At 72.4% G+C, this 40,891-nt stretch carries 42 protein-coding genes; 29 read left to right on the forward strand and 13 right to left on the reverse strand.

From position 1 onward, the window contains the following. The 3 genes from VNM44_RS09100 to VNM44_RS09110 all read left to right on the forward strand — a co-directional run. On the forward strand, positions 1 to 1,110 hold a 1,110-nt coding region (locus VNM44_RS09100; RefSeq protein ID WP_325625327.1), incomplete at its 5' end, for a CgeB family protein. After that, positions 1,107 to 1,832, forward strand: coding sequence for a glycosyltransferase family 2 protein (locus tag VNM44_RS09105; RefSeq protein ID WP_325625329.1), 726 nt, complete (start codon positions 1,107 to 1,109; stop codon positions 1,830 to 1,832). The genes VNM44_RS09100 and VNM44_RS09105, both read left to right, overlap by 4 nt. After that, positions 1,829 to 2,218, forward strand: coding sequence for a DUF2304 domain-containing protein (locus VNM44_RS09110; protein WP_325625331.1), 390 nt, complete (start codon positions 1,829 to 1,831; stop codon positions 2,216 to 2,218). Before VNM44_RS09105 ends, VNM44_RS09110 begins: the two co-directional genes overlap by 4 nt. On the opposite strand, the gene VNM44_RS09115 is transcribed toward VNM44_RS09110, so the two are convergent. Genes VNM44_RS09115 through VNM44_RS09125 form a run of 3 tightly spaced genes read right to left on the reverse strand, consistent with a single transcriptional unit; the run spans position 2,196 to position 5,952 of the window. Then, complete coding sequence (locus VNM44_RS09115) at positions 2,196 to 3,902, reverse strand: hypothetical protein (protein ID WP_325625333.1); 1,707 nt, start codon at positions 3,900 to 3,902, stop codon at positions 2,196 to 2,198. The genes VNM44_RS09110 and VNM44_RS09115 overlap by 23 nt on opposite strands. Then, complete coding sequence (locus tag VNM44_RS09120) at positions 3,899 to 4,810, reverse strand: GDP-L-fucose synthase (protein ID WP_325625336.1); 912 nt, start codon at positions 4,808 to 4,810, stop codon at positions 3,899 to 3,901. The genes VNM44_RS09115 and VNM44_RS09120 overlap by 4 nt, the downstream gene beginning before the upstream one ends. Beyond that, complete coding sequence (locus VNM44_RS09125) at positions 4,807 to 5,952, reverse strand: GDP-mannose 4,6-dehydratase (RefSeq protein WP_325625340.1); 1,146 nt, start codon at positions 5,950 to 5,952, stop codon at positions 4,807 to 4,809. Before VNM44_RS09125 ends, VNM44_RS09120 begins: the two co-directional genes overlap by 4 nt. Before the next feature lie 36 nt (positions 5,953 to 5,988). Here VNM44_RS09125 and VNM44_RS09130 point away from each other — a divergent pair, with 36 nt between their 5' ends. From VNM44_RS09130 to VNM44_RS09145, 4 genes are read left to right on the forward strand one after another with little or no spacing between them, the layout of a single operon-like run. Next, positions 5,989 to 7,482, forward strand: coding sequence for a hypothetical protein (locus VNM44_RS09130; RefSeq protein WP_325625343.1), 1,494 nt, complete (start codon positions 5,989 to 5,991; stop codon positions 7,480 to 7,482). 8 nt (positions 7,483 to 7,490) lie between these two features. Beyond that, positions 7,491 to 8,378 (forward strand): glycosyltransferase family 2 protein, encoded by an 888-nt coding sequence (locus VNM44_RS09135; protein WP_325625345.1) that lies wholly within the window; start codon positions 7,491 to 7,493, stop codon positions 8,376 to 8,378. Continuing rightward, positions 8,375 to 9,157 carry a methyltransferase domain-containing protein gene (locus VNM44_RS09140; RefSeq protein ID WP_325625349.1) on the forward strand — a complete coding sequence of 261 codons (783 nt, stop codon included), beginning with the start codon at positions 8,375 to 8,377 and terminating at the stop codon, positions 9,155 to 9,157. Before VNM44_RS09135 ends, VNM44_RS09140 begins: the two co-directional genes overlap by 4 nt. Further along, a complete protein-coding gene (locus tag VNM44_RS09145; protein WP_325625352.1) occupies positions 9,154 to 10,134 on the forward strand; it encodes a GDP-mannose 4,6-dehydratase in 981 nt (326 codons plus the stop codon). The genes VNM44_RS09140 and VNM44_RS09145 overlap by 4 nt, the downstream gene beginning before the upstream one ends. Here VNM44_RS09145 and VNM44_RS09150 read toward each other — a convergent pair. Continuing rightward, positions 10,110 to 11,174: a glycosyltransferase family 1 protein gene (locus VNM44_RS09150; protein WP_325625354.1), complete on the reverse strand. Its 1,065-nt coding sequence runs from the start codon at positions 11,172 to 11,174 to the stop codon at positions 10,110 to 10,112. The two genes, VNM44_RS09145 and VNM44_RS09150, sit on opposite strands and share 25 nt — an antisense overlap. 139 nt (positions 11,175 to 11,313) lie before the next feature. Here VNM44_RS09150 and VNM44_RS09155 point away from each other — a divergent pair, with 139 nt between their 5' ends. The 10 genes from VNM44_RS09155 to VNM44_RS09200 are packed head-to-tail and all read left to right on the forward strand — an operon-like array spanning position 11,314 to position 20,944. Continuing rightward, positions 11,314 to 11,709 (forward strand): hypothetical protein, encoded by a 396-nt coding sequence (locus tag VNM44_RS09155; protein ID WP_325625356.1) that lies wholly within the window; start codon positions 11,314 to 11,316, stop codon positions 11,707 to 11,709. Next, positions 11,709 to 12,734: a glycosyltransferase family 4 protein gene (locus VNM44_RS09160; protein WP_325625359.1), complete on the forward strand. Its 1,026-nt coding sequence runs from the start codon at positions 11,709 to 11,711 to the stop codon at positions 12,732 to 12,734. The genes VNM44_RS09155 and VNM44_RS09160 overlap by 1 nt, the downstream gene beginning before the upstream one ends. Next, entirely contained in the window at positions 12,731 to 13,969 is a 1,239-nt protein-coding gene (locus VNM44_RS09165) for a glycosyltransferase family 4 protein (protein ID WP_325625361.1), read from the forward strand. Before VNM44_RS09160 ends, VNM44_RS09165 begins: the two co-directional genes overlap by 4 nt. Beyond that, positions 13,962 to 16,052 carry a glycosyltransferase family 39 protein gene (locus VNM44_RS09170; RefSeq protein WP_325625365.1) on the forward strand — a complete coding sequence of 697 codons (2,091 nt, stop codon included), beginning with the start codon at positions 13,962 to 13,964 and terminating at the stop codon, positions 16,050 to 16,052. Before VNM44_RS09165 ends, VNM44_RS09170 begins: the two co-directional genes overlap by 8 nt. Beyond that, positions 16,049 to 17,119 carry a glycosyltransferase family 1 protein gene (locus VNM44_RS09175; protein ID WP_325625367.1) on the forward strand — a complete coding sequence of 357 codons (1,071 nt, stop codon included), beginning with the start codon at positions 16,049 to 16,051 and terminating at the stop codon, positions 17,117 to 17,119. Before VNM44_RS09170 ends, VNM44_RS09175 begins: the two co-directional genes overlap by 4 nt. Before the next feature lie 37 nt (positions 17,120 to 17,156). Further along, entirely contained in the window at positions 17,157 to 17,567 is a 411-nt protein-coding gene (locus VNM44_RS09180; RefSeq protein WP_325625371.1) for an NUDIX domain-containing protein, read from the forward strand. Continuing rightward, positions 17,564 to 18,532 (forward strand): glycosyltransferase family 1 protein, encoded by a 969-nt coding sequence (locus VNM44_RS09185; protein WP_325625374.1) that lies wholly within the window; start codon positions 17,564 to 17,566, stop codon positions 18,530 to 18,532. The genes VNM44_RS09180 and VNM44_RS09185 overlap by 4 nt, the downstream gene beginning before the upstream one ends. Then, a complete protein-coding gene (locus VNM44_RS09190; RefSeq protein WP_325625376.1) occupies positions 18,529 to 19,566 on the forward strand; it encodes a glycosyltransferase family 1 protein in 1,038 nt (345 codons plus the stop codon). The genes VNM44_RS09185 and VNM44_RS09190 overlap by 4 nt, the downstream gene beginning before the upstream one ends. Next, positions 19,563 to 20,324 carry a glycosyltransferase family 2 protein gene (locus VNM44_RS09195; RefSeq protein WP_325625378.1) on the forward strand — a complete coding sequence of 254 codons (762 nt, stop codon included), beginning with the start codon at positions 19,563 to 19,565 and terminating at the stop codon, positions 20,322 to 20,324. The genes VNM44_RS09190 and VNM44_RS09195 overlap by 4 nt, the downstream gene beginning before the upstream one ends. Further along, positions 20,321 to 20,944 carry a class I SAM-dependent methyltransferase gene (locus VNM44_RS09200; protein ID WP_325625382.1) on the forward strand — a complete coding sequence of 208 codons (624 nt, stop codon included), beginning with the start codon at positions 20,321 to 20,323 and terminating at the stop codon, positions 20,942 to 20,944. The genes VNM44_RS09195 and VNM44_RS09200 overlap by 4 nt, the downstream gene beginning before the upstream one ends. On the opposite strand, the gene VNM44_RS09205 is transcribed toward VNM44_RS09200, so the two are convergent. Further along, complete coding sequence (locus VNM44_RS09205; protein ID WP_325625384.1) at positions 20,941 to 23,148, reverse strand: hypothetical protein; 2,208 nt, start codon at positions 23,146 to 23,148, stop codon at positions 20,941 to 20,943. The two genes, VNM44_RS09200 and VNM44_RS09205, sit on opposite strands and share 4 nt — an antisense overlap. Beyond that, positions 23,145 to 24,956 (reverse strand): hypothetical protein, encoded by a 1,812-nt coding sequence (locus tag VNM44_RS09210; RefSeq protein ID WP_325625388.1) that lies wholly within the window; start codon positions 24,954 to 24,956, stop codon positions 23,145 to 23,147. The genes VNM44_RS09205 and VNM44_RS09210 overlap by 4 nt, the downstream gene beginning before the upstream one ends. Before the next feature lie 50 nt (positions 24,957 to 25,006). Between VNM44_RS09210 and VNM44_RS09215 the strand changes: the two genes are divergently transcribed. Further along, complete coding sequence (locus tag VNM44_RS09215; protein ID WP_325625390.1) at positions 25,007 to 25,807, forward strand: ABC transporter permease; 801 nt, start codon at positions 25,007 to 25,009, stop codon at positions 25,805 to 25,807. On the opposite strand, the gene VNM44_RS09220 is transcribed toward VNM44_RS09215, so the two are convergent. Beyond that, complete coding sequence (locus tag VNM44_RS09220; RefSeq protein ID WP_325625393.1) at positions 25,770 to 26,573, reverse strand: hypothetical protein; 804 nt, start codon at positions 26,571 to 26,573, stop codon at positions 25,770 to 25,772. The genes VNM44_RS09215 and VNM44_RS09220 overlap by 38 nt on opposite strands. Before the next feature lie 39 nt (positions 26,574 to 26,612). Here VNM44_RS09220 and hemE point away from each other — a divergent pair, with 39 nt between their 5' ends. The 9 genes from hemE to VNM44_RS09265 are packed head-to-tail and all read left to right on the forward strand — an operon-like array spanning position 26,613 to position 34,080. After that, positions 26,613 to 27,644: a uroporphyrinogen decarboxylase gene (gene hemE / locus VNM44_RS09225; RefSeq protein WP_325625396.1), complete on the forward strand. Its 1,032-nt coding sequence runs from the start codon at positions 26,613 to 26,615 to the stop codon at positions 27,642 to 27,644. Continuing rightward, complete coding sequence (gene hemH / locus VNM44_RS09230; RefSeq protein WP_325625398.1) at positions 27,641 to 28,540, forward strand: ferrochelatase; 900 nt, start codon at positions 27,641 to 27,643, stop codon at positions 28,538 to 28,540. The genes hemE and hemH overlap by 4 nt, the downstream gene beginning before the upstream one ends. 8 nt (positions 28,541 to 28,548) lie before the next feature. After that, positions 28,549 to 29,748 carry an ABC transporter ATP-binding protein gene (locus VNM44_RS09235; protein ID WP_325625400.1) on the forward strand — a complete coding sequence of 400 codons (1,200 nt, stop codon included), beginning with the start codon at positions 28,549 to 28,551 and terminating at the stop codon, positions 29,746 to 29,748. Beyond that, positions 29,745 to 30,053 carry a hypothetical protein gene (locus tag VNM44_RS09240; RefSeq protein WP_325625402.1) on the forward strand — a complete coding sequence of 103 codons (309 nt, stop codon included), beginning with the start codon at positions 29,745 to 29,747 and terminating at the stop codon, positions 30,051 to 30,053. The genes VNM44_RS09235 and VNM44_RS09240 overlap by 4 nt, the downstream gene beginning before the upstream one ends. A 37-nt stretch (positions 30,054 to 30,090) precedes the next feature. Further along, positions 30,091 to 30,672 carry an NTP transferase domain-containing protein gene (locus tag VNM44_RS09245; RefSeq protein WP_325625405.1) on the forward strand — a complete coding sequence of 194 codons (582 nt, stop codon included), beginning with the start codon at positions 30,091 to 30,093 and terminating at the stop codon, positions 30,670 to 30,672. Further along, positions 30,669 to 31,580, forward strand: coding sequence for a 2-phospho-L-lactate transferase (gene cofD, locus VNM44_RS09250; protein ID WP_325625409.1), 912 nt, complete (start codon positions 30,669 to 30,671; stop codon positions 31,578 to 31,580). The genes VNM44_RS09245 and cofD overlap by 4 nt, the downstream gene beginning before the upstream one ends. Next, positions 31,577 to 32,197: an NADPH-dependent F420 reductase gene (locus tag VNM44_RS09255; protein WP_325625412.1), complete on the forward strand. Its 621-nt coding sequence runs from the start codon at positions 31,577 to 31,579 to the stop codon at positions 32,195 to 32,197. Before cofD ends, VNM44_RS09255 begins: the two co-directional genes overlap by 4 nt. Positions 32,198 to 32,214: 17 nt before the next feature. Beyond that, a complete protein-coding gene (gene cofE / locus VNM44_RS09260; RefSeq protein ID WP_325625414.1) occupies positions 32,215 to 32,982 on the forward strand; it encodes a coenzyme F420-0:L-glutamate ligase in 768 nt (255 codons plus the stop codon). A 42-nt stretch (positions 32,983 to 33,024) separates the two neighbouring features. Next, positions 33,025 to 34,080, forward strand: a complete 1,056-nt coding sequence (locus VNM44_RS09265; RefSeq protein WP_325625415.1) for a class II aldolase/adducin family protein — start codon at positions 33,025 to 33,027, stop codon at positions 34,078 to 34,080. Here VNM44_RS09265 and VNM44_RS09270 read toward each other — a convergent pair. The 6 genes from VNM44_RS09270 to VNM44_RS09295 are packed head-to-tail and all read right to left on the reverse strand — an operon-like array spanning position 34,077 to position 39,576. Further along, complete coding sequence (locus VNM44_RS09270; protein WP_325625417.1) at positions 34,077 to 34,496, reverse strand: vitamin K epoxide reductase family protein; 420 nt, start codon at positions 34,494 to 34,496, stop codon at positions 34,077 to 34,079. The two genes, VNM44_RS09265 and VNM44_RS09270, sit on opposite strands and share 4 nt — an antisense overlap. 11 nt (positions 34,497 to 34,507) lie before the next feature. Continuing rightward, positions 34,508 to 35,242 carry a DsbA family protein gene (locus VNM44_RS09275; protein ID WP_325625419.1) on the reverse strand — a complete coding sequence of 245 codons (735 nt, stop codon included), beginning with the start codon at positions 35,240 to 35,242 and terminating at the stop codon, positions 34,508 to 34,510. A 53-nt stretch (positions 35,243 to 35,295) separates the two neighbouring features. Further along, positions 35,296 to 36,177, reverse strand: coding sequence for a GerMN domain-containing protein (locus VNM44_RS09280; protein ID WP_325625422.1), 882 nt, complete (start codon positions 36,175 to 36,177; stop codon positions 35,296 to 35,298). Between the two features lie 32 nt (positions 36,178 to 36,209). Further along, positions 36,210 to 37,289, reverse strand: a complete 1,080-nt coding sequence (locus VNM44_RS09285; RefSeq protein ID WP_325625424.1) for an FAD-dependent oxidoreductase — start codon at positions 37,287 to 37,289, stop codon at positions 36,210 to 36,212. A 19-nt stretch (positions 37,290 to 37,308) separates the two neighbouring features. Then, positions 37,309 to 37,686, reverse strand: coding sequence for a helix-turn-helix transcriptional regulator (locus tag VNM44_RS09290; RefSeq protein ID WP_325625426.1), 378 nt, complete (start codon positions 37,684 to 37,686; stop codon positions 37,309 to 37,311). 60 nt (positions 37,687 to 37,746) lie between these two features. Then, positions 37,747 to 39,576 (reverse strand): heavy metal translocating P-type ATPase, encoded by a 1,830-nt coding sequence (locus VNM44_RS09295; protein ID WP_325625430.1) that lies wholly within the window; start codon positions 39,574 to 39,576, stop codon positions 37,747 to 37,749. Between the two features lie 116 nt (positions 39,577 to 39,692). On the opposite strand from VNM44_RS09295, the gene VNM44_RS09300 reads away from it, so the two are divergent. Beyond that, the gene (locus VNM44_RS09300) at positions 39,693 to 39,959 is read left to right on the forward strand and encodes a helix-turn-helix transcriptional regulator (protein WP_325625433.1); all 267 of its coding nucleotides are present in this window, start codon (positions 39,693 to 39,695) and stop codon (positions 39,957 to 39,959) included. Positions 39,960 to 40,052: 93 nt separating this feature from the next. Then, a partial coding sequence (locus tag VNM44_RS09305) for a hypothetical protein (protein WP_325625438.1) occupies positions 40,053 to 40,891 on the forward strand: 839 nt, incomplete at its 3' end.

The raw sequence follows: 40,891 nt of genomic DNA on the forward strand, positions 1-40,891 counted from the left end.
TACGAGGTGGGCGTCGACCTCGTCGTCACGCCGTACCGCGGGCGGCCGGTCGAGTCTCCCTGGTGGCGCACGGCACCCAACCCGACGTATCGCGAGGGAGAGAGCTACGCCGCGTTGCGGAGCGGGCTCGCGCGCCTCAAGGGGGATCGCTACCTGCGTCGCGCCGAGGAGAGCCCCGAGGACGGGGCCCTCGACAAGCTGACGCGGGAGACGATCTGGAAGGTCGTCACGCCTCGCTGGCGCCGCCACCTCGACCGGGTCGTCGCGCGCGAACGGCCGGACGCCGTGCTCGTCTTCACCGTCCCGATGGCGCACTTCCGCGGCATCCCGACCTTCCTCCGCGAGCGGCACGGGATCCCTGTCGTCTTCTACGACGGCGACGTGCCGATGAGCCTGCCCGAGTTCGGCGGCATGGACACCGGCTTCAACTACTACCACGGCGCCGATCCCTCCGAGTACGACCTCGTCCTCTCGAACTCCGAGGGAGGGATCCATCGGCTGCTCGAGCTCGGCGCCCGGGGCGCCGAGCCCGTCCTGTGGGCCGCCGATCCGGAGTTCTTCCGCCCGCTTCCGGTGGAGAAGGACTACGACGTCTTCTTCTACGGCTACGGCGACAAGTTCCGCCGGGAGTGGATGGCCGCGCTCGTCGGCGAGCCGAGCCGGCGCGACCCGCGGATCGATTTCGCGCTCGGCGGACGCGATTTCCGCGGTGACGTGGGCCGGGCGCGCCTGCTCGGCGACGTGCCGTTCAACGCCTTCGCGCGGGCGATCTCGGCGGCGCGGGTGAACCTCAACATCACACGCCGCGCCCATGCGACCGTCGACGGCTCGTCGACCTGTCGGCCGTTCGAGCTCGCCTCGTGCGGCGCCGCGATCGTCTCGAACCCCCACGCCGGGATCGAGCGGTGGTTCGACGCGGGAAGCGAGCTCGTGATCGTCGAGGATGCCGACGGTGCCCTCGAGGCCTACCGCGCCCTCCTCGACGACCCCGGCGAGGCGGCGGCGATGGGCGCCCGCGCACGGGAACGCGTGCTCGACGAGCACACGTACGCCCACCGCGCCCGGCAGATGTTGCGCCTGCTCGGCCTCGAGGCGACGGTCGCGGTATGACCCGCATCGTCGCGGTCGTCCCAGCGTTCGAGGAGGAGGCGGCGATCGGGCCGGTCGTCGCGGAGATCACCGCGTTCGACCCCTCGATCGACGTGGTCGTCGTCGACGACGGCTCGTCCGACGGGACCGGCGTGGCAGCGGCCGCGGCGGGTGCGACGGTCGTCCGGCTGCCGTTCAACCTCGGCATCGGCGCGGCCGTGCAGACGGGCTTCCGGTGGGCGCTCGAGCGCGACTACGACCTGGCGGTGCGGCTCGACGGCGACGGGCAGCACGATCCGGCCGAGCTCCCCAAGCTGCTCGCGCCGATCGAGAGAGGAGAGGCCGACGTCGTCACCGGCTCCCGGTTCCGCGAGGAGGAAGACGGATACCGTCCGCCGCTCGGGCGACGGGTCGGGATCACCTGGTTCGCGCGGCTCGTCTCGCTCCTGTCCGGTCAGCGCGTGACCGACACGACGTCCGGGTTCCAGGCCCTCAACCGGCCGGGGATCGAGCTCTTCGCCCGCGATTACCCGAGCGACTACCCGGAGGTCGAGGCGACCGTGCTTCTGCTCAAGCATCGCCTTCGGCTCGCCGAGGTGCATGTGCGCATGCGCGAGCGCGAGCACGGCTCGTCGTCGATCACCTTCGTGCGCTCCGTCTACTACGCGGTCAAGGTGACGCTCGCATTGTTCATCGCGATGGGACGCCGCTATGCGGTGCCGTCGGAGGGCGTCGAGCGGTGACCCCGGTTCGCATCTCGATCGCGGCGGCAATCGGCTCCGCCCTGCTCATCCTGATCGTCCTCGAGCTGATCCGAGGGCGGCGTCTGAAGGAGCGCTACGCCCTACTCTGGCTCGCGACCGGGGTCGTGTTGCTCGTCCTCTCCGTCTGGCGTGGCGGTCTCAATACGATCGCGGCCTGGCTCGGTGTCTCCGGTTACCCGCCGGCGATCCTCTTCGCCGCCGCGATCATGTTCGTGATCGCCGTCCTGCTGCACTACTCGACCGTCCTCTCCCGCCTGACGGACGACAACGTCCTCCTGGCGCAGGAGGTTGCACTCCTCCGGGCACGGCTCGACGCGCTCGAGCAGGCGGCCGATCGCGAGGCTACGGCGCGGCCGGCGGGCTGATGACGAACACGTCGCCGCGATCCGTGTCGTCGAGCCAGTTCGCGGCGACCCCGACCCGGTAGACGGCGTCGGCGGGCGGGCCGACGTCGACGTAGCGCCGCTCGCGCGTGATGTCGAGCGTCTCCATACGGAGGTCGCAGCGATCGCCGCCGCGCAGCTCGCAGACCATCTCCGAGAACCCGCGTGACGGGGAGCTGCGGTATACGCGGTAGAACGTGCGCGCGCGCTTCGTGGAGTCCGTCCACGTCAGGACATTGGCTCCGCCGACACGGCGCACGTCGAGCGAGACCACGTCCCCGTCGACCGGCACTCCGATCTCGCTGACGACCAGCTCCGGGATCTCGTAGGCGTACGGCGGCGCCTGCTGCCGGGTCAGATGCATCTGGTCGGCGGCGAGGATGACGGCAAGGGGAACGATCGCGAGGAAGGCGACCACCGCGATCGAGGCCCGCAGGCCGGGACGTCGTCCCGGTAGCGGAGCGAGGCGCGGCCCCATCCGCTCCATGAACGTCGGCACGAGCAAGGGCACGGCCGCGGTCAGGAGCACGAACGCCGGCAGAGCGGGCATGATCAGCCGCCAGTAGCTGCCGGACTCGACCGTCGCGACGTCGGCCGCGCCCTTGATAACGACGTAGCCGAGGAGCCAGCCGCCGAGTAGGCCCGCCGCCGCGAGGGAGCGGCGCGCGACGGCGATCAGGCCGGCGAGCGCGAGGAACTGGAGGACGCGCGCGCTCCACGAGAACTCTCGGAGGTTCGACATGTTCTGCTTCCAGGTGTCGAAGTCGAGGTGCACCGTGCGGTCGAACCACGACGCGACCGACGCGACGGCGGGGTCGCCCACACCCGCAGCGAGTCGTGTCCCGCCGTCCGCGAAGAGCGGCACCTCGCCGAGCCCTCGCCACTTCCAGAGCGTGAGCGCCAGGAGCGCCGGCGCGAGCGCGACCGCGAAGAGCGTCGCCTGACGCCACCGGCGCGCGAGGAGGAACGCGAGCGCGGGGCCGCCGAGGAAGAGCGCGTTCGCGGGCTTCAGCGCAAGGGCCACCCCTGCGAGCGTCCCGGCGAGAACGGCCTCGCGGTAGGCGAGCGCCTCGAGCGCCCGGACCGTCAGAGCGGCCGCGACGAGCACGGCCACGACGGACGGGAAGTCGGCTTGCTGCGTCAGCCCGAGCGCCTGCGGGAGGAACTGGTCGACCCACGAGTCGTGGTAGCGGTGGACGAAGTAGGGGATCGCCGCGAACGGAGCGGCGACGAATGCGGCCGCACACCAGAGCCCGGCGAGCCGGCCGGCGAGCCGAGCGCCGATGTCGTAGACAGCGAGCGTCGCGATCGGGGCGAGCAGCCCGACCTGGAGGACAGTCGTCAGCGGCAGCAGGTCGACGGAGCTCGACCCGGTGATCCACGTCAGCGGCGCGAGGAGCAGCGGCCAGCCGTGGCCCGCGAGCGCGTACGGCACCGTCCCGTGTCCGAGGAGCCACGCCGACGTGACGAGCCAGATCTGGTCGCCGCCCTGGTACGTCAGCCAGCCGTTGCGGTTGACGGAGAAGAACAGGGCGACTGTGGCGAGGATCTGCACCGTCACGAGTACCGCAAGCGAGATCGCGACGTGGCGCGTGACAGCGCCCGCTGCGCGGTCGAGCGCGGCGAGGACGGTGCGCGGGCGGGCGGCAGCCGCCGCCGTGCTCATACGGGAACGCTCGTCCGGTACCAGGCGACCGTGCGAGCGATGCCCTCGCGGAGCGGGGTGGTCGCCTCCCAGCCGAAGAGCTCGCGCGCCCGCGACGCGTCGAGGCTGCGGCGCGGCTGGCCGTTCGGCATCGAGGTGTCCCAGGTGATCCGGCCGTCGAAGCCGACCGCCTCTGCGACGAGCTCGGCCGTCTCGCGGATCGACGTCTCGACTCCCGTCCCGAGGTTGACCGGCTCGGGGCCGTCGTAGCGCTCGGCGGCTCTGACGAGCCCATCGACGCAGTCGTCCACGTACAGGTACTCGCGTGTCGGCGAGCCGTCGCCCCAGAGGAGGACCTCGTCGGGCGACTCGCTCATCTTGCGGATCAGGGCGGGGATCACGTGCGACGTCTCGAGATCGAAGTTGTCGCCGGGGCCGTACAGGTTCGTCGGCAGGAGGAAGATCGCGTTCGTCCCGTACTGCTCGCGGTACGCCTGCGCGCCGACGAGCACCGCCTTCTTCGCCACGCCGTACGGCGCATTCGTCTCCTCCGGGTAGCCGTTCCAGAGCTCGTCTTCCTGGAACGGCACCGGCGTCAGCTTCGGATAGGCGCAGACGGTGCCGGCGATCACGAGCTTCGGCGTCTCGTTGAGGCGCGCCTGCTCGAGCACGTGCGCGCCCATCATCAGGTTCGCGTACCAGTAGCGTCCGGGGTTGGCCCGATTCGCGCCGATGCCGCCCACCTCGGCGGCGAGGTGGTAGACGAGCTCCGGCTCGCTCTCCGCGAACATCCGCGCCGCCGCCTCCATCGAGGTGAGGTCGTAGTCGGCGCGCCGCGCCGCCGTGACGTCGTGGCCGTCCTCCTCGAGGCGAGCGACGAGCCGCGAGCCGAGGAACCCGCCGCCCCCGGTGACGAGGACGCGGCTCACCCCGTGACGAGCTTGGGCGCGCCGGTGGGCAGCCAGTCGACCCGGCCGATCCACCCCTCGCGGTTCTCGGCGTACCAGCGGATCGTCCGCAGGATGCCTTCCTCCCAGCTGACGCGCGGCTGCCAGCCCGTCTCACGGGTCAGCTTCTCGTGGCCGACGCGGAGCGCCATCACGTCGCTCGAGCCGGGGCGCTTGCGCGCCTCTGTCGTGACGACCCGGCGGTCGTCGGGCCAGAAGCCGTGCTCGACCCCGATGCGGACGATCAAATCCGCCCAGTCGGCCATCGAGACGTTCTCGCCCTGGCCGTAGACGTACACGTCGCCTGGCCGGCCGTGCGCCGCGACGGTCAGATGGCCGCGAACGCCGTCCGTGCAGAAGCAGAAGTCGCGCAGTGGCTCGAGCGCTCCGAGCTCGATCTCGGGGCGCGTCAAGGCCTGTGTGACGATCGTGCCCGTGACGTAGCGCGGGTTCTGGCGTGGGCCGTAGTTGTTGAACATCCGCGTGACGACACCCGGGAGGCCGAACGCGTCGTAGTAGTTCATCGTGAGGAAGTCCGCCGCGACCTTTGCGGTGGCGTAGATCGACTTCGGGTTGATCGGCGAGCGCTCGTGGAGGATGAGCGAGCCGGCGTCGTCGAACGTGTGGTGCTCGGAGACGTCGTCGCGGACGTTGCCGTACTCCTCCGAAGTTCCGGCCGTGTCGAACTTCTCGAGCTCCAGGCCCGAGTCGACGATCGACTGGAGGAGGTTGAGCGTGCCGACGGTGTTCGCCATGATCGTCTCGTACGGCCGGTGCCACGACTCGCCGACGTGCGCCTGCGCGCCGAGGTGGAAGACGTACGGGCGATCCGGCGCGTCGCAGAGCTCGCGCACGAGGTAGTCGATCGAGGTGCGGTCGGTGAGATCGGCGAAGTGCACCTTGAGCTCGCGGCGGAGGTGCCCGATGTTGTTGAGCGCGCCGCTCGAGGTCGCGCGCACGAACGCGTGGACGTTGGCGCCGAGCGTGACGAGCGCCTCGGTGAGGTGCGAGCCCATGAAGCCGTCCGCTCCCGTCACGAGCACCGTGCGGCCCCCGTAGACGTCGCCGAAGTCGGCGCGCAGCCCGTCGAGGTCGCTCTCGTTCCAGATCGTGTCGCTGCTCATCGGGTCGAGTGACGCGGGCCGTAGGCTTGTGCGTCGGTGAGCAAGCCTAGCGCCCAGACCGGACTCGGGTCCCTCGCGACGGGCGCCGTCACGGCGCTCGCGATCGCCGTGCAGACCGGCCTCGCGGCCGTCGTCGGCGTCATCATCGCGCGAGAGCTCGGGCGCACGGCCGAGACGGACGGCTTCTTCGCCGCCTATGCGGTGTTCATCGTCCTCGCGCTCGCGGCGACCGCAATCCGGGTGACCGTGCTCCCGCCGCTTGCGCGCGCCCGCGCCGAGCGGCGTCTCTCGTCGGAGACGGTGTCATACGCCGTTTCAATCGGGATGATCGCGGTGCCGGTGCTCGCGGTCGGAATCGTCGCGGCGAGGCCGATTGCCGAGCTCCTCACCGGCTTCGGGCCGGCCGCCGCGGTGGACGCGGCGGCCTCGGCGCTGCCCTGGATGATCGTCGCCGGGCTCGGCCAGTTCACGGCGGGCCTGCTGGCGAGCTCGCTCGCCGCGCTCGACGACTACCTCGTGCCGGCGCTCGGCTACATCGTCGGCAGCGCCACCGGCCTCCTCCTGATCGTCGTCCGCATCGGCGAGGACGGGACCGACGCGGTCGCGTGGGGCATGGCAGTGAACGCCGTGCTCGCGACCTCCATCTGCGCGGGCTGGCTGGTGGTCAGGTCTCGTCGCGAGCGGATGCCTGTCGGTGCGGCGCGCGTCGACTCCCGCGGCGCCCCGCGGCGGCTGCTCGAGCTCGGCGCCGGCGCGGCGCTCCCCTTCGCTCTCCAGTCGATCTACCTCGTCTGCCTGCCGATCGCCGCGCGGGACGGCGTCGGGTCCGTGACGAGCTTCAATTACGCGTACCTGATCGCCGCCGCCGTGGTCGGCATCTGCGCGTCGTCGCTCGGGCTCGTGACAGCCGTCCCGCTGACGCGCCTCGGCCTCGACGCCGGGCGGATCGCGCGGCACGTGGAAGCGTGCTCGTGGCCGGCGCTCCTGGCAGTCGCCGCCACGGCCGGGATCTTCGCCGTCGCGGGGGCGGAGATCACCCACCTGGTGCTCGGCGGCGCCTATGGCGAAGACGTCGGCGCCGAGATCGGACGGCTCGTGGTGGCCCTCGCGCCGTACATGGTCGCCTCCCTCGCGCTCTCGGTCACCTTCCCCCTCGTCTTCGTCTCCGGTCGCGGCGGTCGGCTCCCGCTCGTCGGCCTCGGCGTGCTCGCGGTTCACGTGCCGCTCGCGTTCGCCGGGCAGGCGCTGGCGGGCCTCGAGGGGCTCGCGCTCGCGCTCGCCGTCTCGACCGGGATCGCGTTCGCCTGGATGCTCGGGCTGCTCGACGCCGTCCGCTCGACCCTCGAGCGGCTCGCGTCCGCCGTTGCCATCGTCGGTGGCTGCGCTCTCGTCGGCTTCGTGCCCGCAGGTGCGGTGCTCGGCCCGGCCGTCGCAGCGGTCGCGGGGCTTGCCCTCAGCGGTGCCGCGCTCGCGGTCGTGCGGCCCTCGGGCCTCACATCCGCCTGGCACTACCTGCGGGAGCTCACCTGAGCGCGCGCGTGACCGCCGTCGTTCTCGGGTGGAACGGGCGCGACGACACGCTCGCCTGCCTCCGGTCGCTCGACCGCGCGACGTACCCCGAGCTCTCCGTGGTCGTCGTCGACAACGGGTCAACGGACGGGGGGCCCGACGCCGTCGCGGCCGAGTTCCCGGAGGTGACGTTGATCCGGCTCGATGAGAACCGCGGCTTCGCGGGCGGCGTCAACGTCGGCGTTGCTGCCGCGCTCGGGTCGGGTGCCGACTTCGTCCTGCTGCTCAACAACGACGCCACGGTCGAGGCGGGGTTCCTCGAGCCGCTCGTCGCCGCTGTCGGGCCCGGCGTCGGCGCAGCCTGCCCGCAGATCCTCGACGGCGACGGCTCGACCATCTGGTATGCGGGCGCCGCGTACGACCCGCGGCGCGGGCACCAGGGCCGTCACACGGGCTACGGGCAGCCTCCACTCCCGGCGACCGACGCGCCGTACGACACCGACCGCGCCTGCGGCGGAGCAATGCTGGTCCCGCGCGCCGCACTCGAGCTGGTCGGCCCCCTCGACGAGGCGCTCTTCGCGTACGCGGAGGACGTGGACTGGTCGCTGCGAGCCCGTGAAGCCGGCCTGCGGATCGTCGTCGTGCCGGCGAGCGTCGTCCGTCATCGCGTGTCGGCCTCGACGGGAGGCGCCGCATCCGCGGACTCGATCTACTATGCCCTCCGGAACGGGCTCGCAGTCGCGGAGCGGTCCGCTCCGCTCGGCCGGCTCGCCACGGCCCGTCGCCGTGCCGAGGCGGTTGCGGCGTTCGCCGCCCAGGCGCTGCGCTCCCGGTCGCCCCTCCGCGGCCTGCGCGGGGTGGCGGAGGGGCTGCGCGACGCGGCCCGGGGGCGGCTCGGCCCGAGGCGGCGCACGTGACGGCGGGCCTCCGCGAGGATCCGGGGCTCTGGCTCCTGCTCCACCTGCGGCGGCCCGGCGACCGGCGGCGCGACCGGCAGGGAACCTGCTCCGTGTGCGGCTGGTCCGGGCGGCAGCTCTACTCGAGCTGGGTTCTCTCACGGCAGCTCGCCAGACGGTGGGGCGACGCGCTCGCAGCACGGGAGAGCCTCTTCTGCGAGCGGTGCGGCTGCAGCCTCCGCGTCCGGCGCATCGCGAGCGTGCTCGTCGACCTGTACGCCGGCGGGGCGACGACGCTCGCGGAGCTCGTGCGCGAGGATGCCTTCCGTGCGCTTCGGATCGCCGAGATCAACAGCATCGGCCGGATGCACCCGTTTCTCGCCGAGGCGCCCGGCCTCACCCACGTCGAGTACCCGGAGGAAGACATCCAGGCGCTGAGCTTCGACGACGAGCGCTTCGACCTCGTGCTCACGTCGGAGACGCTCGAGCACGTGCCCGACCCTCACCTCGCACTACGTGAGACGTACAGGGTCCTGCGTCCCGGAGGACGGCACGTGTTCACCGTCCCCGTCGACCCGTCGCTCACCGCGACCCGTTCGCGCTCGGGCCTCGCGCCCGAGCACCACGGTCGCGGCGGCGGCCCGTTCGGCCTCGTGACGCGACGCGCGGACATGCTCGCCCACACGGACTTCGGTCGCGATCTTCCGGAGATCGTGGGTGCGGCCGGGTTCGACGTCCACACCGACGGGGAGGGGATCGAGCTCGTGGTGATCGCGACCCGTCCGGCGGAACGAGCGTGAGCCGCCGCGCCCTCGTCACGGGCGTCGGCGGGCAGGATGGCGCGCTGCTCTCCTCGCTGCTCCTCGCGGAGGGCTACCACGTCGCGGGAGTGGTGCGGCGCGCCCCGGAGGCGTATGCCGAGAACCTCGGCGAGCTGGCCTCCGAGATCGAGTTCGTCGCGGCCGACCTGCTCGACCGCGAGTCGCTCGCCGAGGCGCTGCGGTCGACGCGCGCGAACGAGGTCTACAACCTCGCGGCGCCGTCGTTCGTCCCGCGTTCGTGGGACGAGCCGATCCTCACCGCAGAGTTCGCCGCCGTCGGCGCGACGTCGATGCTCGAGGCGATCCGCGAGGTCGACCCGTCCATCCGCTTCTACCAGGCGTCGTCGAGCGAGATCTTCGGCGAGCCGCGCGAAACGCCGCAGACCGAGGAGACGCCGCCGAGCCCGCTCACGCCGTACGGCGTCGCGAAGGCGTATGCGCACTTCATCGCGGGCAGCTACCGCCGTCGGTACGGGATGTTCACGTGCTGCGGGATCCTCTACAACCACGAGTCCCCGCTCCGTCCCGTCGACTTCCTGCCGCGCAAGGTGGCCCGGGCCGCGGCTGCGATCTCACTGGGGCTCGAGCAGGAGCTCGTCCTCGGAGACCTCTCGGCCCGGCGCGACTGGGGGTACGCGGGAGACTACGTCCGCGCGATGTGGCTGATGCTCCAGCACGACGAGCCGGGGGACTACGTCGTCGCGACGGGCGTCTCGCACTCCGTCGAGGAGCTCGTCGCGTGCGCGTTCGACGCCGTGGCGCTCGACTGGCGCGAGCACGTCGGCAGCGACCCGTCGCTCTTCCGCGGTGCGGCCGAGCTCCACGACCTCGTCGGCGACGCCTCGAAGGCGCGTCGCGTCCTCGGCTGGGAGCCACGCGTGAGCTTCGAGGAGCTGCTCCGGTTGATGGTGGACGCAGACCTCGCGCGGCTTCAGGCGGAGGCCACGGCCTCGTAGACCCGGTCGTGGGCTCGCGCCGTCGCGTCCCACGTGAATCGCTCCGCGCGCTCGATGCCGCGTGACGCCAGCTCACCGGCGCGGTCGAGCGCCTCGTCGATCCCGGCCGCGATCCCCTGTGGATCGTGAGGGTCGAACAGCACCGCGGCGTCGCCCACCACCTCGGGCAGCGAGCCCGCGTTCGACGCCGCGACGGGGCAGCCGCACGCCATCGCCTCGACCGGCGGCAGCCCGAAGCCTTCGTAGAGGCTCGGGAAGACGAGCGCAGCGGCCCGTCGATAGAGCGAGACCAGCTCGTCCGCGGAGACGCCGCCGAGCGTCTCGACACCCGCAGGCAGCCGGCCGGGGTCGTGCCCGACACCGGTGAGGACGAGCCGGAGCTCGGGTCGACGATCGCGCACGTGGGCGAATGCCTCGAACAGCCGGGCGTGGTTCTTGTGGGGCCACGGCCGCGCGGGGTAGAGGAGGAAGGACTCACGCGGGACGTCGAGCATCGGCGTGAACCGTTCGTGGTCGACGCCGAGGTGGACGGCGTCGACGCGGACGGGGTCCAGGCCGAGGCGCTCGACGACGCGCGCCTTCACCCATTCGCTGATCACGATCACGCGGTCGGCTCGCCGTGCCGCGCGGTCGTAGGCGAGCCGTCGGAACAGGCGCTCGCCCCGCGGAAAGAGCCCGGGCAAGTCGAGGTGCTGCACATCGAGCAGCGTCAGCACCGACGGGAGGTCGAGGCGTGGAATCGGAACGGTCAGCGGGTAGTGGACGACGCCGGCACCGTCGAGGGGTGACCTCAGCGCGGCCGGACGGAACGAGGCCCGTCCCATCGCGAGCAGCCGGCCCGGCGTCGTCGTCGAGGCTCGATAGTCGGTTGCCACGACGGTCTCGAGGCCGCCGCCGGCCTCTGGAGCGAGCGTCGGGACGAGCGTCAGGTACTCGTGCCCGCCGACGCGCGCCAGCGCGCGGCAGAGCTCGCGTGCGTACGTCTCGCTGCCTCCCGAGATCCCCGGCACGAGCGTCAGCAGCGGCAACGCGACGAGCATCGCATGATCCTAGGGGTCTGCCCCCGCAGGGGACTGACCCCCGTGAAGCGCGGCGCTCCCGCAAAGCGGGGCGTTGCCCCATGCGTTATGGGTACAGGCCCCATTCGGGGCCGCTCCCCACGGCACTACACTTCGCGCGATGCCGGACGAGGCGACGGACAACGGCTTCCCGTCGGCCGAGGAGGTCGACGTCGATGCGCTCTTCGCGGCCCTGAAGGATGAGATCCGGCGCTCGGGGGCCGATCCGGGCGCGGGAAGCGAGCCCGATGACCGCCGCGCGGCGCGCGCCGAGGCCGAGCGACTGTGGCCCGTGTCCGCCGACCGGCCACTTCGCCTGCGGCCCGGTTTCCGCGGCGGCCTCGGGACGCCGGTCAAGGCGGTGTTGCGGAAGCTCCAGCGCTGGTACGTCGAGCCGCTTGCGTACGACCAGCGCTCCTTCAACGCGGCCGCGCTCCGCCTGGTCGACGACCTCGAGCGTCGCGTCGCCATGCTCGAGGCGGAGCTCGCGCGTCTCCGCTCCGCCGACCCGCGCTGATGCGCATCGCGGTTCTGCGCCCCCAGGTGCCGTTCGCACGCGGCGGCGCCGAGATCTTCACGGACGAGCTCGTGGCCGAGCTTCGCGCGCGGGGGCACGAGGCCGACCTCGTGTCGGTGCCGTTCAAGTGGTACCCCGGCGCGCGCGTCCTGACGCAGGCGTTCCTGTGGCGCATGCTCGATCTCGACGAGGCCGACGGACGGAAGATCGACGTGGTCGTGGCGACGAAGTTCCCCTCGTACGTCGTGCGGCACCGCGAGAAGCGCGTCTGGCTCGTACACCAGTTCCGCCAGGCGTACGAGCTCGACGGCACCGAGCTCGGGCAGTTCGGCCCCTCGGCCGAGGAGCGGGCGCTGCGACGGCAGGTACAGGAGCTCGACCGTCGCGCGTTGAGCGAGGCAACGCGGCTCTTCGCGACATCGGCGAACGTCGCCGGGCGGCTCGAGCGGTCGACCGGGCTCGTGGCCGAGGTGCTCCCGCATCCACCCCAGGCGCTCCCGTATCGCAGCGCTCCGTCGGAGGGCTTCGTCCTCTCGGCCAGCCGGCTCGACCGCGCCAAGCGGATCGACCTGCTGCTCGAGGCGGCGGCGCTGCGCGACGGCTTCGACATGGTGATCGCGTCCGACGGGCCCGATCGCGAGCGGCTCGAGGAGGTGGCGCACGCGCGCGGGCTCGACGGCCGCGTCCGTTTCGAGGGACGCGTGAGCGCCGAGCGGCTCGCCGAGCTCTATGCGACGTGCTCGTCCGTCTTCTACGCGCCGGTCGACGAGGACTTCGGCATGGGGCCGTTCGAGGCGTTTCTCTCGGGCAAGCCGGTGATCACGACGACCGACTCGGGCGGCCCGCTCGACGTCGTCCACGACCGCCGGACCGGGATCGTCGTGCGTCCCGAGGCGGGCGCGGTCGGGGAGGCCGCGGTCTGGCTGCGCGAGCACGAGGCCGAGGCCGAGGCTTTCGGCCGGGAAGGCAAGCGGCTCGCCGACGAGGTGACCTGGGACCGGGCGATCGCGAGGCTGTTCGCGTGAGGGTCGCGTATTTCTCGCCGATGCCGCCGGAGTCGTCCGGGATCGCCGACTACTCGGCGCTCCTCGTCCCGGCATTGCATGAGCACCTCGACGTCTCGGTGGTGAGGCGCGGCGCGAAGCGGCCGCCGAGGGGCGTCGAGCTGTCGGTTTACCATATAGGCAACAATCCGGAGGCCCACGGCTGGATCCTCGACGCGCTGCGCCGGACGCCCGGCCTCGTCGTCCTGCACGACTTCGTGCTCCATCACCTCGTCGCCGGCGTGACGATCGGGCGGCGCGACGGTCACGGCTACCTCGATGCGATGGAGCGCGAGCACGGCGTCGTCGGCCGGCTGCTCGGGCACGGCGTGCTCGACAAGCGTTTGCCGCCGCTCTGGGAGGCGCGGCCCGAGGAGTTCCCGCTCGCCGGCGAGGTGCTCTCCCTCGCGACGGGCCTCGTCGTCCACTCGCACTACGTCGAGGACCGTGCGCGCGCAGCCGGGTACGACGGTCCCATCGCCCGCATCCCGCATCCCGCCTGGCCGGACCCCGGCGTCGCGGCGGCACAGATCGCCGGCGATCCGCTGATCGGCGCGTTCGGCAACGTCAACCAGTCGAAGCGTGTGCCGCAGCTGCTCGAGGCGTTCGCGCGCGTCCGTGCGGAGCATCCGGCCGCGCGACTGCTTCTCGTCGGCGCGACTTCGCCGGGCTTCGACCTCGAGCGGCGCCTCCAGCGGCTCGGTCTCGACGGCGAGGGGCTGGTGCGGGAGGGATACGTCGACGAGCCGCGCCTCTGGGCGCTGATGAAGGCGTGCGACGTCCACGTCAGCCTGCGCTCGCCGACGATGGGCGAGACGTCCGGGACCGCGATTCGCGCCCTGACGCTCGGCAAGCCGCTCGTCGTGTCCGACGTCGGCTGGTTCGCGGAGCTGCCGGCCGGCGTCGCGCTCCGGGTCGCGCCCGGCGACGAGGAGGTCGCCGAGCTCACCGCGGCGCTCCAGCTGCTCGCCGAGCGATCCGACGTGCGCGCGACGATGGGGGCCGCGGCGCTCGAGCTCGCGACCGGCGAGCACGATCTCGCGCGCGTCGCCGAACGTCAGGCGGCTGCGTTCGAGCTCGCCGCCGGCGGCGGGGTCGTCGCCGACGACGTGCTCCGCGAGGTCGGCGAGGCCGCCGCGGGGGTGGGCATCGCGCCGGGCACGCCCGAGGCCGCGGAGATCGCGAGGCGTCTCTCCGAGGTCGACCTCGGTGGCTGACGCCTGGCGGGCGCGCGTCGCCCGCGTGCCCGACTGGGCCTGGCTCACCGGAATCGTCGTCTGCTCCGCCGCTCTGCGGATCTGGATGGTGCGCGGCATGCCGGCGCCGTTCGTCTTCGTCGACGAGCTGATCTACTCCGAGCTCGCGCGGAGCCTGGCGCACACAGGGACGTTCGCGGTGCGCGGGGTGGCGACGACGGGCTACAGCATCCTCTACCCGGCGCTGCTCGCCCCTGCCTACGGGCTCGTCGACGGCCTGCCCCGAGCGTACGCGGCCGCGAAGGCGACGAACGCGGTCGCGATGTCGCTCGCGGCCGTGCCCGCCTGGCTGATCACGCGCCGTGTGGCGGGGAGGTGGCTGTCGCTCCTCGCAGCAGTGACCGCCCTCGCCGTGCCGTCGATGGCCTACACGGCGACCATCGTCACGGAGAACCTCTTCTACCCGGTCGCGCTTCTCTTCGCGTGGACGCTGCTCCTCGTCCTCGAGCGGCCGTCGGCAGGCCGGATCGTGGCGCTGGCGGCCGCGCTCGCCGCGTCGGTGGCGACGCGCTCCCAGGCGATCGGCTTCGTCGGCGCGATCCTGCTCGCTCCCTGTCTCCTGGCGCTGCTCCGGTGGGACAGGCGTGTCCTGCGGCGGTTCGCGCCGCTGCTCGGCGGCGTCGCCGTGCTCGGCGTGCTCGTCGTCGCGGCCCAGCTCGCGCGCGGCCGGTCGCTGTCCGACCTGCTCGGCGCGTACAGCGTCGTCGGGGAGGCGGGCTACGACGTCGGCCAGGTGCTGCGCTTCTGGCTCTGGCACGTGGAGGAGCTGATCCTCTACGTGGCCGTCGTTCCCGTCGTTGCGCTCGTGGTGCTCCTCTCCCGGGCGAGGCAGCTGCCCGCGGCGGTGCAGGAGCACCTCGCCGCGACGATCGCAATGGTCGCGACCTCGACGCTCGTCGTCGGCGCGTTCGCGTCGCATTTCGCATCCGACCGCGTGCAGGACCGCTACCTGTTCTTCCTCGCGCCGCTGCTCGTCGCCGTGCTTGCCGCCTGGGTGGAGCTCGGCTGCCCGAGACCCGTCGCGCCGCTCGTCGCGGGCGCGGTGCTCGCCGTCGGTCTCGTCGTGGCGTTCCCGTACACGCGGTTCATCGGCGAGCCGGCGAAATCGGACACGTTCGGCCTCGTTCCGCTCTGGTCGGCGAATGCACACCTCGTTGGAGGCTCCTATCGCCTCACGGTGCTGATCGCCGCTCTCGCGCTCGTCGCACTCTTCGCGCTCGTTCCCGCCCGGGTCGGGTACGTCGTGCCGCTCGTGCTGCTCGCCGGGTTCGTCGTCTTCTCACGTCCGGTCTGGTCGGGCCCGCACGGCGTGCTGCGCTCCGGCGAAGGGGCGCTCTTCCAGGGCATCCGCGGCGTCCCTCGCGGCTGGATCGACGGGCGCGTCCCGCGCCAGGACGACGTCGCCGTCCTCTGGACCGGCCGGGCCGACCGCTTCACCGTCAACCAGAACGAGTTCTTCAACAGCGCGGTCGGGGACGTCTACTACACGGGCGCGCCGACTCCCGGCGGAATCGGTGAGACGCCGGTCAGGGTCGCGGCGAACGGGACGGTGCGGATGTCCGACGGGCGGACGATCGACACGCCGTATGCGCTGCTCGACGGCTCCGTCACGCCGGACGGCGACGTTGTGGCGCGCGACGACCTCGGCACCACGCTCTGGCGGTTGCACGGGCCACTCGCGTCGCTGACGCGCGTGACCGGCCTCTATCCGAACGACACCTGGTCCGGCCGGACGGTCACCTGGACCCGGCTTCGCTGCACGGGTGGCCGGCTGCTCGTCGGCCTCCATTCCGATCCCACGCTCTTCGCCGGGCAGCTCACCCGGGTCGTGGCATCGGTCGGGGGTCAGCCGGTCGCGCGGATCGTCGTCCCGCCGGTCGGCGCCGCGACGCTTCGCGTCCCGCTCGAGCCGACCGGCAGACGGTGCCGCGTGCGGTTCACCGTGACACCGACCCGCGTCCCCGCCGAGATGATCCCGGGCAACACCGACGACCGCGAGCTCGGTGCCCACTTCGACTCGTTCGTGCACCTGGAGCGGAAGTGAGGATCGTCGTCGACGTGTCGCCGCTCTCGCATCCCCGGACGGGGATCGGCAACTACATCCGCGGCTCGATCGGCGGCATGGTCGCGACTGCGGCGGGGCGCCACGAGGTCGTCGCGTTCGCGCCGACGAGCCTCCGCGGCCCGGCCGCGATCCGGGCGGCGCTGGACGGGATCACGGCCGCCCGCCGGTTGATTCCGCTCCCTGCCTCGCACGCGCTCCGCACCGCGTGGAGCAAGGCGGGGTGGCCGCCCGTGGAGTGGCTCGCGGGGTCGCTCGACGCGTTCGTCTTCAGTGAATGGATGTACCCGGCCCAGCGCCGCGGCCTGCGGGCGACGGTCTTCCACGACCTCGTCCCCCTCCACCACCCCGAGTTCTGCACGCCGCGGACGGTGTCGATGCACACGCGGAAGGCGCGCAACGCGGCCGCGACCTGCGACGTCGTGTTCGCGAACTCCGCCTTCACGGCGGCCGACCTCGGCGAGACGCTCGGGATCGAGCCGGGGCGCATCGTCCATGCGCCGCCGGGCCTTCAACCGGGGCTCGGGCCGGACGGAGAACGCGTGGACCTCGGCGGCCCGGCGATCCTCGGGCTCGGGACCATCGAGCCGCGAAAGAACCTCGCACGGCTCGTCGAGGCCTGGCGTCCACTCGCGGACGAGCTCGGCCTCGTGCTCGCGGGCGGCGAGGGGTGGGGCGACCGGCCCGACCTCGCGGACGCCCGGATCCGGCGGCTCGGCTACGTACCGGACACGGAGATCGGGAAGCTCTACCGTGGGGCGGCCGTGCTCGTCTATCCGTCGCTGTACGAGGGATTCGGAATGCCGATCGTCGAGGCGATGGCCTGCGGCACGCCGGTCGTCGCCTCCGACCACCCGTCCCTCGACGAGGCATGCGGCGACGCGGCCGTGCGTGTCGATCCGCTCGACGCCGAGGCGATCGGGGCCGGCATCAGAGACGCGGTGGCGCGGCGTGACGAGCTCGTGCCGCTGGGGCTCGCCCACGCCGAGCGGTTCTCGTGGGAACGGACGGGAAGAGCGATGCTCGCCGCCCTCGAGGAGCGCGCGTGAGGTCGTGATGGGGAATCGGCGGCCAGAGGAGGTCGTGGTGGTCGTCCGGCGGCCCGCCGAAGTCGCCGCCGAGTACCTCGTCGTCCTTCGCTCGCCGGAGAAGCTCGGCTACTGGCATCTCGTCGCCGGCGGGGTCGACTGGGGCGAGGAGCCCGTGGCCGCCGCGGGACGGGAGCTGCTCGAGGAGACGGGCCTCGAAGCGCCTGTCGTCCCGCTCGGCGCGACGCTCGATTACGACCTCTCCGGCGACCCTGAGCCCGTCCGCGAGCGCTTCCCGGCCGGAACCGAGCGGATAATCGTGTGGCCGTTCGTCGCCGACGCTCCCCAGGGCTGGGAGCCGACGCTCGACGACGAGCACGTCGAGTCGCGGTGGCTCGACGCCGAGCAGGCGATCGCGCTTCTCTTCTACCCGGAGCCGCGGGAGGCTGTCCGCAGGGCGGCCGTGTGAGGGTCGGGATCGACACGACGCCGCTCGTGCAGACGCGGGCGGGGACGGCCCGCCATGTGCGCGGGCTGCTCGGCGCCCTCGCCGGGCGGCCGGGCCTCGAGCTCGTCGGGCTCGAATCCGGGGGGAGCGGTCGTCTCGCGTCGCTCCGGCGGGACGGGCTCTGGTACCCGTTCCGCCTCGGCCACGCGTCGGCCCGTCTCGACGTCTTGCACTGCACGACGTTTCGCGCGCCGATCTCTCCCCGCGCACCGCTCGTCGTCACCGTGCACGATCTCGCGCTCCTCCGGCACCCGTCCGCGTTTCCGCGCTGGCACCGCACGACCGGGGCGCTGGCCCTCCGCGGCGGGGTTCGGGCCGCCGACGCGATCGTCGCGGTGTCCGCGTTCACACGCGACGAGCTCGTCGCGCTCCTCGACGTCCCGGTCGAGCGGATCCGCGTCGTCCCGAACGGGGTCGACCCGGTCTTCACGACCGACGGGCCCTCTGCGGAGGGCGACTACGTCCTCGCCGTCGGGACGCTCGAGCCACGAAAGAACCTTGCGGCCGCGGTCGAGGCCTCGCGGCTCGCGGGAGTCGAGCTGCGCGTCGCGGGAGCCGCGGGTTGGGGCGACGTGGCCGCCGAGGGATGGGTGGGTGAGCCCTCCGACGAGGAGCTCGCCGCGCTGATGCGCGGGGCGCGCTGCCTCGTCTACCCGTCGCTCTACGAGGGCTTCGGGATCCCCGTGCTCGAGGCGATGGCCTGCGGCACGCCCGTCGTGACGAGCCGCGGCGGCGCGACGGAGGAGGTTGCGGGCGGCGCCGCGGTGCTCGTCGACCCGCGCGACCCGGCGTCGATCGCGGCCGGGATCGAGGAAGCGGAGCGACGGCGCGACTCGCTCGTCGAGATCGGCCGCGCACGCGCCTCGATGTTCACGTGGCGCCGGGCAGCCGACCTCGTCGAGGATCTCTGGCGGGAGCTCGCGTGACGCTCGTCGTCGTCGATGCCGACGTGCTCGGCCGGCAGCGGACGGGGGACGAGACGTACGTTCGCAACCTCCTTCGCACGCTGCCCGAGCCGGTGGCCGAGGCAGGCCTTCGTCTCGCGGCGGTCACCCGGCATCCCGAGCTCGTCCCGGACGGCATCCATGCTGTCGAGCTCGCCACGGGCTCGCAGGAGCTCCGGATGGCGTGGACGCTGCCCCGGACGCTCCGCCGGCTCGGGGCCGCGCTCGTGCACACACAGTACGCGGTGCCGCTCCTCGGCCCCTGCCCCGCCGTCGTGACGATCCACGACCTCTCGTTCGAGCGAGGGCTGATGGGCCGGAGGGACGGTCTCGTCTTCCGGCGCGTCGTCCCCCGGGCGGCGCGCACGGCTGCGCGCGTCGTCACCGTCTCCGAGCGGACGAAAGCCGACCTCGTCGAGCACTACGGTCTCGCGCCCGAGCGGGTCGTCGTCACGCCGAACGGCGTCGATCCGGCGTTCGGCCCGTTGCGGGACGGCCGCAACCCGGCAAGCGACACGGTGCAACGAGCGCCGTACGCCCTCTCGGTGGGGGCGATCCAGGAGCGGAAGAACCAGCTCGCGGCGCTCGCTGCGGTCCAAGAGGTCGGGCTCGAGCTGGTGGTCGTCGGGCCGACGAAGGACGCACGCGTGGCGGAGCAGCTCCGCGCGGGCGGGGCCCGGCTCGAGGGCTACGTCTCGACGGAGCGGCTGGCCGGCCTCTATCGCGGCGCCGCCTGCCTCGTCCAGTCCTCGCGTTACGAGGGGTTCGGCCTGCCGGTCGTCGAGGCGATGGCCTCCGGAACGCCGGTCGTCACCGTCCCCGACCCTGCCCTGCTCGAAGTCGCCGGAGATGCAGCTGTGGTCGTCCCGGCGAGCGAGCTCGCCGACGGGATCCGCCGCGCGCTCGCCGAGCGGGACCCGCTCTCGGCCGCGGGCCTTCGACGTGCGCGCGACTTCACCTGGGAGGCGACGGCGCATGCGACTGTCCGTGTCTACCTGGAGGCGCTCGGTCGATGAGCGTCTCGGCCGTGGTCGTCTCGCACGGTCATGCTTCCGAGCTCGAGGCGCTGCTGCCGCGCCTCGCGCCGCAGGTGGACGAGCTCGTCGTCGTTGCGAACACGCCCGGCTCGATCCGGGCGACGCAGCCTCCGGGAATACGCGTGCTCGAGAACGCACGTCCACTCCGCCTGGCCGCGAACGTCAATCTCGGCGTGGCCGCGACGACGGGAGACTGGGTCCTCTACTCGAACCCCGACGTCCGCCCGGACGCCGGTGCGGTCGCCGCGCTGCACGACTTCGCCCTCACCCGTACCCACTGCGGCATCGCGGGACCGAGGACGGTCTGGCCGGACGGCACCTGGCAGCCGACTCGACGCGACTTTCCGACGGTCGGCGGCACGCTCGTGCGCCGTACGCCGCTGCGACGCATGTTCCCGCCCCTCGAGCGCCAGCGTGCCCACTACCACCTCGACCAGGACGTCGACGAGCCCGTCGAGGCGGACTGGCTGCTCGGCGCGTTCCTCCTCATGCGGCGCGTGATGCTGGAGGAGCTCGGCGGCTTCGACGAGGGCTACCGCCACTACGTCGAGGACATCGACCTCTGCTACCGCGCGATGCGGGCGGGCTGGGAGCGTTGGTACGTCCCGGCCGCGCATGTCGCGCACGACTGGGCCCAGGTGACGGACACGCGATTTCTCTCGCGCCACAGCCTTTGGCACGCGCGCAGCATGGCCCGCTTCGTGCGCAAGCACCCGGAGACGCTCTCGCGGCTGTGAGCAAGGCCGAGCAGTACGCGCGCAAGGCGGCCGGCTGGTCGGACGCCGAGTACGCCGACGCGACCGCGTATCTCTCGCATCGGGCCGACCTGATCGCGACCCTCGGCGTCCCTCTCGCGCCTAACGACGAGGTGCTCGACCTCGCCTGCGGGGACGGCGGGCTCGGCGCATTCCTGCTCGAGCGCGGACTTCGCTATCGGGGAGTCGATGCCGAGCCGGCGATGATCGACGCAGCCCGGCGCCGGCTCGGTGGGCGGGCCCCCGTCGACGAGGGCGACCTGAACGACTACGCCCCGCCGGCGCCGGTCGCCGCGACGACGGTCTTCCGGGCGATCTACTACGCCCGCGACCGGGCGGCCTTCTTCGCGCGGGTAGCGACGTTTACGGAGACGAAGCTCGTCTTCGACCTCAATCCCCGCCAGTACCGCCTCGAGGACGTCGTCGCCGACCTGCGCGCCGCAGGATTCTCACGAGTCGTGCTCCGGCCGTTCTTCGTCCCGCAGACGCAGCGCCTCCCCGGCCCGCTGGTCGCGCTCGCGAAGGCAGCCGAGCGGTCGGGGCCGCTCGCTCGGCTCGCGCTCCGCGCGCGCTTCACCTATCTCGTCGCCGCGGCGCGTTAGCGCGGAACGACGTCGAACGACACGCGCGCGCCGAGCGCGCGACGCTCGGCGGCTGAGCCCTTCGGGTCGATCTTCGCCGGGACGAAGGTGTCGATCGAGACCTCGACGCGCCAGGGCCCGTCGGGGGTCGGGAGCGACACGGCGCGCGAGGTGCAGGCTGGCACGTAGGTCGTCTCCGAAGCCGTCTCGCGCAGGATCGCCGGCTGCTTGTCCGGGCCGCGGCCGAGCTCCCCGATCCGCACGTGCGCGGTCCCCGGGAGGCGTACGCCGGCGGGGCAGAACGTCTCGCGGGAGAGCGTGACCACGGCTGTCCCCGTGCCGTTGCCGGAGACGTCGAACCGGTTGTACGCGGCCCGCGCCGGGACGGCGGGATTGCCGGCGTCGCCGACCATCCATCCGTCCCCGGCAATCCCCGTCCGGTTCGACCGGAGCCGGATCGGGCGACCGTCGAGGCGCACGAGCGCCGACCCCGCGTTCTGCGCGACCTCCTGGCCCACGACCTCGACTCCGCCACTGGTGAGCACGAAATCGGTCTGGGGGTTCGGCCACAGCGTCCCGTCTGCATCCTGGAGGTCGGGCGTGAGGGTGTGCCCGGGACCGGGCCCCGTCCCGTCGACGCTCCAGACCTTGACGATCGAGCGGTTCCAGAACTCCGTCGACGGGACGCCGAGCGGGTCGTCGCTCATCCGCTGGCCGAGCATTGCGACGGTGCCGCCGCCGGCGGCTCGGTCGACCCAGTCGTGCGGCTTCGGCAGGTTCCGCTCGACACGGCGGCTGAAGTCGTGCTCGCCGACCGCCGCATAGACCTCCGCGGTCACGTTCCAGACCAAGAGCACGACCGCGACCGCAGCGGCAACAGGGGCGGCCGCGCTGGACAGCCTCGTCCGCAACCGCGTGCCGACGAGCAGCAGGAGCACGACACAGGCGACGGTGAGCACCTCGAGCGCGTTTTCGATCCGTCCCAGCGGCCAGGCCCACTCGCGGTTCGCGAGTGCGAGGATCGCGAGCCCGTGCGCCTCGTAGTAGGGGAAGTTGTCGAGGCCGCGGTCGATCGGAACCCAGACGATCAGCCCGAGGACCACCGCGCCGGCCGCGATCACGGCCCAGACGGGAGCGGCCGCCCGCTCCAAGAGGTACGCGGTGGCGACGAACGCGAGCGGCGCGAGGTAGACGAGGTTGCGCTCGACGACGAGGCTCGAGAACGTCGTCGACAGGTAGGCGCCCTTGACCGCGGCGTACCACCCGAAGCTCACGACCGCACCGCCCGCGACGACGACGAACGCCCGCACGCCGGGGCGGTCGCGCTCCGCACGCGGCACGGCGAGGACGGCGAGGAGCGCGATCGCCGGCAGCACGCCGATCCCGATCGCGAACGCCCCGCCGGCCCAGCTTCCGTACTCGACCATCCGTCCCTTCCACCCCGTCGTCACCGTCGACCACTCGTTCGAGTTGTGGCCCATGAGCGCGACGATCGCGATGACGGCGCCGACGCCGAGTACGACGGCGCCGACCCAGTCCCAGCGCGTCCACGAGGAGCGCCAGCGGCGCATCGCCTGCGTCCGCCAGCCGAGCGCGACGAGCCCGAAGGCGAGCGCGCCGAAGAGCGCCGCGAGCTGCGAGCGGATCAGTACGGCGAGCAGGCACGACCCGAACGCGAGTGCCAGAGACCAGCGTCCGGGGATGTCGACCGCGCGCACCGTCAGCCACAGCGCGACGGTGGCCGCCGGGTAGGCCCACGGCTCCTCGACGAGGATCGGCGAGTACGAGAGCGCCGGGCCGGCGATGGCGGCGACGGCCGCGAAGTAGGCCCAGCCGGGAGATACAACCCGGCGGGCGAGCAGGTACGCGGGGAAGATCGCTGCGGCCATGACGAACGACTGCACGGTCTTGATCGCCTCGTAGGCGGTCGCCACGGGGTGCAGCCACCAGAGCGGCGCCGTCAGCCACGGGACCAGGCTCGTGAAGCCGTACGGCTCGCCGCGCCGCGCCGCATGGCCAGTCTCGGCGATCGCGCGGGAGATCTGGGTCGTCTCGAGCTCGTCGGAGAAGATCGTCGGCGTCTCCCGCCGCCATGCCTGCCACGCGAAGAGGGTGGCGAGGAGGAGGTAGGCGCCGACGAGCGGGAGGAGACCTTCGACGCGCGCCCTCACTTCGGAGCCGGCGCCCGCCCGTGCAAGCGGCGCCGCGGTCACCTGGGCGCTCACTCCGCGACGGCCTGCGTTGTCGCCGGAGCCGCTTGGGTGCGCTCGCGGACGACGCGGTGCGCGACGCCGGCCGCCTCGCAGGCGCGTGCAACCGCGTCGAGCCGCGCCGCGTCCACGTCGGGGATCGTGACCACGAGCTCGTCGCTCTGCGTCGACTCGAGCACGGCGGGCGCGTCGCCGACCGAGCCGAGCACTGGCACACCCTGCACCCTGCGCCGGCGAAGCCGAGGGTTGTCGTCGAGGAAGCCGACGACCCGGACGTCGCCCGCGCCGCGCAGGTCCCGCACCACGCCGCGTCCCGCCTGGCCCGCGCCGACGACGAGAACACGACGCCGCCCGTCGTCCGGCCCGCCGCCCGCCTCCGGCACGAACCGGACCCCCCAGCGCGACACCGCTGCGAACGCTGCCGCGGCGACGCCGTACACGAGGAAGATCTCCCGCGGAAAGTCACCGAGGTCGCGAGTCGCGAGGACGATGCCGTACGCGGCCAGGGTCGCAAGGCCGCTCGCGAGCGCGATCGTGAGAAGGTCGCCTGTCGTCGCATAGCGCCAGGCCCGGCGGTAGACGCCGAAGAGCACGTAGACGACGTAGGTCGTCCCGAGCACGATCGGCACCACCGCGAGGAACGTGCCGCGCTGGAGCTCCGTGCCGCGGCCGTCCACGAAGAGGAGGTACGCGCCGAGGAACGTCCCCGTCACGAGCGCGGAGTCGACGACGAGCTCGGCGAGGCGCCGCGGCTGCACGGCGACGGCGTGGCGGAGCCGCGTGTCGGCCGGCCTCCCACGCCGTTCTTGCTCGGACAGCTCCGCCAGGAAGCTCCCGAACTGGACGAGCAGCGCGAACGTGACGAGCACGCCGAGCACCGTGATCGCCGGACGGTCGAGCACGTTGTAGGCGACCGACGTCGCCCCGAGGGCGACGGCGATCAACGCGAGCAGGGCCACGGCCTTCGTCTCGGAGAGGCCGTAGTAGACGAGCCGGTGGGACGTGTGGTCCTTGCCGCCCTGGGTCACCGGGCGACGCTCGGCGAGCCGCCGCACGGTCACGAGCGTCGTGTCGAGGATCGGGATCGCAAGGACGAGCAGCGGCAGAAGCATCGTGGCGACGGTCGTCCCTGCGGTGGTCCAACTCGCCGCGAGCCCGAGCGCCGCGAGCAGGAACCCGAGCAGCTGGCTCCCGGCGTCCCCCATGAACACCCGCGCGCCGTCACCGGGACGCAGGTTGAAGGGGAGGAAGCCGAGACACGCAAAGGCGAGCGACAGCGAGAGTACGAGGACGAGGTCGTTCGGGTGCGCCGTCGTCGCGTCGATCGCGAAGTAGAAGCACGCCACCGTTGCGAGCGTTGCCGCGAGGCCGTCCATGTTGTCGAGCAGGTTGAAGGCGTTCGTGATTCCCACGAGCCAGAAGAAGGCGATCGCGGCTGCGAGCACGTCGTTCGTCACCAGCTCGACTCGAAGCCCGGCTGCGATCGCGATGCCGGCGGCAGCGAACTGCGCGACCAGCTTCGCGAGCGGGCTCAGGTGACGAACGTCGTCGAGGAGGCCGGCCACGAAGAGGAGCCCGCAACCCGCGAGGATCCCGGCCAGCTGCCAGGACGCCTCGACGGCGCCCACGGCCACCGCGAGCGCGACCCCCACGGCGAGGCCGCAGGCGATCCCGACGCCGCCGAAGGTCGGCGTGGCTCGGTCGTGCCAGCGCTCGCCGGTCGGGCGCGCGACGAGCAGCGAGCGTGCGCCCGGGGCGCGGAGGAGGGCCCACAGGGTGAGCGCCGCAACGGGCAATGCGGCGATCGTGACGGCCGCTTCCACGGTGTGCCGAAGGGTAGCGGGCTGGTCGACCGGCCCTACAATCGCGCGCCATGAGCGTCTACGCGGATCTCCTTCGCCACCGCGAGCTGTTCGGGAGCCTCTTCCGCCGCGACCTGCGCGCGAAGTACAAGGGCTCGCTGCTCGGGCTCGCATGGACGTTGGCGCTGCCGGCGGCGCTGATGCTCGTCTACCTCGTCGTGTTCGCGGTGCTCTGGAAGGCGCAACCGACGGAGACGGACGACTACTGGCTCTTCCTGCTCTGCGGCCTGCCGCCGTGGGTGTTCTTCGCGACCTCGATCCAGAGTGGCGCGCGGAGCATCGTCCAGAACGCGCCGATCATCCGGAAGGTGCGTTTTCCGCGGCAGCTCGTGCCGCTCTCGGTCGTGGCGACGGAGGTCGTCGCCTTCGCCGCGATGACGGCGATCGTGCTCGCGCTCGCGCTCTGGTTCCGGCCCGAGAGCCGCGACCTCGCGTGGGTCGCGATTCCCGTCGGAGCGGTGATCGTCGTCTTCGTGGCGGGGGTCGCGCTCGCGCTCGCGTCGCTCAACGCCATCTTCCGCGACGTCGAGTTCGTCGTCTCCGCCGCGCTCCTGCCGTGGTTCTTCCTGACGCCGATCCTCTACCAGCTCGACGACCTGCCCGGCGCGGAGTCGCGGCCCTGGCTCGTCGACCTGCTCCGCTGGGGCAACCCGCTCACTCCGGCGGTCGAGGCGTACCGCGCGCCGCTGTACGAAGGCCAGCTCCCGTCGGCCGCGGACGCGCTCTACCTCTGTGTCGCGGCGGTCGCTGCCCTCGCGCTCGGTGCGCTCGTGTTCAGGTCGGTCGACGACCGGATAGCGTCGGAAGCCTGACGACGGCGCGTCCTTCGAAGAGGCCCTCGCCCACGTAGGCCGGCAGGCCCCGGTGCTCGGCGGGTAGCAGGCCGTCGACCAGCGAGGGGAGGAGCAGCGGCGCGTCGAGCCGGGGGTTGCGGCCGCCGGGCGCCCAGCGGTGGAGCGCGCGCGCGGTGCGACGCCGCTCGAGCGGGCCGCCCACCGGGACGAGCGCGGGCCCGACGGCCGCCCAACCTTCCGCGTGGGCATCGAGCACCAGGCGGGCCCAGTCGGGAGCCGGCTCTGCGCCCGCGACGAGGTGCGCCGTCGCGGAGGGCTCTTCCTCGACGACGGCCTCGTCCTGCGCCGCGAGCGCGCTCTCGGTGCGCGGGTCGGAGCCTCCGTGGACGACGACCGCGAGCCGGCGGGCCGCGATCAGCGGCGCGACCTCGACCTCGACGTCGTGCGGCTCGACCCCCACCTCGGAGAACCAGAACCGGTGCTCCTCCACGAGGTCGAAGCGGAGGACGTAGCGGCCCGGCGGCCGCGGGGCGTCGAGCTGCACGTCGAGCGAAATCTGCTCGCCCGGCGCGACCGGCCGCGGGAACGGCGTCCGCGTCCCGTCCCAGACGATCGCGTTGCCGTGGGTGTCGAGCCAGTGGTAGGAGAGCTGCAGGCCGTCCTCTCCGCGCGAGCGCCATGTCGCCGCACCGCCGTTCTCCAGGACGAGGCGCGCGGTCGTCGTCGCGCCAGCGCGCTGCGGCGCGAGCGTCGCCTGCCGCCAGAGCGGTGCGAGCGGCTCCACGCGGGCGAGTGTACGGAGCGCGGGGGCTACGCTCCTGTCGTGGCAGATCCGCTCCTCGTCCGTGCCGCGCGGCGCCAGCCTGTCGAGCGCACGCCCGTGTGGTTCATGCGCCAGGCAGGCCGGTCGCTCCCCGAGTATCGGGCGATCCGCGAGCGCCGCTCGTTCTTCGAGGTCGCGGGGACGCCCGAGCTCTGCGCCGAGGTGACGCTGCAACCCGTCCGCCGGCACGGCGTCGACGCCGCGGTGATGTTCGCGGACATCATGACCCCGGTCGTCGGGATGGGAATCGGCGTCGAGCTCGTCGAGGGCGTCGGTCCGGTGATCGACCGCCCGGTCCGGAGCGCCCGCGACGTCGAGCGGCTCCGCGTGCCCGACCCCGAGGAGGCGTTCGGCCATGTTCTCGAGGCGGTGCGGCTCGTCCGCGGCGAGCTCTCGCCGGAGCAGGCCGTGATCGGCTTCTGCGGCGGCCCGTTCACCGTCGCGGGCTACCTCGTCGAGGGACGGCCGAGCCGCGAGCTGCCGCGAACGAAGGCGCTGATGCTCGCCGAGCCGAAGACCTGGGACGCGCTGCTCGAGAAGCTTGCCGACACGTTCGCGGCGTACGTCGCCGCCAAGGCGGCTGCCGGAGCGGACGTCATCCAGATCTTCGACTCGTGGGTCGGGACGCTCTCGCCCGGGCTCTACCGCGAGCGCGTCGCTCCGTGGAGCGCGCGAATCCTCGCGGCCGTCGACGTGCCGACGATCCACTTCGGCACGGGCGCCTCGCACCTCCTCCCGGACCTCGCCGGGGCGGGCGGCGACGTGATCGGCCTCGACTGGCGGCTGCCGCTCGACGAGGGATGGGCAGTCGTGGGCGAACGGGCCGTGCAGGGCAACCTCGACCCCGCGACGCTGCTCGCTCCCTGGGAGGCGGTCGAGCGGGAGGCGACCGACGTGCTCGCACGTGCGGCGGGCCGACCGGGGCACGTCTTCAACCTCGGCCACGGCGTGCTCCCCGACACGGATCCGGATGCGCTCACCCGTCTCGCACACCTCGTCCACGAGCGCACCGAAGCGACCCTCGCGGCATGAGCGATCCGGCCGTGATCCTCATGGCGTACGGCTCGCCCGACCGGCTCTCGGACGTCCCGGCGTACTACGCCGACATCCGCGGCGGCCGTCCCATCCGGCCGGAGCAGCTCGACGACCTCGTCGCGCGCTACCGAGCGCTGGGAATCGACGACGCGCAGGGGCCGTCGCCGCTCAACGCGATCACCGAGGACACCCGCGCCTCGCTCGAGCGCGTGCTCGGCCTGCCGGTGTTCACGGGCATGCGCCACTGGCAGCCTCGGATCGGCGCGGCGGTGGAGGATGCCCTCGAGCGAGGTCACGACACGCTCGTCGGGCTCGTGCTCGCCCCGCACTGGTCGTCGCTCTCGATCGCGAAGTACCTCGAGCTCTTCGAGCAGGCCGTCGCCCGGCGCGCGGAGACGCGCTTCGTGCGCGAGTGGGGGACCGAGCCCGGGTTCGTCGAGCTGCTTGGGCAGCGCATTCGCGCTGCGCGTCGAGCGGATTCACACGTCGTCTTCACGGCGCACTCTCTGCCGGCGAGGATCGTCGAAATCGGAGACGCGTACCCGGAGTCCCTGCTCCAGACGGCTCGTCTGGTCGCGGATCGCGCAGCGATCAGCGACTGGTCCTTCGCCTTCCAGAGCGAGTCGCCGACTGGAGAGCCGTGGCTCGGGCCGGACATCCTCGACCACCTGACGGAGCTGCGCCGGAGCGGCGTCGAGGAGGTTCTCGTCTGCCCGGTCGGGTTCGTCTCCGACCACCTCGAGATCCGCTGGGACATCGACGTCGAGGCCGTCGAGCGCGCCCAGGAGCTCGGCCTGCGGCTCACACGGATCGCGATGCCGAACGCCGACCCGGACTTCGTCGAGACGCTCGCGACGATCGTCCGCCGCGAGCTCGCAGCGGTAACGGCGTAGGGAGAGGCGTGCGCGCGGGCGAGATCGCAGTCGAGGGCGTCTCGCGGAGATTCGTCGTCCGCGCCCGCGAGACGCACACGCTCAAGGAGCTCCTGATCGCGCGCGGCCGCGCCGAGGCGCAGGAGGTCTGGGCCCTCCGGGACGTCTCGGTCGCAATCGCCCCGGGGGAGGCCGTGGGGTTGGTCGGCCGCAACGGCTCGGGCAAGTCGACGTTGCTGCGCCTGATCGCCGGAATCATCCGCCCGACCATCGGCCGCGTAACGACCGAGGGCCGGATCGGCTCGCTGCTCGAACTCGGCGCCGGGTTCCATCCCGACTTCACGGGCCGCGAGAACGTCGAGCTGAACGGGGCCCTCCAGGGGCTCTCACGCGCCGCCATCCGCGATCGATTCGACGAGATCGTGGCCTTCGCCGAGCTCGAGGACGCGATCGACCGACCGGTCAAGACCTACTCGTCCGGCATGACGATGCGGCTCGGGTTCGCGATCGCGGCGTTCCTCGAGGCCGACGTCCTCCTGCTCGACGAGGTGTTCGCCGTGGGCGACGAGAGCTTCCAGCGCAAGTGCTTCGGCGTCATCGCGGCGTTCAAGGAGCGCGGCGGCACGATCCTCTTCGTCTCCCACGACGCGTCGGCCGTCGAGCGGCTCTGCGACCGCGCGGTGCTGCTGCGCGGTGGGCGGCTCACCTTCGACGGGCCGGTGCACGACGCGATCACGCGGTATCGGCGCGCGCTCGCCGAGGACGGAGAGTCGCCCGCAGTCAACGGCAGCGCGACGGCGGCCGGCTCGGGCGAGGCGCGGATCTCCGCCGCCCGCCTGGTGGCCGCCGACGACGCGCCGCGCGACCGGTTTCTCGCAGGCGAGCCCTTCGGCCTCGAGGTGGGCTTGTCGGGCTCGGCGACCGCGCCGCGGCTCCACGTCGAGATCCGGGACGGGACGGGCCTGCTCGTCGCCGAAGACGTCGCGGAGACGGGGCGACACGGCTGGGACGGCGCGGACGACGGCCTGACGTTGCGGTTCGACGTCGACTCGCCGCCGCTCCAGTTCGGCCGCTTCGAGGTCACGCTCGCGCTCGTGGGCGAGGACGGCAGGCTCCTCGACCGCCTGCCGCGCCCGCTGCCGCTGCTCGTCTACCCGGACGACGAGAGCCGCGGCCTCGTCCGTCTCGAAGGAACGTGGCGCCGCGGCGCGAAGGACGGGTTTCTATGAGCTACAAGACCTGCCCGGACTGGCCCGCGCTGATGGAGCTCGCCCCCGATCTCCAGTTCAAGCACATGACGGTCCGCGATGCGCAGCTTCCGTTCGAGGTGGTGGGGCAGATCCGGAGCTCGCTCTCGCTCGAGGACGTGGAGATCTGCTGCGACGTCGAGCACCACGTCGTCAACGCGGCCCACACCCATCCGGAGGTCGTCGCGGCGCTCGAGGGAACTCACTGGTTCGAGGTCAACGAGTGGGCGACGACCGGGCCAGGCGCCGACGCCGGCTCGAGCGGTGCGGCCCCGCACGCCGCCTGAGCTCCTCCGGCACGATTCGCGCACGTAGGCTCGTCCCGTGCTGACCGTGATCCCGTTTCGCGCCGGTGGCAAGAGCCGCCTCCCCGAGGAGCTACGACGGGAAGTCGCCCTCGCGATGCTCGGCGACGTCGTCGAGGCAGCGGTCTCGACCGGCGACGTCCGCGTGGTGACGAGCGATGCGGCCGGCAGGCTCGTCGCGACCGACCTCGGTGCGGAGGTGGTCGACGACCCCGGCGAAGGACAGGGCGCGGCCGTTGCGGCGGCGCTCGAGGGTGCGCAGGGGCTCTGCCTCGTCGTCAACGCGGACCTCCCGCGCGTGCGGCCGTCCGACCTGAACGCGCTCGCCGTGCCTGCCCTGCTCGGGAAGCTCGGGCTCGTCCCGGGGCGCGACGGCACGACGAATGCGCTGGGTCTGCCGAGCGCCGGCGTGTTCGCGCCGCTCTACGGCCCGGGGAGCGCCGGCCAGTTCCGGGCGCATGCGTCGGCACTCGGGCTCGACTTCGAGGAGCTCACGCTCTCGAGCCTCGTCGACGACGTCGATACCTTGCTCGACCTCGAGCGCGTCGGCGCGCGCCCGGGAACCCGCACCGCGGAGCTGCTGGACGCCATCACACCGTGAGGGTCGTCTGCCTCTCGGGCGGCGTGGGCGGCGCGAAGCTCGCGCGCGGCCTGCACGACGTGCTCGGTCCCGGCGAGCTGACCGTGATCGGCAATGTGGGCGACGACGTCGAGGTGCTCGGCCTGCATGTCTCGCCCGACCTCGACTCCGTGCTGTACGCGCTCGCCGGCCTCAACGACGAGGAGCGCGGCTGGGGCAGGGCCGGGGAGTCGTGGCGGACGCTCGGATCTGCGAAGGCGTGGGGCGGCGACGGCTGGTTCCTCCTCGGCGACCTCGACCTCGGGCTCCATCTCGTTCGCACGCAGGCACTCCGGCGCGGCGAGACCCTCTCGGCGGTCACGGCGCACCTCGTCGAGCAGGCCGGCCTCGCGACGCGTCTGCTCCCGGCGACGAACGATCTCGTGCGGACGTCGGTCGTCACGCCGTCCGGGACGTTCTCGTTCCAGGAGTGGTTCGTCGGGCGGCGGCACGAGGACGAGGTCGACGGGATGATCTACGACGGCGCAGGCGTTGCGCGCGCGGCGCCCGGCGTCGTAGAGGCGGTCGAGGGCGCCGACCTGCTCGTGTTCGCGCCCAGCAACCCGTTCACGTCCATCCAGCCGATTCTCGCGGTTGCGGAGATCCGTGAGGCGCTCGCTTCGCGGAAGGTGCGCTCGATCGCGGTGAGCCCCCTCGTCGGTGGCCGCGCGGTGAAAGGCCCGCTCGACCGTATGCTCACCCGCATGGCCGGCGGCACGTCGCCCCAGCACGTCGCAGGGTGCTACCCCGGGCTCGTCGACGCGCTCGTGATCGACCGGGCCGACGCGCCCGCCGAAGCGGAGGTCCCGCTCGTGATCGCCGAGACGCTGATGACCGACCGCGACGCGGCCAGCCGTCTCGCCGAGGTCGTGCTCGAGGCGTCTCGATGAGGATCGCGATCGTCGGCGGCACGGGAAGCTTCGGCCTCGCGCTCGGCCAGCGCCTCGCCGCCGCGGGATACGACGTCGTGATCGGCTCGCGTGACGCCGATCGCGCCGCCGAGGCTGCCGCCGGGATCGGCGTTGCGGGCGCCGCCAACGCCGACGCCTGTCGCGAGGCCGACCTCGTCGTCCTCGCCACGAAGGCGGAGGCTGCGGTCGACACCGCCCATGGGCTTCGAGAGGCGATCCGCACGACGCCGGTTCTCTCCGTCGCCGCGGAGCTGACGTTCGGACCGAGCGGCGTGCTACCGACCGCGGAGGCGACCTCGGTCGCCGCGCGCATTCAGGACGTCCTCGACGCGCCCGTGATCGCGGGACTGCACTCGCTCGCCGCCCGGAACCTCGGCCGCGACGAGCCGCCCGAGGAGGATGCGCTCGTCTGCGGCGACGACGCCGAGGCGAAGGCGATCGTGCTCGAGCTCGCCGAGCGGATCACCGCGGGCCGCGCGGTCGACTGCGGGCCGCTCGGCTCCGCGCGAGCCCTCGAGGGCCTCACCGCCGTGATCGTCAACGTCAACAAGCGCTACAAGGCCCACGCCGGCGTCCGGATCTCGGGCATTCCCTGAGGCTCTCGGGCAGAGGCGTGTCGAGTAGAGACGTCAGTCCGCCGGGCGTCGTCAGCGCGATCCCGCTCGAGGGGCTGCCGGAGCTCGAGGAGAGCGACGACCTCGCGCTCCTGCTCCACGCCGCCGCGGCCCGGGCCGGCGGCCTACGAGACGCCGACGTCGTCGTCGTGGCGCAGAAGGCCGTCTCCAAGGTCGAGGGCCGGGTCGTCCGGCTGGCCGACGTCGAGCCCTCTGCGCGCGCGATCGAGCTGGCGGGGCCGGATGGGGATCCGCGCCAGGTCGAGACGATCCTCCGCGAGAGCGTCGACGTCGTGCGCTCGCGGCCGCCACTCGTGATCGCCGAGACCCGCCACGGCTTCGTGTGCGCGTCCGCCGGCGTCGACGCGTCGAACACGCCCGCAGAGGACACCGTCGTCCTCCTGCCCCTCGACCCCGACGCCTCGGCCAGGCGTCTCCGCGAGCGGCTCGTCGCCCTGGCCGCTGTCGACGTCGGCGTGATCGTGAGCGACTCGTTCGGGCGCGCCTGGCGACAGGGGACGACCGACGTCGCGCTCGGGGTCGCCGGGATCACGCCGCTTCTCGATCTCCGCGGCACGGCCGACGCCCGTGGCCGCGAGCTCGAGACGACGCAGATCGCCGTCGCGGACGAGATCGCGGCGGCGGCCGAGCTCGTCCTCGGCAAGGCGCGGAGCGTTCCCGCAGCGATCGTCCGCGGTGTCGACGTCCGGGGCGACGGCAGCGCAGCGGAGCTCGTGATGCCCCGGGAGCGAGACCTCTTTCGCTGAGCGCGGGAAGGTTTCCTGGAGTCGGCGCGGTAGAGTTGCGCCATGCGCACGTACGCGATCTGGGGCACCGCGACGTCGCCCGCGCACGAGGCCTGGGTCAGGTCGATCGGGGCGGAGTTCGAGTCGGACGGGTTCCGGCTGGTCGACGACATCGCCGACGCGGACTTCGTGCTCAACATGTTCGACGCGTCCGAGCCGCGGGCATTCCGTCGTCAGTCGCGGGGCACGTACTCGGCCTCGTTCTACGAGCTGGACGAGCTGCCCGAGGATGTGCTGAAGACGAGCTACCCGATGCTCGTTCGCACGCTGGCCAACGTGGTGGTGCTCCACGTCCCCGGTCGCGGCGTCTGGTTCACGACGATGGAGCGCGGCACGTACAAGATCTCGGACGAGCCCCACGAGGTGTTCGAGCGGCTCGCCCCCCTCGCGAAGTCGAAGCTCGTGATCGACAACGAGTTCGTCGCCGACCTCGAGCCGGAGCTCTGGGACGGCGACGAGGTCACGGCCGACATCGGGGCGGCCGGCAAGCGGATGCAGGAGCTCGACCTGCTCCCGGCACCCTTCCCGGTGCACGAGTACCTCGAGGAGCGCGACCTGCGCCACGTGATGCGGCTCTACCAGGTCGGCGGGCTGTCGTACGGCAACCTCTCGGCGCGGAAGGACGCGACGCGCTTCTGGATGAGCGCGAGCGGTGTCGACAAGTCGCAGCTCGAGGTCGCCGGCCGCGACATCCTCATGGTGACGGGCTACGACGAGCCGAACGCCAAGATGCTGATCAGCGTGCCGCCGGGCATCGAGCCGCGCCGAGTCTCGGTCGACGCGATCGAGCACTGGATGATCTACCAGGCGCATCCCGACGTCGGCGCGATCCTCCACGTGCACGCGTGGATGCAGGGCATCGCCGCGACGGACATCAACTACCCGTGCGGCACCCAGGAGCTCGCGGAGTCGGTCTCCGAGCTGATCGACCGCGAGCCCGACCCGGCGCATGCGGTGATCGGCCTGCGGAACCACGGCATCACCGCCACGGGCGACAGCCTGACGGAGATCCTCGACCGCATCGAGTCGAGCATCCTCCGGCAGGTGCCGATGACCTAATCGACTTCTCGGAGACTCCACGCGCGCCACACGGTGGTGACGGCGAGGAGCGGGACGATCACGAGGTCGTTGACGAGGCACCAGATACACCAGGCGTCGATCACGAACGCCTGCAGCACGATGAGATAGACGGCGAACCCGGCGGCGACGAGCGCAATCGCGGCGGAGAGCGTGCGGGCGAGCTCGCTGTCCCACGCGACGAGAACGAGCACCGCGACGTAGCCGAGGAGGCCGAGCAGCGCGACGGGGATGCCCGCGAGCTCGGCGTACGAGGAGTCCTGGACCGTCTCGCACCCGCCACCGCTCGTGCAGATGAGCGCGTCCGGCTGGTAGTGCACGTATGTCAGGTAGCCGGCCACCGCGACGCCCGCCAACGCGACGAGCGCCACGGCGGCCCGGAGCGCGCGGTCGCTCACGATCCGCCCCCTCAGCCGGCGAGCGCGTCGTCGAGGATCGTGCGGAACTGTTCGACGGCGAAGGAGCTGGGGTGCACCTGGTATGGCTCGCCGTCGCCCACCTGCACGTAGAAGGTCGGCGTGCCCGGCACCTGCCGCTGCGTCGCCTCGGCCGCCATCGACTGCATCTGTTGCTGCACGACGGGGGACGACGCGTCGGTCTGGAGCTTCGCGTAGTCGAGTCCCAGGTCGCCCGCGATCGTCTCGAGCAGCGAGTCCGTGACCCAGCCGGAGTTCTCGGCTCCCTGGTTCGCGTAGAGCGAGTCGGCGAACTGCCAGAGCTTGCCCTGCTCGCCGGCCGCCAGTGTGTACTCGAGCGCCTTCGTGGAGTCCGGCCCGAGGAAGTGCATCCCGACGAAACGGAGCTTCACCTTGCCGGGCTTGACGTACTCGTCCACGACGCCGGGGAAGCCCTCCTGCTGGTAGTCGCGGCAGATCGGGCACTGGAGGTCCTCGAACTGGATCATCGTCACCTTCGCGTTCGCCGAGCCGAGGACCGCCCGGTCCTGCGGGATCCCGTCGAGCAGCGTCGAGACCTCGCCGGTGTCGGCGGTCGTGGTCGTGTCACCGCCCGAGTCGCCGCCTCGGAGCGCGAGGCTCGCGACGACCAGAACGACGACGACCGCGGCGGCGGCTCCCGCAGCGATCAGGAGATTCCTGTTGCCCGACTTCTTGGCGGGCGGCGGCTTGCGTGGCTTGGGTGGCATCGAGCGTCAGTCTGCCAGCGTCACGAGGGCTGGGTCTAAGTAGTCGTCCGTAGTCAGCCGCTCAAGACGAGCGGCACGCGGACGACGTGGAGCGGCGTGCCGTCCTTCGCCGACGCCTCGTAGGCGACGACGGTCACGACGCCTTCGTGCCCGGGCAGCGGCAGTGTCGTGTCGAACGTGCCGCGCGTGCCGTTGCCGGAGGTCGCCGTCGTGAACGTCCGCTTCAAGAGCTTGCCGCCGGCGTCGCGCACGTCGATCGAGACCGTCGCCTCGAACACATTGGCCGTGCCGCGCAGCCGAACCGGGCTCGTGACCGTGTCCCCCGGGAGCGGCGACTCGACGAGGATCTGCGGCGTCTCGTCCTCGATCGCGGCGCGTCCGAGGGGCGGATCGACGACGACGCCCTCGCCGCCGATCGTCTCGACGGGCTCGCCGTCGACCCGGAAGGCGACCCGTTCGACACTCGGAAACCGGGTCAGCGTCGCGACGACCTGTGCGACGCGGCCGAGCATCGACGCGCTGCCGCCGCCGTCGTCGAAGCTGCCGCCGAGGTCGACGGTCGCGACGCCGTCGGAGAGTGCGATGTCCCGGAGCTCCGTTCCCTCCGGGATCGCGCTCGAGAGACCGTCGGTCGACTCCTCCTCCGTCGGGCCCTGGAGGAGCGCCGTGATGGCCGCACGGGCCACGGCAGGCGTCGCGGCGACCGTCCGCCGGACCGGGCTCACCTTCCCGTCGCGCAGGAAGTAGACGGCCACGGACGATTGCGCCGGGGTCGTCGTCCCGTCCGTCGAGGTCGAGGTCGAGGTCGAGGTCGAGGTCGGCGTCGGTGTCGTGTCGACCCGGCCGGCCTCTTCGCCCCCACCGTCGCAGCCGGCCACGACGAGCGCTCCGAGGACGAGCGCGACCACGGCAGGGATCCTCGTGAGACGCGCCATGGCGTGCATCGTGCAGACGAGATGTTCGGAAATCAGTCGGCGGCCTCGAGCGCGAGCGCCGCGAGCGTGCGGCCGACGACCGGCGCGAACTTGAACCCGTGGCCGGAGCACGCAGATCCGATGACGACGCGGCCATGGCGCTCCAGCACGAACCCCTCGTCGGCGGTGTTCGTGTAGAGGCACGTCTCCGCGCCGAGCCGCTCGCCGACGTCCACGTACCGGCGGACGGCCCATTCGGAGACCCAGTCCGCGATGGCGGCCGTCGGTGTCGGCTCGTCGTCGGGGTCGGTGACCGGCCCGGAGTGGTGCAGGCCTGCCTTGAGGCCGACCCCGGGAGCGGCCAACGCGTACGCGGACTGTCCGACACGGTCGATGCCGCCCTCGCCGGCAGCCGGACGCGCGTCGTAGTCGATCAGCGGAGGAACCTCGCCCGCGCTCGGGACGTCGAGGTACACGACGGTCTCGCGTGTCGGGACGACCGCGAGGTCTATCCCCGCCGTCCCGAGCAGCCGCGGCGACCATGCCCCCGCGGTCACGACAACGGCCCGCGCCGTGAGCTCCGCGCCGTCGGTCGCAACGCGTACCTCCCCACGGTCGAGCGCCAGCGCGCGGACGGGAGTCTGTTCGCGCAGCTCGACACCGCCGGCAACCGCCCCCGCGACGAGCGCCGCATGGGCGCGATCGGCCCGCGTGACGCCGCCGTCGGGCTGGTACACCGCAGTTTGGCCCTCGTCGAGGCGAAGAGGCCATCGGGCGCGCACCTCGTCCGCCGAGAGGGTCTCGTACCGGGCGCCGCACGCCGCGAGGGCACGCTCGGTCTCGCGGGCGACGGGGCCGAGGTCGAGGCAGCCGGCCCGCTCGATCAGTCGCTCGCCGCACTCCGACTCCAGCCTGCGCCACTCGCCGTCGGCGCCGAGCGCCATGCGGACGAACCGCGGGTCGGGGTAGTTCAGCCGAAAGATTCGCGACGTGCCGTGGCTCGAGCCGCGCGTGTGCCCCAGCTCGAACTGCTCGAGCAGCAGAACGGTGCCCGCGTACCCCGCGAGAGCGCGCGCGGTCGCGGCGCCCACGATGCCGGCACCGATCACGACGATGTCCGCGTCGCGCGGCACGGAGCGATCGTACGCGGCGTCAGGCGGCGGGACGCGCCTTGGCGGCGTGGGTCGCCGCGCGGGCCAGCGCGCGGTACGCCTTGACGAGCTCGTTCCGGTCGCCGGCGGCTTCCGCGACCTCGACGGCGGTCATCGCGTCCGACACGCGGGCATCGATCCGTTCGCGCCCGTAGGCGAGGGTGGACTCGCTGACGCCGATCCGGCGCGCCAGCTCTCGGATCACCTGCAGCGACGGGATCCGCTCGCCGCGCTCGATCCGCGAGATGTAGGCGGCGCTGCAGCCGGGGAACGCGAGCTCGCGCTGGCTGATCCCCGCGGCCTCGCGGGCCTCGTGCAGACGACGGCCGACGGCGACGGGATCGTCGTAGTGCGGAGTCCTCGGACGCTTGAGCTCCACGACCTCCCATGATGGCACGCCCGTCGTCGAGCGCAAATGGCGCCGCGCCGATGGTCTGGACTATTCACGGAGGGCGCGTAGCGCATTGAGGATCACCGCCACGTCGATTCCCTCCTGAAGGAGAGCGCCCCAGACCGGAGGGAGGTACCCGAAGGCCGCGACGACCATCGCGCCCACGGAGAGCCCGAGGCCGAAGACGACGCTCTGGCGCGCGATTCGCAGCGATCGCCGCCCGACGTTCACCGAGAACGGGATGCGGTCGGCCTGGTCGACGACCACTACCACGTCGGCGGTCTCCGACGAGACGGTCGCACCCTTGCTCGCCATCGCGATCCCTACGTCCGCGAGCGCGAGCGCAGGCGCGTCGTTGATTCCGTCGCCGACCATGACGACCGTTCCCTGGCTCCGCTCGCGGAGGTCCCTGACCACCTGCAACTTGTCCTCGGGAGACTGCTCCGCGTAGACCTCGTCGATCCCGAGCGACGCCGCGACTTCCCGGGCCACCTCGATCCTGTCGCCGCTGACGAGGGCGACATGCTCCACGCCGGCCTCGCGGAGCTCGTGCGCGACGGCCTCCGCCCCCGGACGGAGATGATCGGCCATCACGATGACACCCTCGAGCTCCCCGTCGATCCCGACGAGGATCTTCGCCCGCCCCGCTCCGCGCCCGTCGTCGAGCGCCCTGGCGTGGTCGCGAACCGACTCGTAGCCGCGCGCCTCGAGCCAGCCGCTCGATCCGACCGTGACGCGGTGCCCGTCGACCACGCCGGCCACCCCTCTGCCCGGCTCCTCGGTGACGCCGGTCGGCGTCATGAGCCGGATTCCCCGCTCCTGCGTCCCTCGCACCAGGCTCTCGGCGAGGACGTGGGCGGAGAGCTGTTCGAGCGAGGCCGCAAGACGAAGCGTCTCCTGGGCGGGGAGGGCGCCCAGCTCGACGACCTGCTCGATCTCCGGGTCCCCGCTCGTGATGGTGCCGGTCTTGTCGAGCAGCACCGTCGACGTCGTTCCCAGCCGCTCGAGCACACCGGCGCCCTTGACGATGACGCCGGCACCAGCTGCACGCGAGAGGCCACCGACGAAGGCGATCGGCGCGGCGAGGATGAGCGGGCACGGGGTCGCGACGACCATCACCGCGAGACCGCGGGTGGGGTCGCCGGATGCGGCCCATGCGATTCCGGCCACCGCGAGCGAGAAGGGAAGGAAGACCGCCGCGTACCGGTCGGCGAGCCGCGTGAACCGCGCCCGATCGCTCTCCGCCGTGCGGACGAGCCGCACGATCGACGCATAGGCGCTCTCCGCGGCGGACCGCGCCACGACGATCTCGAACGCGTTCCCCGCGTTGGTCGATCCCGACCGCACGTCGGCTCCGTCGGGGAGCGTCACGGGAAGGGGCTCCCCCGTGAGCGCCGACTCGTCGACGACGGCGTCGGCACCCGACACGACGCCGTCCGCGGGCACGATCTCGCCGGCGCGCACGACGACCACGTCATCCGGCACGAGCTCCTCCACGGCGACCTCCTCGACGCCGTCCCCCGCATAGCGGTGGGCAATGCGCGGAGCGCGCTCGACGAGGAGTCGCAGCTCACGCCGCGCCCGGCCGGCCGCCCATGCCTCGAGGGCGCCGCCGCCGGACATCATCAGCGCCACGATCGCCCCGGCGAGCTGTTCGCCGAGGATCAGGGCGCCGGCGATCGCGACGAGCGCGATCGCATCCACGCCCACGTCGCCCTCGAGCAGGCTCCGCGCCGTGTCGATCGTCAGCGGCACGAGAACCACCGCTGCGCCGAGACCCCAGACCGCGTCCGCCCAGCCCGGCTCGCCGAGGAGCCAGAGCGCGCCACCGGTCACGATCGCCGTGAGCGAGACAATCGCAAGGACGCGGTCCTTCACGAATCTCATGGTGCCCGCGCCCGGGCGAGGAGGTTCGGTGGAACTGCGAGGGTTACACCCCGGTTTACACCCCCCGACGAATGGATCCCTCGAACGGGGGACGGAAGAATCGCGCCATGACGAGGACGACCACCACCGCAGAGTCGCCGCTGACCGATCGCCAGCGCGAGGTCGTCGCGCTGATCGCGGCCGGGTGCTCGAATGACGAGGTGGGGCGGTCCCTCGGGATCTCCTCGCGTACGGCAAAGGCACACAGTGACGCGCTGCGGGTGAAGCTCGGCGTCGCGCGCCGGAGGCAGATTCCCGCCGCGTTCCGCTTGCTCACCGGTGAGGACCCTTACGTCCCCGCCCTCGTCAGGCTCCGGCCCCCGCGGAGCCGCTGACGGCAGGCGCCCGCGGCCCGCCGAGGCCGGCCGCGGGCGCCATCTTCCTCACAGGCAGGGAAGGGGCGTGTAGGTTCACCCCGTCGATCTCGGATGGCAGATGAGCCACGGAAGCCGAGAATCCGTCGGCGCCGGATCATCGAGCGGCCCCGACTGATCCATGCCCTCGACCGGTCGAGCGCCGGCCTGCGGATGCTCGTGGGCGGCTCGGGCTTCGGGAAGACGACGCTGGCCGAGCAATGGGCTCCGCGTGACGGCCGTTCGCTCGGCTGGTTCCGCGCGCATCGCTCGGCCGCAGACGTGGCCGTGGTCGCGCGCGGTCTGTCGACCGCCGCGGCGGTCAGCGTCGCCGGAGCCGGTCGACGAATGCTCGAGCGTCTGACGGTCACCGAGGATCCGGAACGTGAGGCGATCCTCCTTGCCGAGATGCTCGTCGAGGATCTCCAGGACTGGCCCGACGAGGGATGGATCGCGATCGACGATTACCAGCACCTCGCCGTCTCCGCGGCTTCCGAGGCGTTTGTCCAGACCATCGTCCAGCAGACGCCGGTACGAATGCTTCTCGCGAGCCGCGTGCGACCTTCCTGGGTCAGCGCCCGCAGCATCCTGGACGGGAAGGTGCTCGAGATCCCCCAGGCGGCGCTCGCGATGGGTGCGGAGGAGATCGAGGAGGTGCTCGAAGGAGCCCGCACCGAGCTGACGGCCGGTCTGCTTGCGCTGGCCGGAGGCTGGCCCGCCGTCGTCGGGCTCGCGGGCATGGCCCCGGACGCTCCGTACCCGGACGCCGATCGCCCCGAGACGCTCTACGAGTTCTTCGCCGAGGAGCTCTACCGTGGCCTCGACCCCACGGTCCAGACCGGCCTCGCCGTCCTTGCCGCGATGCCGCTCGTCGACCGCGAGCTGGCGGAGACGATCCTCGGCCCCGAGCGAGC

Origin of the sequence: Gaiella sp. (genome assembly GCF_035558935.1) — a bacterium.
Lineage (GTDB): Bacteria > Actinomycetota > Thermoleophilia > Gaiellales > Gaiellaceae > Gaiella.

Coding starts and splice junctions, on each gene's coding strand:
- VNM44_RS09105 (WP_325625329.1), top strand. CDS start 1,107: ATGACCCGCATCGTCGCGGTCGTCCCAGCGTTCGAGGAGGAGGCGGCG.
- VNM44_RS09115 (WP_325625333.1), bottom strand. CDS start 3,902: ATGAGCACGGCGGCGGCTGCCGCCCGCCCGCGCACCGTCCTCGCCGCG.
- VNM44_RS09125 (WP_325625340.1), bottom strand. CDS start 5,952: ATGAGCAGCGACACGATCTGGAACGAGAGCGACCTCGACGGGCTGCGC.
- VNM44_RS09150 (WP_325625354.1), bottom strand. CDS start 11,174: ATGCTCGTCGCGTTGCCGCTGCTGACGCTCGTGCCGGGGATCTCGGGA.
- VNM44_RS09155 (WP_325625356.1), top strand. CDS start 11,314: ATGCCGGACGAGGCGACGGACAACGGCTTCCCGTCGGCCGAGGAGGTC.
- VNM44_RS09160 (WP_325625359.1), top strand. CDS start 11,709: ATGCGCATCGCGGTTCTGCGCCCCCAGGTGCCGTTCGCACGCGGCGGC.
- VNM44_RS09195 (WP_325625378.1), top strand. CDS start 19,563: ATGAGCGTCTCGGCCGTGGTCGTCTCGCACGGTCATGCTTCCGAGCTC.
- VNM44_RS09215 (WP_325625390.1), top strand. CDS start 25,007: ATGAGCGTCTACGCGGATCTCCTTCGCCACCGCGAGCTGTTCGGGAGC.
- hemH (WP_325625398.1), top strand. CDS start 27,641: ATGAGCGATCCGGCCGTGATCCTCATGGCGTACGGCTCGCCCGACCGG.
- VNM44_RS09240 (WP_325625402.1), top strand. CDS start 29,745: ATGAGCTACAAGACCTGCCCGGACTGGCCCGCGCTGATGGAGCTCGCC.
- VNM44_RS09255 (WP_325625412.1), top strand. CDS start 31,577: ATGAGGATCGCGATCGTCGGCGGCACGGGAAGCTTCGGCCTCGCGCTC.
- VNM44_RS09265 (WP_325625415.1), top strand. CDS start 33,025: ATGCGCACGTACGCGATCTGGGGCACCGCGACGTCGCCCGCGCACGAG.
- VNM44_RS09275 (WP_325625419.1), bottom strand. CDS start 35,242: ATGCCACCCAAGCCACGCAAGCCGCCGCCCGCCAAGAAGTCGGGCAAC.
- VNM44_RS09280 (WP_325625422.1), bottom strand. CDS start 36,177: ATGGCGCGTCTCACGAGGATCCCTGCCGTGGTCGCGCTCGTCCTCGGA.
- VNM44_RS09300 (WP_325625433.1), top strand. CDS start 39,693: ATGACGAGGACGACCACCACCGCAGAGTCGCCGCTGACCGATCGCCAG.